The organism is Albidovulum sp. (genome assembly GCF_041919395.1).
GTDB lineage: Bacteria > Pseudomonadota > Alphaproteobacteria > Rhodobacterales > Rhodobacteraceae > Albidovulum.
In genome coordinates, this window is sequence record NZ_JAYRTX010000002.1 from 1 (window position 1) to 53,490 (window position 53,490).

Genomic DNA, 53,490 nt, shown 5'->3' on the forward strand with positions numbered 1-53,490 from the left:
GCGTCCTCGTCGCCGGGACCGCGCTCGGCTGGGGTGTATTCGAGCTTGCGCAGGGCAGTCCGGGCTTCGCGCTTCTCTTCCTCGCGCTCGGCGCCTATGCGGCCTGGCGCCTCTTCGTGACGTTCAACCCCCGGGAGGACGAATGAGTCAGCTTCTTCGCAAGCCCTTCGGTACGCACGGCAAGGTGCATGAGATCACGCCGGCCTCGGCCGGGTGGCGCTATGTCGGCTTCTCGCTCCACCGATTGCGCCCGGGCGACGCCGCCGCCGAGGCGACGGGTGACCGCGAGGCCATCCTCGTGATGGTCGAGGGCAAGGCCGCCGTCACCGCCGCGGGGCGGGAGTGGGGCGTGCTCGGCGAGCGGATGAGCGTCTTCGAGAAGACCCCGCCGCATTGCCTTTACGTGCCGAACGGAGCGGACTGGCGCGCGGTGGCCGAAACCGATTGCGTGATCGCCGTCTGTTCTGCGCCGGGGAAGGGCGGGCACGCCGCGCGCCGGATCGGGCCGGCGGGCATCGCGCTGACCGAAAGGGGCCGGGGCACCAACACGCGCCACATCAACAACATCGCGATGGAGAACGAGGACTACGCCGACAGCCTGCTGGTCACCGAGGTATTCACGCCGGCCGGCCACTGGTCGTCCTACCCCAGCCACAGGCACGACGAGGACGACTTCCCCCGCATCACCTATCTGGAGGAAACCTACTATCACCGGCTGAACCCCGCCTCGGGCTTCGGCATCCAGCGCGTCTATACCGACGACGGGCGCCTCGACGAGACGATGGCGGTGGCCGATGGCGACGTGGTTCTGGTGCCGCGCGGACACCATCCCTGCGGTGCGCCCTATGGTTTCGAGATGTATTACCTCAACGTGATGGCCGGCCCCCTGCGCAAGTGGCGCTTCGTGCCGGCCCCCGAGGTGGAGTGGATCCTCAAGCGCGACGCATGAGGGGACCCTGCCGGCCGACTGGTCGGGACCGCGCGATTCAGCGCATCCAGTCAAGCCCTGCGGTCGTCGCTCCCTTCGGGGCGTATTCGGCGCTGACCCAGCCCTCGTAGCCCTCCGCGTCGAGCATGGCGAAGAAGGCGGGGTAGTCGATCTCGCCTCCGAAGGGCTCGTTGCGGCCGGGAAAGCCGGCGATCTGGACATGGGCGGCGCGGCGGCCGTGGGCGGCCCAGGAGCCGAGGACATCGCCGGTGATGCGATGCGCGTGGTAGGCGTCGAACTGAAGCGCGAGGTTCGGGGAGGCGACCGCATCGAGAACGCGGGCGGCGGTCGCGTAGTCGGCGAGGAAATAGCCCGGCATGTCGGCGCGGTTGATCGGCTCGATCGTAAGGCTCTGTTTCGGTGCACGGGCGACGGCCCAGCGGAGGTTTTCGACGAACGCCGCCTCGGCCTCCGGCCCCTCGGCCGCGCCGGCCATGATGTGGATATGACGGGGCTTCAGCACCTGGGCGAAGCGGAGGGTGCGGTCGAAGTCGCGGTGGAAGCGGTCCTGAAGGCCGGGGGCGGCTGCGAAGCCCTGCGGCCCGCCGGTCGCGTTCGGCGGCGGGCAGTTCATCAGGACGAAGGCGAGGTCGTTCCAGACGAGCTGGTCTCGGATATCCTGGGTCGGGTGATCGTAGGGAAAGAGCACCTCCACCGCGTCGAAGCCGGCCTCCTTCGCCGCGCGGAAACGCTCCATGAACGGGAGTTCGGGAAAGAGCCAGGAGAGGTTGGCGGCGAACCTCGGCACGGGGATCAGGCGAGGTCGGCCGAGGGGATCACGGGGAAGAAGGTGCCGTCCGACCAGAGGCCGAACCAGCGTGTCCCGTCGCGATCTTCGTGGGCGCCACGCTCGACGAGGCGGTAGAAGGTCTTCCGGTCGATCAGGGCTTCGAGGTTTCGCCGCACCAGAACATAGGGCGCGGGTTCGCCGGTCTCGGGGTCGCGCTCGACGCGGATCGGGTGCTCGGGACCGGCCGTAACCACGTCCTCCACGCTGGTGGTGAAGGTGATCCGCTGGTCGCGCCCCCTCCCGGTCACGTCGGCATCGACGGCGACGAAAGGGGCGTCAACCACGCGGATGCCGACCTTTTCGACCGGCGTGACGAGGAAGTAGTCCTCGCCATCCTTGCGGATGATCGAGGAGAAGAGCTTCACGAGCGCATGCCGCCCGATCGGGGTGCCTAGGTAGAACCAGGTTCCGTCGCGGCGGATTTCCATGTCGAGATCGCCGCAGAAGGGCGGGTTCCAGAGATGCACCGGCGGCGGCCCCCTGCGGCCTGCGGCCCTGGCGGCGGCTGCGAGGTTTTCCGCTGAGGGGTTCACGTTCAATTGTTCGGTTTCCGATTTCGCCATTGGTGCGGGCCGCGATTTCTGCCTTTATGGTTGCAAGACTATACCGAGGAAGGAGCGCTTGCCATGGCCGAGTCCCGTGACCTTCTGGTCGAGATCGAGGCGCTTGGCGAAAAGATCGCCGAGGCGCGTCAGGCGGTGGGGCGGCGCTTCATCGGCCAGGAACGGGTGGTGGAGCTGTCGCTCTCGGCGCTTCTCTGTGGCGGGCACGGCCTGCTCGTCGGGCTGCCGGGCATGGGCAAGACCATGCTCGTCGACACGCTCGGCACCGTCATGGGCCTTACCTCGGGACGGGTGCAGTTCACACCCGACCTGATGCCTGCGGACATTCTCGGGTCCGAAGTTCTTGAAACGGCGGCAGATGGGACGCGCAGTTTCAGGTTCATCGAGGGGCCGGTCTTCTGCCAGCTGTTGATGGCGGACGAGATCAACCGCGCCAGCCCCCGCACCCAGTCCGCGCTTCTGCAGGCGATGCAGGAACGCGAGGTGACGATTGCCGGCGTCCACCGGCCGCTGCCGAAGCCCTTCCACGTTCTCGCCACGCAGAACCCGATCGAGCAGGAGGGGACCTATCCCCTGCCCGAGGCGCAGCTCGACCGGTTCCTCGTGCAGATCGACGTGGACTATCCCGACCGCGCGACGGAACGTGACATCCTTCTGGCCACGACCGGAGTCGAGGCGGCGACATCACCCCGGATATTCAGCGCGGACGAGCTCATCGCGGCGCAGATGACGGTGCGACGGATGCCGGTGGGCGAAAAGGTGCTGGAACTGATTCTCGACCTCGTGCGCGCCTGCCGCCCGGGCGAGACCGAAGCGGGGCGCGCCGTGAGCGAGAGCGTCGCCTGGGGGCCGGGACCGCGGGCCGCGCAGGCGCTGATGCTGACGGTGCGGGCACGGGCGCTCCTGAGCGGCCGGCTCGCGCCTTCGGCCGAGGATGTCCTGGCACTGGCGCGGCCGGTGCTGAGCCACCGGATGGCGCTTTCGTTCGCGGCACGCGCGCGCGGCGAAAGCCTCGGCGCGATCATCGAGGGCGTTGCGCGGGACGTCACGCGCGCCGAGGCGGCATGAGCGCCACCGTCCAGAGCTCCGCCCGGCCGGCGGGGCTGAGACGCAGCGCCGAGGCGCTGGCAGCGACCCTGCCACCACTGCTGGCAGAGGCGCGGCATCTCGCCGCGACCGTGCAGCTTGGCGAACACGGCCGGCGGCGCGCCGGCATGGGCGACGAGTTCTGGCAGTATCGCGCGGCCCATGCCGGCGACGAGGCCCGCGCCATCGACTGGCGGCGCTCGGCGCGGGCAGATGTCCAGTTCGTGCGCGAGAAGGAATGGCAGGCGGCGCAGTCGGTGCACCTTTGGGTCGATGACGCGCGGTCGATGGAATTCACCGGCGATCCGAAGCGGCAGGCGAAGGCTGACCGTGCCCGGCTTCTTGCGCTGTCGCTCGGGGTTCTTCTCATCCGCGCGGGCGAACGGGTCGGGCTTGCCGACGGCATCGCGCCGCCCCGGTCGGGCGAGGTGCAGCTACTGAGGCTCTCGGAAGCCTTCACGCGGCCGGCGGGCGAGACCGACTACGGTGCGCCGCAGGCGCGCGCGATGCTGGCCGGGTCGCGTGCCGTCTTCCTCTCCGATTTCATGGGCGATCCGGCCGGGGTGGAGGGCGCGCTGGCGCAGGCCGCCGACAAGGGCGTGACCGGTGTCCTCATGCAGGTGCTCGATCCGGTGGAGGAGGCGTTTCCCTTCGACGGCCGGACGATCTTCGAGAGCATGGGCGGCACCCTCATCCACGAGACGCGAAAGGCCGGCGATCTGCGCGACCGCTACCGGGCACGGCTGGAAGAGCGGAAGGAGCGGCTCCGCCATCTCGCGCGGACGGCAGGGTGGCTCTTCACCACCCATCACACCGGCGATCCGGCGCAGGGCGCGCTTCTGTGGCTCTACGCCGCGCTGAGGAAGGGCAGCTGATGCTGGTCCTCGGCCCCATCGGCTTCACGGCGCCCTGGCTCCTCTGGGGGCTCGCGGCCCTGCCGGTGCTGTGGCTGCTCTTGCGCGCGATCCCGCCCGCGCCGATCCGCCGGCGGTTTCCGGGCGTGGCGCTTCTCCTCGGCCTCGCCGACGAGGAGCAGGAGGCCGACCGGACGCCCTGGTGGCTCCTTCTCCTGCGCATGCTCGCCGTGGCCGCGATGATCGCCGGCTTTGCGGGGCCCGTGCTGAACCCCGAGGTGCGGACGCAGGGTGGGGGGCCGCTTTTCGTCGTCACCGACGGAAGCTGGGCCTCGGCCCGCGACTGGTCGAAGTCCGCGGCCCGGATTGCAGCGGCCGTGGATGAAGCCGGCCGCTCTGGGCGCAGCGTGGCGGTCGTCTCGCTCACCGACGTGCCGCCGGGCGGGCCGGTCTTCGCCGCGGCCGATGCGGTTGCAGAGGGGTTGCCCGCGATCCAGCCGAAGGCGTGGGAGCCGGCCGAAGGGGACATGGCGCGGCTGACGGACGAACTGCCGGAGGGCGGATTCGACACACTCTGGCTGTCGGACGGGATAGCGCGCGCGGGCCGGGCGGAGCTTCTCGCGTCTCTCATGGCACATGGCGCCGTGACCGCGGTGGAAGCCTCGCGCGGCCCGCTGGCGCTTGGTCCGCCGGTTTACGAGGGCGGTACCGTGTCGGCTTCGGTGCTCAGAGCGCGGAAAGAGGGGGAGGGCGCGGCGGAGGTCGTTGCGCGCGGGCTCGATCCTGCGGGGATCGAGCGCGAGCTTGCCCGGGCCGAGGCCTCCTTTACGCCTGGCGACGGGCGGGCGGTGGCGGAATTCGACCTGCCGCCGGAACTCAGGAACCGTCTGACCCGCTTCGAGATCGCGGGCGAGACGAGCGCGGGGGCGGTGACACTCGCCGACGACGCGCTGAAGCGGCGCAAGGTGGCGATCATCACCAGCGGCGCGGCGCGCGAGGGACTTGAGCTGCTGGCGCCCGACCATTTCCTGCGGCAGGCGCTGGTGCCCACCGCCGATGTGATCGAGGGCACTGTCGGCGACGTCCTTCTCGCCGCTCCCGATGTCATAATCCTCGCCGATGTCGCCAAGGTGGCCGAGGTGGAGCCCCTGACCGACTGGATCGAGGAGGGCGGTCTGCTCGTGCGTTTCGCGGGGCCCCATCTCGCGGCCTCCGACGTCGGCCGCGATGCCCTCGACCCCCTGCTGCCAGTGAGGCTCAGGAGCGGCGGCCGCTCGGTCGGCGGCACGATGAGCTGGGGTGAGCCGAAGGCGCTCGCGGCCTTCCCGGAAGGCTCGCCCTTTGCCGGGCTCGTGCCCCCCGACGACGTGGTTGTCTCGGCGCAGGTCCTCGCCGAGCCGGGGCCGGACCTCGCCGCCGCAACGATCGCCACGCTGGCGGACGGCACTCCGCTGGTCACGCGCCGCCAGATCGGCGACGGGCAGGTCGTGCTCTTCCACGTCTCGGCCAACGCGGAATGGACGAGCCTTCCCCTCTCCGGGCTCTTCGTGCAGATGCTCGAGCGGCTGGCGATCTCGTCCAACGCCGCCCGGCCGAAGGCGGGGGACCTCGCCGGCACGACCTGGACGGCCGAGCGGGTGCTCGACGCCTTCGGCGCGTTGGGAGAGGCAGCGGACCTGCCGGGCGTGCCCGGCGAAAGACTCGCGGAGTCGCGGGTCGGGCCCGACGTGCAGCCTGGCCTTTATGGCTCCGGCGACCGGCGGCTGGCGTTGAACGTGATTTCCGCCGACCGCGAACTGGCGGCGGCGGAATGGCCCGCGGGCGTGGCGGTCGAGGGCCTCGTCGTTGCCCGGGAACAGCCGATGAAAGGCTGGGTCCTGACCGCCGCGCTGGCGCTTCTTCTGGTCGATCTTGTCGCCTCGCTCGCGCTTGCGGGGCGCCTTCGGGGGGTGCGTGCCGGTCTTGCCGTGCTGGCATTGGCGGCGCTCCTGCCGGGGATGGCCCCGCGCGGAGCCGCGGCGCAGGATGGCGGGGCCCTCGACGACAAGGTGCTGCGCGCGGCAGGCAGCGTCGTTCTCGCCCATGTCCTCACAGGCGAGGCGGAGACGGACCGCGTGGCCGAGGCCGGGCTCTGGGGCCTGTCGGAGATTCTGTTTGCGCGCACCTCGGTCGAACCTGTGGAACCGCAGGGCGTCGACCTCGAGAGTGACGAACTGTCGGTCTACACCTTCCTCTACTGGCCCGTGACGGCGGCCCAGCCCGCACCGTCCCCTGCCGCCTATGCGAAGCTCAACCGCTACCTGCGGTCGGGCGGCCTCATCCTCTTCGACACGCGCGACGCCGACGTGGCCGGCTTCGGTGCCGCTTCGCCGGAAGGTCGGCGGCTGCAGGCGCTGGCAGCCCCCCTCGACATCCCGCCGCTGGAGCCGATTCCGCCCGACCATGTTCTGACCCGCAGCTTCTACCTGATCCAGGATTTCCCCGGCCGTTTCGACGGCCGCGCGATCTGGGTGGAGGCCGCGCCACCCGACGCGGAACTGGCCGAGGGGATGCCCTTCCGCAACCTCAACGACGGGGTGACGCCGGTCGTCATCGGCGGCAACGACTGGGCGCGGGCCTGGGCGGTGGACGAATCCAACCGGCCCATGTTCCCGGTGGGCCGCGGCCTGGGCGGCGAGCGGCAGCGCGAAATCTCCTACCGCTTCGGCGTCAACCTCATCATGCATGTGCTGACCGGCAACTATAAATCCGATCAGGTCCATGTGCCGGCGCTTCTCGAAAGGCTCGGCCAATGATCGGGCAGGTGATCTTCGATCCGCTGGTGCCGGGGCCGGCGCTCTGGGCCCTCGGTGCCCTCGCGCTCGCCTTCGTGACCTTTGCCGCATGGCGGCGAATTGCCGGCTGGTGGCTCAGGGCGCTCGCCGCCGTGGCGCTCCTGGCAGCTGTCGCCCAGCCCTCGCTACAAAGCGAGGAGCGGCGGCCCCTTTCGGACATCGTGCTTCTCGTCATCGACGAAAGCGCGAGCCAGAAGATCGGGGAACGACCGGAGCAGACGGCGGCGGCCGTGGCCCGGATCGAGGCCGAAGTGGCGGCGCTGCCGAATACCGAGTTGCGCAAGATCACCGTTGGCGACGGGGCCAAGGACGCGGGAACACTCGCCATGACGGCGCTCGCGCAGGCGCTGGCCGAGGAGCCGCGCGCGCGGGTCGCGGGGGCGATCCTCGTCAGCGACGGTCAGGTCCATGACGTCGACCTCGCGCCGGCACTGCCTGCGCCGCTCAACCTGCTCCTGACCGGTCATGCTGCCGACTGGGACCGGCGGCTGATGGTCACGACCGCGCCCGCCTTCGGCATCATCGGCGAGCCGCTCTCCCTCGCGCTCCGCATCGAGGAACAGGGCACGATGCCGGCCGGCGAGGCCGGACGGCGGGTCAACCTCGCCATCTCGATCGACGGAGCAGAGCCGGAGACCTATGCCGTCCCGGTCGGGCAGGATCTCGAACTGCCCCTTACGCTCGACCACGGTGGGCAGAACGTCGTCCAGCTCACGGTGGAGACGGCCGAGGGCGAACTGACTGACCGCAACAACGTTGCCATCGTGCAGATCAACGGCGTGCGGGACCGGCTGCGCGTGCTCCTCGTCTCGGGCGAGCCCTATGCCGGCGAGCGGACCTGGCGCAACCTGCTGAAATCCGACAGCGCGGTGGACCTCGTCCACTTCACCATCCTGCGTCCGCCGGACAAGCAGGACGGCGTGCCGGTGTCGGAATTGTCGCTCATCGCCTTCCCGACGCGCGAGCTTTTTGTCGAGAAGGTCGATGAATTCGACCTGATCATCTTCGACCGCTACCGGCTGAGGGGCATCCTGCCGGCCGCCTATCTCGACAACATCCGCGACTATGTGCTGGGCGGCGGCGCCGTGCTCGTCTCCGCCGGACCGGAATTCGCCTCGGCCGAGAGCCTCTATCACTCCGGCCTCGGTGAGGTGCTGCCGGCGCGGCCGACGGCGCGGGTGATCGAGGGGGCGTTCCTGCCGCGGGTCTCGGACCTCGGGGCGCGCCACCCGGTGACCGAGGGACTGGAAAGCTACGCGCCGGACGGCGCCGCAGCCGGCGCACCCGGCGCGCCGAAGTGGGGCCGGTGGACCCGCTACGTGGAACTTGCCGACGCGGATGGGCAGGTGGTCATGGAAGGCCCCGACAAGGTGCCGCTTCTGGTCCTGAACCGAGCGGGCGAGGGCCGGGTGGCGCTTCTGGCGTCCGACCAGGCGTGGCTCTGGGCGCGCGGGTTCGAGGGAGGCGGGCCGCAACTGGAGCTTCTCCGCCGCCTCGCCCACTGGATGATGAAGGAACCTGACCTGGAAGAGGAGTCGCTGACAGCGACGGCAGAGGGCAACGTCCTCACGATCACCCGCCGCACGCTCGGCGAGGGCGGCCGCGAGGTGACGGTTACCGCGCCCGACGGCACTTCCACGCAGCTTGCGCTGACCGAGGTCGGCCCGGGCCGGCATCAGGCGACCTATGCCGCCCCCGCGCTCGGGCTCTACCGGTTGTCCGACGGAGATCTGGAACGGGTCACCGCGATCGGCCCCGCCAGTCCGCGAGAGTTCGAGGCCGCCATAGCCTCGCCCGCGCCGCTGGACTCCGTCATGGGGTCGACCAACGGCGGAGTCACCCGGATCGAGGACGGGTTGCCTGATGTGCGCGCGGTGCGCGAGGGGCGCCCGGCGACGGGGCGGGGATGGATCGGCATCACGCCGCGCAATGCCTACCAGACGACCGACATCCGGATCGCGGCCTTGCTTCCGCCCTGGGCGTTCCTGCTGATTGCGGCGGCGCTGACGCTGGCGGCCTGGCTCCGCGAAGGGCGACGGTAGCAGGGGCTCTGTGCCCGAGAGGCACGTTCCGCCTCTCGTTCGCGGGGTGGTCCGCCTGCGGCCTGGACCCTGGTTCCGGAAAAAGCGACGGCGCGGGCCCCCACCCGCGCCGCCATCGCATCAGTCCTGTTCGGCCTCAGAGCGGCACGTTGTCCCAGAGGGACTCGGCATCGTTGCAAAGCGTCAGGAGCCGCAGCTGAGCGCGGCGCTTCTCGGGTGTGGTCCGATCGGTCGCCGTTTCGCCGAAGGTCTGGCGCAGCTTGCCCTTCAACTCCTCGGCGCGGTCGGGATTCGCGAGCAGGTCATCAACAAACAGGTCAATCTCGTCACGACGTTGCGGCTGGCTCATCACATCCTCCCAGGGCGCTTCGCGCGTCTTTGAGCACGCATATGTGGCGGTGGTGCAACGATAACACGGGAAAAGCGATTCTCGCCACGGTGGAACATGGACAAATCCGCGCAACTGGCCCTGACGGCGGCAAGATGCCGAAACTTCCGGCGTCAGCGGCGGAGATCCAGGCGGGTTGGCGACGCGGCCCACCCGTCGAGCGTGCAGCGCGGCCGAATCAGGACATAGTCCACCCCACCGCCGATGACGATGCCGGAGAGGCTGCGGGTGAAGGGCTGTTCCTCCACGTGAGGGTGGCTCAGTTCGCGGTAGCCGAGCCGTGTGCCATCCGGTGCTAGAACCTCCCAGCCGCTTGCATAGTGGTCCCATCCACTGTCGGCATGCCGCAGGGTGACGGTGATCGTCCAGCCCTTTGGTCCCGGGGTGGCCGTAGCCGCCACGACCTCGACCGGGCTCGCGCGCAAGGGGGACGCCGTCAGGACGGCGAGCGTGGCGGCAAGGGCGAAGGCGGGACCGATCATCCCCGCACCATGCCACGTCCGGTCGGGGCCGGCGATCACTTTGGCGTGCCGTCCATCAGCACCCGGCGCGAGACCGAGGCGAATTCGCGCCGCCAGAGCACGGCGAGCGTGACGGCGGTCGCCATGGTCAGCGCGAGCGGGCCAAGTATCCAGGCAAGCGCCGCGAGTGCGAAATAGACGGCCCGCAGACCCCGATTGAAGCTCCGCGCCGCCGAGATGTTGATCTGGGCCGCCTGCCCCGCCCGGTGAAAGGCAGAGGGATCATCGGTTTCGTTCGGCACGGCCGCCATCACGATGGCGCAATAGCCGAAGAGCCGGTGCGACCAGAGGAACTTCAGGAACGCATTGGTGAGGAAGAGGAGGATGACGATGATCTTCGCCTCCAGCACCGCGGCAGGGGCGGAGGCCAGCGTCAGGTCCTCGGCGAGGCCGAGGAGCCGCTCCGTATTGCCGATGAGCGCCACGCCGCCGCCGATGGCGATCATCGTCGCCGACGCAAGGAAGCTCGTGCCCTGACGCAGGCTGTCCATCACCGAGGCATCGAAGATCCGCGGCTGGCGGGTGACGAACTGGCGCATCCACTCGCGCCGGTAAGCGGTCATAAGGGCCGAGACGGACGGCAGGCTCCGGGGCGGATGCTCGACTAGGAAGCCGAAGACGAGCCAGCCGAGCAGGAGAAAGCCGAGCGCGGCCATGTCGGCGGTGGTCATGTCGCTGGGGGAGATGAGGTCGGTCATGGCGCCGAACCTATCGCGAGGTTCGCCATGAGGGAATCCGCCGTCGTCGCCCGCGTTACATCTTCGCGGCGGAGTTGCTACGATCCCCGGAGGAAGCATCCCGGAGGCACCCGATGCCCGAAGCGAACCGACTCGACTGCATTGCCCACTGGCGCGATATCGAGGGCCCGGATGACGCGCACTATGAGGGGGATGACGAGCTTCTCGGCATCGGGGCTGCATTCGGCCGGCACTTCGGCCTTGCCCGGATCGGCATCCATCACGAAAGGCTCCTGCCCGGCCGCCGTAGCTCCTATCCTCATGCCGAGAGCGCCGAGGAGGAGTTCGTCTATGTCATCGAGGGCACGCCGGACGTCTGGCTCGACGGCCGGCTCCACCGCCTCGGCCCCGGGGATGCCGTCGGGTTCCCGGCCGGCACGGGGCAGTGCCACTGCTTCCTCAACAACAGTGAGGCCGAGGTGCGCCTTCTGGTCGTGGGCGAGCGCCCGAAGCCAGAGAACCGCATCGTCTACCCCCGCAACCCTGAACAGAGGACGCTTCGCGACGACTGGTGGGAGGACGCGCCGGAGCGCCCGATGGGCGACCACGACGGGTTGACGGACCGGCTGCGTGCGTGGCGGGCCGGCAGAGGACCCGCCACCTGAGGGCGATCAGCGCGCGAGGCTCTGCGCGAGCCGCATCAGCTTCACCGCCTCGGCGCGATAGCCGTACGGGTCCTCGCCCTTCGCCCCGGAGGCAAGCGCGATCGCCTCCACCCAGCCCCAGGTGCCGAGGTATTTCGGCTCGCCCAGAAGCTGGCCCATTCCGGCGATGGCGGCGGCGAAGCGGGCGTCGGTGTCGGCCTCGCCCGGTGCGGCGGGGATCGGCGTCTCGATCAGTCGCGACGTGGCCTCCCCCGGCGCCTTCCAGCGCAGCTTGAGGAAACCGAGCTCCGATGCATCGCCGCCGCCAGGGGCCGCGCCGTAGCGCAAGGGATCGGAGAGCCGCGCGGCCGAGCCGACGGGCGTGATCTCGTAGAGCGCGGTCACCTGATGGCCGGCGCCGATCTCGCCCGCGTCCACCCGGTCGTTGTTGAAATCCTCGCGCGCAAGCGCCCGGGTCTCGTAGCCGATCAGACGGTATTCGGCGACGGCGGCGGGGTTGAACTCCACCTGCACCTTGACGTCGTCGGCGATGGGGAAGAGCGCGCCGGTAAGCTGGTCCACCAGCACCTTCTGCGCCTCGGTCGCCGTGTCGATGTAGGCCGCCGTGCCGTTGCCGTTCTGCGCCAGCGCCTGCATCGTCGCGTCGTCGAGATTGCCGCGCCCGAAGCCGAGGACGGAGAGGTAGGTGCCGCTCTCGCGTTTTTCGGCAATGAAGTCCTTCAGGTCCTCGGGATTGTCGATACCGACGTTGAAATCTCCGTCCGTGGCGAGAAGGATGCGACCGATGCGCCCCTCCCCGGCCATGCTTTCGGCGACCTGATAGGCCTGGGCGAGCCCCTCGGCCCCGGCGGTGGAGCCGCCCGCTTCCAGCCGGCCGAGCGCGCCGAGGATCGCATCGCGGTCGCCGGCCGCGGTGGGCTCCAGCACCAGCCCGGCGGAGCCCGCATAGGTGACGATCGCCACCCGGTCCTCGGGGCGCAACTGGCCGAGCAGGAGCCGGAAGGACTGCTTCAGGAGCGGCAGCTTGTTCGCATCCTCCATCGAGCCCGAGGTGTCGATGAGGAAGACGAGGTCGATCGGCGGGCGGTCTTCGATCGCCGGCATCCGACCCTGCAAACCGACCCTGAGAAGCTGCGTTCCGGCGTTCCAGGGGGTCTGGAAGAGGCTGACCGAGGCGCGGAAGGGTGCCGCCCCGGCCAAGGGCGCGGGGTAGGCGTAGGGGAAGTAGTTCACCATCTCTTCGATCCGCACCGAGTCCTTCGGTGGAAGGACGCCCCCGGCGAGGGACGAGCGCAGCACCGACCACGATGCCGTGTCGGTGTCGATCGAGAAGGTGGAGACGGGCTCCTCCGCCGCGATCTTCACCGGGTTCGGGGCGGCATTGGCGAAGGCTTCGGTGTCAGCCGCGGGCAACCGGCGCGCCGTGTCGTCGGCCAGGGTGAGGCCGGCGGCGAGGCCGGGGGCGGGGGCGGGGGCCTCCGCCTCGCCGGACGCATAGGCGCCGGCCTCGCGGCTGCTGCCGAGCGCCTGGGCCATCTCGGCCATCGGCGCCACGGGCGGGATTCTGGCGAGCGTGCTGGTTCCGGCGCCGGTCGGATCGGCAGCGGCGACCGATGCGGCCTCCGGGGCGGAGAGCGGCGCGGCGCCGGCCACTGCCTCGCCTTCGGCCTTGCGCCGCGCGTCGGCAGGGTCGGCAGCGTCGGCAGCCGGTGCATTGGCAATCGCGTCGGCAATCCCGTCTGCAAGGGTGGCGGAAGGGGCCTCGGCGGGGGCGGCGAGCCGCGACTCGGCCGGTGCCTCGACCGGCGCGGCGGGCAGGGTCTCGGCCTTGTCCGCGGTGGCTTCAGGCCGTGGCGCGGGCAGGCCCGTGCCCTGCCGAAGTTCGGGATAGAGTGCAAGTGCGAGGCCGATCACGGCGACCGAAGCGGTGGCGGCGAGAGCGGCGCGGGGGGAAAGGTGGGCAAGCATCTGGCGAACTCCTGTCGGGAACCCCGCCCCTTTTGGGCGGTCCGACATGGGACGCGCGGCCGCCAGCGTTTCTTGGCGCCGGTCGAAGGATTCCATCGCGAGCCTGAGCGCCCGCGTCCGCGCCTCTGGATTCGGCGCCGGGGGCGCGGCCTTCAGCCCGTCGCGGAGCCGGTCGAGTTCGTCGCTCATAGCATCCCCTCCGCCCGTGCCATCTCGCGCAGGCGTTTCTTCACCTCGCTCATCCGCCAGGCCACGGTGCCTTCGGACACGCCGAGAACCTCAGCCGCGTCCTTCTGGCTCAGATCCTCGCCGAGGGTCAGCGCGACGGTGTCCCTCAGTTCCGGCGAAAGCCGCGTCATCGTGACGGCGAGCCAGTCGTGCGTCGCGGCCTGTTCGGCGTTCCCGGCGCGTCGGTTCACCTCCCAGTCTCCCCAGCCGTCGGCGGCCCTGTTCCGGCTGAAGTCACGCCGTCGCCGGTCATGTGCGGCATTCACCGTGACGCGGTATAGCCAGGTCGTGAACCGTGCCTCGCCCCGCCAGGATCCGAGCTTGGCGGGAAGGGCGAGGCAGATGTCCTGGGTCAGATCCTCGGCCTCGGCCCTGGAGCCGGTGAGGCGGAAGGCCAGCCCGTGGATCCGGCCGTAATGCCGCCCGAGGAGCGCCGCGAAGGCCTCGCGGTCTCCGTTCGCGGCGGCACTCGCCAAGGCCTCGTCCGGGGTTTGCATGCGCATGACGAAACTCTGACGCGGGGCGCGGGTCAATCCTTGGGGAGCGCGCGAAAGAAAGAGAGGGCCGCCCTGGCCCCCCTGCAATGGTGGGGTCAGCCGAGAATGGCGTTGTAGAACTCGTGCGCGCCGCCCAGTGAGTCTAGTTGCGCGGTGCCGGTGGAATCGCCGGCGATGGCCATGATCGCGCGGTAGGTCATCGGGCCGAAGGCGCCGTCGATGCCGCCATTGTAGTAGCCCGCGTTGGCAAGCCGCGACTGGATCGCCCGGCGCTGGGCCGCGCTGTAGCTGTTGAAGGCCCTGGCGGCCGGCGTGGCATAGATGCCCGACGGGGCCGACGGCTGGTAGCGCGGCGTGCCGTATTGATCCTGGTAGCGCGTCTCGTAGCGGTCCTGATACCGTTCCTCATGGCGCGGCTGGTAGTAGCCCGGCACCGTCTGGATCGGTGCGCGGGCGACAGGCGGGGCATTCCGGCGCTTCTTCTCGTTCAGGATGAGTGTGCCGATCACGCCGGCAGCGACGATCGCGGCCAGGGCGTTCTGTTCCTTTTCGCCCCAGGCGAAGGCGGGGGCGGGCATGGCGAGGCCCAGCGAGAGGGCGGCGATGGCGGCGGTGGCGGATTTGCGGAGGTTGGGCAGCATGTCATGTCCCCGTGTTGCGGTGGGTCGATGCCCGCAACATGGGAAAGGGCCGCCCGCTAGGCAAAATCGGCCTTGCGCTAGCCGATAACATCGGCCCCGGCGGAAGGCCAGCCGCCCGGCCCGGTCTCGGACGGCGCGGTACCGGCGACGACGAAGAACTTCCTGGGCAGGACGATACGCCAGCGCACGCCAGTCGGGTCGATGCGGTAGTCGGCGGCCGTTTCCAGCAGCGACCCGGCAAGGTTGGTCAGCAGCGTATGACCGAAGCCGCGTCCCTCGGGTGCGGCTTCGGGCTCGACGCCGTCCTCCAGCCATTCGAACGCGAGCCCCGGCCCGTCGGGGGCGTCCTCCAGCATCCATGCGATTCGCACGCGTCCCTGGTCCGTGGCAAGCGCGCCGTGCTTCAACGCGTTGGTTCCAAGCTCGTGCAGCGCCATGCCGATGACCTTAACGGCCTGCGGCCGGATGTCGATCTCCGGACCCGAAATCTCGATTCGGTCGCTTCTGGCGATGTCAAAGAGCGCGGTCTGAGACCGGACGAGTGCGGCGAGGGGCGCGGTCGTCCAGTTGCCCGCCGTCAGGAAGTCGGTCGAGGTCGCGAGCGACTTGATCCGCTCGCCGAAGCGGACGTTGAAATCCTCGAGGCTCGTACTCGCCGCCGCCGTACGCCGGTGCAGCGCGGCGATCACCGTCAACATGTTCTTGGCCCGATGGACGATCTCTTCGGCCACCATGCGGCGCGACTGCTCGTGGCGACGCCACTCGGTGATGTCGCGGTGAATGTTCGAGACCGCCACGAGTTGTCCGGAAGCATCGTAGACCGGCGCCGCACTGACCCAGATCTGGCGCTCCCGGCCCGACTTGGTGCGGCGCACCACCTCGAAGCTCTTGAGTGCGCCGGCGACGATCTCGTCGCGGTACTCGGTGATCCGCTTCGGCCAGCCATCGGGATAGATGATTTCGAGCGACCTTCCGATCACCTCGTCGGCCCGGTACCCGTAAAGCCGCTCGGCCGCGGGGTTCCACGTCATGATCTTGCCATCCAGATCGTAGCTCAGGATTGCATCGTTCGACGAGGCAACGAGAGCCGAGAAGAGGCCGGCGTTGACCCGCGCCGCGCGGGCCTGCATGCCCTCTAGCGCCCGGCGGGTCACGTTGCGGTGGACGACGACGGCGAATGGCTCGCCCCCGTCACCCATGCGCCTGGCATAAAGTTCGAACCATCGCTGCTCGGTCGGGCTGGGGCAGGCGTACTCGTGGCGGAACTCCACGCCTGCCGCGATCACCTGCCTGAGGCCCTGTGCCACCACAATCGCATCCTCGTGCTCGGTCGGGCAGACATCGAAGTAATTGCGCCCGACAAATCCATCGGGCTCGCCGCCGTTCTCCACACTGAATTGTTGCCATGCGGCATTGGCGGCAACGATGACGCCCTGGCCGTCGATGATGGCGATCTGGTCCTCGAGGCAATCGAATGCCTGCCGGAAGTCACGAAAAATGGCGGCCATGACCACGCGACCCTCGAAAGAAACGGCCCCGCAACGGACTGCGGGGCCAGCACTTGTCATGACGATAGCGCGGGCCGGAATACCCGTAAAGCGCGATCAGATTGCCAAGCAGATGTACTTCATCTCCAGGTAGTCCTCGACCCCGTGATGGCTTCCTTCGCGGCCGAGACCGGACTGCTTCACGCCGCCGAATGGCGCGACCTCGGTCGAGATGAGGCCGGTGTTGACGCCCACCATGCCGTATTCCAGCGCCTCCTGGACGCGCGTGATGCGTCCGATGTCGCGCGCGTAGAAGTAGGAGGCGAGCCCGAAGATCGTGTTGTTGGCAAGGCGGATGACCTCATCCTCGGTCTCGAACTTGAAGAGCGGGGCGAGGGGGCCGAAGGTCTCCTCGGTCGAGACCTTCATCTCGGGCGTGATGCCAGTGACGACGGTCGGCTCGAAGAACGTGCCGCCGAGCGCGTGGCGCTTGCCGCCGGTGACAATGTGCCCGCCGCCCGCCAGCGCGTCGGCGATGTGCTCCTCGACCTTTTCCACGGCGGCCTCGTTGATCAGCGGGCCGGTGGTCACGCCGTCCTTTAGCCCGTCGCCCACGTTCAGCTTTCTCACGGCTTCCGCGAGCTTTTCCGCGAAGGCGTCATAGACGCCCGCCTGAACGTAGATGCGGTTCGCACAGACGCAGGTCTGGCCGTTGTTGCGGAACTTCGAGATCATCGCGCCCTCGACCGCCTTGTCGAGGTCGGCGTCGTCGAAGACGATGAAGGGTGCGTTGCCGCCGAGTTCCATCGAGCATTTCATCACCTGATCCGCCGCCTGGCGCAGCAGGATGCGGCCGACCTCGGTCGAGCCGGTAAAGGTGAGCTTCCGCACGATCGGGTTCTCGCAGAACTCCTTGCCGATGGCCGAGGACTTGGTCGATGTGACGACGGAGAAGAGGCCCGCCGGCACACCCGCGCGTTCGGCCAGAAGCGCCATGGCGAGCGCGGAGAGCGGCGTCTCGGCCGCGGGGCGCGCGACAAAGCCACAGCCGACAGCGAGCGCCGGGGCGACCTTGCGCGCGATCATCGCATTCGGGAAGTTCCAGGGCGTGATCGAGGCCGCGACGCCGATCGGCTGCTTGATCACCGTGATCCGCTTGTCGCGCTGATGGCCCGGGATCGTCTCGCCGTAGATGCGCTTCGCTTCCTCGGAGAACCACTCGACGAAGGAGGCGCCGTAGAGCACCTCTCCCCTGGCCTCGGCGAGCGGCTTGCCCATCTCGGCCGTCAGGATCGCGCCGAGGTCGTCGGCGTTCTCGACCATCAGGTCATACCACTTGCGCAGGACCGCCGCGCGTTCCTTGCCGGTACGCGCCGCCCATTCGTGGCGCGCCTTGTCGGCCGCCTCGATGGCACGCGCCGTCTCTGCCCGGCCGAGGTCGGGCACGGTGCAGATGACGTCGCCGCGTGCGGGGTTGGTCACCGGGAAGGTCGCGCCATCGTCGGCGTTCACCCATTGCCCGGCCACATAGGCCTGCGTTACCAGAAGCGACGGGTCCTTCAGCCGGGACCTCAGGTCTGTGACGGAATCGAGCATGGGAACCCCCTCGTGTTTCATAATTTGATCAAATGCCCGAAGCGCGACTCGTTGTCCAGCCGGGCGGCTGACCGGGATTGCTTGCATGAGATATGACGATGCCTATCAGAATGCAAAATACATTCCGGGCGGCGACACCTTTCCGCCGCGCTGGGAGCGGGCCTCGGCGACGTTCCGCGACGCGCTCGGGGCGCGGGCGAGGCCGGGCCTGCGCTACGGGGCGGATGAAAATGCGTGGTTCGACCTCTTCCTGCCTGAGGCGGAACCCGAAGGATTGGTGATCTTCATCCACGGCGGCTACTGGCTCCGCTTCGGTCCGCGGGATTTCTCGCACCTCGCGGCGGGTGCCCTCGCCCGGGGTCGCGCTGTGGCGATGCCTGCCTACACGCTCGCGCCCGCAGCCCGGATCGGCGCGATGACGCGCCAGATCGCGGCAGCGATCGCCGCCGCGGCCGAGGCGGTGGCAGGCCCCATCGTCGTCACCGGCCATTCCGCCGGCGGTCACCTCGCCGCGCGGATGGCCTGCGCCGATATCTCCCTGCCGGACGAGGTCCCGGCCCGCTTCGCGCGGGTGGTGCCGATCTCGCCCATCGGGGACCTCCGGCCGCTCCGCGAGACGGCGATGAGTGCCGACCTCCGGCTCGACGCCGACGAGGCGCTGGCCGAAAGCCCGGCGCTCCTGCCCCTTCGGCCTCGCGTTCCCGTCCACGTCTGGGTCGGCGGGGCCGAGCGGCCGGCCTTCCTCGACCAGGCGCGGCGGCTTGGCAATGCCTGGGCCTGCCCGGTCACGGTGGAGGCGGGCCGGCACCACTTCGACGTTATCGAAGGGCTGGAGCAGGCGGAGAGCCCGCTGATGCGCGCGCTCCTGGACTGACCTTCAGGCGAGACTGCCGAGGGGGATGAACTCGGGACTGTGCGGCCCGAGCGCCGCGCCGGTCCAGTCGCCCAGCCACCGCTCCACCCGGAGCCCCGCCGCGGCGATCGCGCGCTCGATCTCTGCGAGCGGCGGAAAGGCGATGCGCGAGGTTGCTGCGGAGTGCCGGCCATCGGCGTCGACCCGGTAATGCGTCTCGTAGGTGACGATCCCGCTCGCCGGATCCCGGGCGACATCGTTCCAGGCGCAGACCGGGCCGAGGAGGGGGTCGACAAACCGCCGCCGCGAGGCATCCGGCCGCCATTCCTTCCACTCCTGCCGCTCCGGGTTGCGGCTGTCGAAGACGAAGCGGCCGCCGGGGGCGAGGTGGGCGGCGATGGCGAGAAGGCAGGCGGCGCGGTCCAAGGGCGAAAGCAGGGTCTGGAATGCGTGGCCCGTCATCACGATCAGGCCGAACCGTTCCCCGAGGCGAAGACCGCGGGCATCGCCCTCGACCCAGTGCACCCGTTCCGCCCCCGGCTTGATGCGGGCGAGGTCCAGCATCGCGCAGGCCGGATCGACCGCCGTCACCGCCGCGCCATGCTCGGCCGCGATGCGGATCGCGAGTTCGCCGGTCCCGCAGCCGAGGTCGAGCACGCTGCGGCAGCCTGCCGCAAGGTGCAGGCAGAAGGCGCTGTCGTCCGTCCAGCCGTTGTCGAGGTCGTAGAACCGCGCCAGCGCCGGGTCGGTGTAGAGCCGGTCCTCAGCCATCCCCGAACCGCGCGCGCCAGGTGGGCATGAGGTCGCCGGGCCGGGCGGCGGCCTCGAAGACAGCCCGTGCGACGGCGCGGGCAAGGCAGCATGCGGCCGCGTGGCCGAGGCGGAACGGATCGGCCAAGGGATCGGGCAGGGGCTTCGCCCCGGTCGCCGCCGTGAAGACCAGGTCGCCGTCGAAGGGCGTGTGCGACGGCACTATGGCGCGCGCCATTCCGTCATGGGCCGTCGTCGCCATCCGCTGGGCCTCGGCCTGAGTCAGCCGCGCGTCGGTGGCGACGATGGCGATGGTCGTGGCCTCGCCAAGGCGCTTGGCTGGCGTGGGCTCCACCGCCGCCGGGAAGGCGGAGGGCAGGCCGAAGCCGCCGAACTCCTCGCCCAGTTCCCAGGGCGCCGCCCAGAATTCCCGCCCCGCGCCCACGGTCACGGACCCGAGCGCGTTGACGGCGACGAGCGCACCCACCGTCAAGCCGTTTTCCAGCACCACCGAAGCCGACCCGAGACCCCCCTTCAGCCCATGGGTCGTAGCCCCCGTGCCGGCCCCGGCGGTGCCGAGTGCGAAGTCATCGCCCGCCGCCGCCAGCGCTGCGCGGCCAAGCCCGCGATAAGGGTTCTCCGCCCAGTCCTTCGCGCCACCGTTCAGGAGGTCGAAGAGTATCGCCGCCGGCACGATCGGAACCCGCTGGTCGCCCACGGCAAAGCCGCGCCCCGCGGCACGAAGCGCGTCGGCCACGCCCGACGCCGCGTCGAGACCGAGCGCGGAACCGCCCGAGAGGACCAGAGCGTCGACCTCCTGGACCAGCCGGTCGGGGGCGAGAAGGTCGGTTTCCCGCGTCCCCGGCGCGCCGCCCATCACATGGACGGCGGCGGTGAGGGGCCGGTCGCCGGCGAGCACCGTCACCCCGGTCCGCACCCGGTGATCCTCGGCATTGCCCACCCTCAGTCCGGCGACGTCGGTTATCAGGTTTCTTGGTCCCGGACGCATCGCCGCCTCGCTTTCTGTCGTGAAATACTCCCCGGGGGTCCAGGGGTGGAAAACTGTCAGCGCGGCCCTCAGATGCAGCGCCCGCCGTCGACCTCTAGCGCAACCCCGGTGATCATCGACGCCTCGTCCGAGCAGAGGAAGCAGGCCGCATTGCCCATGTCCTCCGGTGTCGAAAAGCGCCCGATGGGGATCGTTGCGAGGAACTTCGCCCGCATCTCGGGCGTATCCTCGCCCATGAAGCTCTTCAGAAGCGGCGTCTCGCCGGCCACCGGGCAGATCGCGTTCACACGGATTCCCGCGGGCGCAAGCTCCACCGCCATCGCCTTCGTCGCGGTGATCATCCAGCCCTTGGAGGCATTGTACCAGTTGAGCCGCGGCCGGGGCGAAAGGCCGGCGGTCGAGGCGACGTTCAGGATCGCACCCGCGCCCTGCGCCTTCATCATCGGCACGACGGCCCGCGCGGTCAGGTAGACCGCCTTGCAGTTGACCGCGAAGACCCGGTCGAAATCGGCCTCCGTCACTTCCTCGAGGGGCGCGGGCAGGTGCGTCACCCCGGCGTTGTTGACGAGAATGTCGATCCGCCCGAGGGCGGCCCCTGCGGCCTCGACCATCGCCCTGACCTCCGCGCCCGAGGCCACGTTGGCGCGAAAGGCTAGGCCGCCGATCCCGGCCGCCACGTCCCGCGCCGCCGCCTCGTTGATGTCGGCCACCATGACCCTTGCGCCTTCGGCCGCGAACTTGCGCGCTATGCCCGCGCCGAAGCCGGAGCCGGCGCCGGTGACGATGGCGGACTTGCCCTTCAGCCGCATCGGCCCTCCCTAGCCGTGCCGCGCCGCGACGGTCTTCAGGGCCGAGAAGCCGTAGAGCGCCTCGAACCCCTTTTCCCGCCCGTGGCCGGATCTGCCTACGCCTCCGAACGGCAGTTCCACCCCGCCGCCGGCGCCGTAGTTGTTGAGGAAAACCTGCCCCGCCCGGAGGCCTTTCGCAAGCCGCATCTGGCGGGCGCCGCTCTCGGTCCAGACCGAGGCGACAAGGCCGTAGTCGGTGCCGTTGGCGATGGCCAGTGCCTCCGCCTCGTCCGTGAACGGGATCACCACCTGCGCGGGGCCGAAAATCTCCTCCCGCGCCAGCGGGTGATCGGGGCCGGGGCCGGCGAGAAGCATCGGCGCGACGTAGTGGCCGCCTGCCGGCGCGTCCGCGACGATGCTGCCCCGGGCCGCGACGCTGCCTTCGGGCGCCATCGCAAGGAAGCCCTCCACGACGGCCCTCTGCCGGGCCGAGATCAGCGGGCCGAGGTCTAGGTCGGCCATCGCCGGGCCCGCCTTCAGCGCGCGGTAGCGCTCGGCCATCCGTTCGACCACCTCGTCGTAGCGGCTGCGTTCGACGAGGATGCGCGAGGCGGCAGAGCAGGTCTGGCCGGCGTTCTGGATTCCTGCGTTCACGAGGAAGGGCAGCGCCGCGTCGAGGTCGGCGTCGGCGAAGACGAGTTGTGGTGACTTGCCACCAAGCTCCAGCGTCACCGGCACGACATTGGCCGCCGCCGCCGTCTGGATGAGCCGGCCGACTGCGACCGAGCCGGTGAAGCTGAGGTGATGGACCCCCGGATGCGATGCAAGGGCCGCGCCCGCCTCCTCGCCGCGCCCCGTCACGACGTTGAGCGCGCCGGGCGGCAGGCCCGCCTCCATGGCGATCCGCGCGAAGGCGAGCGCTGTGACCGAGGCCTCCTCGGCCGGTTTCAGAACGCAGGCGTTGCCCATGGCGAGGGCCGCCCCGACCGATCGGCCGACGATCTGCATCGGGTAGTTCCAGGGCACGATGTGTCCTGTCACCCCATGCGGCTCGCGCAGCGTGTAGACGGTGTAGCCATCAAGGTAGGGAATCGTCTCGCCCATCACCTTGTCGGCCGCGCCGCCGTAGAATTCCATGTATCGCGCAAGGGCGAGCGCATCGGCCCTCGCCTGTTTCAACGGTTTGCCCACATCGGCTGCCTCCAACCGGGCGAGGACGTCGGCACGGGCAAGTACGATCTGGCCGATCCGGGCGAGGATGCGCCCGCGCTCGGCCGCCGTCATCCGCCCCCAGTTCCCGGCCCGCGCCGCCTCGGCGGCGGCGACCGCCGCGTCGATGTCGCCGGTCCTGCCGCGTCCGAGGGCGCCGATTTCGAACCCCGTCGAGGGGTCCTCGATCGGCAGCGTCTCCGACGCCGCGCGCCACTGCCCGCCGATCAGCATCTCAGCCGGATCGAACCAGAGGGGGAGGGTCTCAATCCCGGGCGGCATGGGTGCGCTCCTTCCAGTCTTCGGGGATGGTGGGCGTCGCGGCGAGCAGAGCCTGGGTGTAGGGATCCCTGGGACCGGCGAAAACCTCTTCGGTCGGCCCTTCCTCGACAATGCGCCCCTTCCGCATGACCAGTACACGGTCGGTGACCCGTCGCACCACCGACAGGTCGTGGCTGACAAAGAGGTACGCCAGCCCGTGACTTTCCTGCAGCGCCGCCAGAAGGTCGAGAACCTGCGCCCGCACCCGCACGTCGAGCGCCGAGACCGCCTCGTCCAGCACGATGAGGTCGGGCCGGATGATCAGCGCCCGGGCGATGGCGATGCGCTGGCGCTGGCCGCCGGAAAACTCGTGGATGTATTTGCCCATGTCCGCGGCGGAAAGCCCTACCTCCTCCAGCGCCGAGGCCACGCGGTCGCGCGCGTCGCGCGGCGTGCCGGTCAGGTGGAAGGGCTCGGCCACCAGACGGCCGACCCGCTGGCGGGGGTTGAAGCTGCCGTAGGGGTCCTGGAAGACGACCTGCATTCGCGCACGAAGTGCACGCGGCATCGTGTGGCCCGCCGTCACGGCCTGCCCGTCGAGCCGGATCGCGCCCTGCTGCAGCGGGTCGAGACCGAGGATCGCGCGGGAGAGGGTGGACTTGCCGCAGCCCGACTCGCCCACGAGGCCGACACTTTCGCCGGGGCGGATCGTCAGGCTCACCCCGTCCACGGCCCTTAGCCGGGGATGCGGCGCAAAGGCCGAGGGGCGGGGCAGGAGGTATTCGCGCACCGCATGCTCGACGGAAAGCAGCGATCCGTCCCGCGTCCGGGGGCGGCGGACCGGCCGGTGATCGGAGGCGGCGAAAAGGCGGCGGGTGTAGTCATGAGCGCGGGTGCGGAAGAGTGTCTCGGTCGCGCCCTCCTCGACGATATGCCCCCCCTTCATCACCGCAACCTGTCGCGCCATGCCCGCGACCACGGCGAGGTCATGGGTGATCAGCATCAACGCCATGCCCTCGTCGCGCGTCAGTCCCTTGAGGAGGTCAAGTATCTGCGCCTGCGTCGTCACGTCGAGCGCGGTCGTCGGTTCGTCGGCGATCAGAAGCCTCGGCCGGAGCGCGATGGCCATGGCGATGGCGACCCGCTGGCGCTGGCCGCCCGAAAGCTCGTGCGGGTAGAGCGAAAGCGGGAAGCGGTCCGCGGGAAGGCCGACACGGGCGAGCTTGTCGCGCGCCGCCTCTCGCGCCCCGTCCCGGCTCGCGGCGCGGTGAACGAGAAGCGTCTCGGCCACCTGGTCGCCGATCGTCTTCATCGGATTGAGCGCCGTCATCGGCTCCTGGAAGATCATGCCGATCTCCTTGCCGCGAATCCCGGCAAGCGCGCGTTCGGACAGGGTGAGGAGGTCGCGGCCGCCGAACTCCGCCCGGCCGGCGACCGAAGCGCCCTCGGGCAGGAGGCCCATGAGCGCCAGCGCAGTCATCGACTTGCCGGACCCGCTTTCCCCCACGAGGCCGAAGATCCCGCCCTCGGCCAGATCGAAGGTGACACCAGCCAGGATCGGCCTGCGGTGGATCGACACCGAGAGATCGCGGACGGCGATGAGGCTCATGCCGCGCGCCTTGAGCGCGGATCGAGGTAATCCCGCAGCCCGTCGCCGAGGAGGTTGAGCCCGAGGACGGTCAGCACGATGGCGAGGCCGGGGAAGATGGCGACATGGGGAGCGATCGTCACCATCGTCTGTGCCTCGGCCAGCATCCGTCCCCACGAGGGCGTCGGCGGCTGTGCGCCGAGGCCGACGTATGAAAGCCCTGCCTCGGCGAGGATGCCGAGCGAGAACTGGATCGTGCCCTGAACGATCAGCAGGTTGAGGATGTTGGGCAGGATGTGTTCAGCCGAGATGCGGACCCGCCCCTTGCCGGCCACCTCCGCCGCGCGGATGAAGTCGAGCGTCCAGAGGCTGAGCGCCCCGCCGCGCGTCACGCGGGCAAAGACAGGGATGTTGAAGATGCCGATGGCGATGATCGCATTCGTCGCGGAGGGTCCGAAGACGGCGGTGATGAGGATCGCGATGACGAGTGAGGGGAAAGCGAAGACGAGGTCGTTGCCGCGCATCACCACCTCGTCCGCGAGGCTCCCCCGCGTGGCGGCGGCAAAGAGGCCGAGCGGCACGCCCGCGCCCATGCCGATGCCCACCGCCACCAGGGCGACGGCGATCGAGGTCTTCGCCCCCGCCATCAGCAGGGAGGCGATGTCGCGGCCGAAGTGGTCGGTGCCGAGCCAGTGCGTGGCCGAGGGCGGCTGCAGCTTCTCGGCGATGGCGAGCGTGGACGTGTCGTAAGGCGTCCAGACCAGCGCGACGAGCGCCGCCGCAAGGGCCGAGAGCGCGAGCGCGAGGCCGAGCGCGAAGGAAACCCTCATGCCCGCTTCCTCAGCCGGGGGTCGATCGTCGCGTAGGCGAGATCGACGAGGAAGGTCACAAGGATTACCGCGAAGACGAGGATCATGACGACGGATTCCACCACGATCAGGTCACGCTGGGTGATCGCCTGGAAGATCAGCCGCCCGAGGCCGGGCAGGTAGAAGACGTTCTCGATGATGATCGCGCCCGCGAGGAGGAAGGAGAACTGCATCCCGAGGATCGTGAGGACCGGGATCATCGCGTTGCGCAGGGCGTGACGCAGCATCGTCTGACCCTCCGTCAGCCCCTTCGCGCGGGCGGTACGGATGTAGTCCTGCCCGAGCGTCTCGATCAGAGCCGAGCGGAGAACGCGGGCGAGGATGGCGGCCTGCGGCAGCGCCAGAGCGACGGCCGGAAGCGTCAGCGCCCTGACGCCCGCCAGGGGGTCGCTCCATCCCGGGAAGCCGCCGGCCGGGAAAAGCTGCCAGTGCAGTGCGAAGGTGAGGACGAGGAGCATGGCGAACCAGAAGTTCGGGAGCGCGATGCCGACCTGTGTCGCCCCCATCACCGCGGCATCCGCCGCCCGGCCCCGACGTGCGGCGGCCAGAAGGCCTGCCGGAAAGGCGATCAGCACGGCGAGCAGGAGGGCGTAGAGGGCGAGTGGCAAGGAGACGGCGAGCCGCTGGGCCACGAGGTCGGCCACCGGCACCTTGTAGGTGTAGGACTGGCCGAAATCGCCCGTCGCCATCCCGGCGACCCAGTGAATGTAGCGGATCGGCAGGGCTTCGTTCAGTCCGAGACGCTCGCGCAACGCTGCCACCGTCTCCGCGCTCGCGTTCAGTCCAAGCATGTAGGAAGCCGGGTCGCCCGGGACGATCTCGATGACGGCGAAGATCACGAGGCTTGCCACCACGAGGCTGAGGGCCAGAGAGACGAGACGTCCGAGGAGATAGCGCAGCATGCCGGGCCCCTTCCTGGCACCGAGGCTAGGGCGAAGGCTCGCGGCGGTCCAGAGGGGGACGACCTTGTCCGGCCAGATGATCCGGCGAAAGCCGCGACGGGCGAAACCAGAGGGCCGATTGCGCGCGCCCGCCGGTCTCGCCGCGCCTGAGAAAACGGCGTCCGCCGCTGTGGGCGACGGGGATTGCTGGGCCGCGAGGGCGGTGAGTACTGGTGACGCCTGGACCTGCCGGCCGGGCGGATCAGAGGCCGGGGTAGATCGGGAACCCCTGGCAGAGAGCCGCGACCCCGGCTTTCACGCCGGCTTCGACCGTGCCGTTGCCGTCCTCGCCAGTTTCGGCGAGCCTGCCGACGACCTCGATGATCTGTTGGGCGATCGTGCGGAACTCGGCTTCGCCGAAACCGCGCGCCGTGCCGGCGGGGGGTGCCGAGGCGGATGCCGGAGGTGATCGTCGGCTTCTCCGTGTCGAAGGGGATGCCGTTCTTGTTGCAGGTGATACCGGCGCGGCCGAGCGCCTTTTCCTGGCATTGCCCCTCACGCCATTGGCCGCAGGTCGACGAGCATCGGGTGCGTGTCGGTGCCGCGGTCACGATGTCGAGCCCGCCCGCCTGCCCGGAGAGCCCACGGCGGAATCGTTTGTCATCACCGAGCCCTGCGCCTCCAGCCGGCGCGGCTGACGATGTTCTCGCTGGCGATCAGTTCGATCTCGTGGCGCTGGCGGCCAAGCTCCTGGTCGACCGCGCCGAAAGGTCTGGGGTCACGGCCGGCGAGCGGTTCGGTGAAGAAGCCCGTGTCGCGGTGCGGGGCGTTCATGGTCGGGTCCTTCGCTGAGCAGGTCCATCCCGGACCGGCAGCCATGCGGTTCCTGGTTTGCATGAGCGGCATGCCGTTCGATGACCCTGCGCCACAGGCGCCGCATCTCGCCGCGCAGCGCAACGGAACGGTCCCAGGCGTCCACGCCCGCAAGGTAGGTCGGCTGCGAAACGGCAAGCATGGCTCAGGCGACCCGGTCACGCGGCGCGCGTCCGCCGAAGAAATCGGTCAGGTTCTCCAGCACGCGGAAGCCCATCGCCTCGCGCGTTTCGCGCGTGGCCGAGCCGAGATGCGGCAGCAGCACGAGATTGTCGGCGCCGAGAAGCTCGTCCGGGATCCGCGGCTCACGCTCGAAGACGTCGAGACCGGCGCCGCCGATCGTGCCGAACCACAGGGCCTGCGCCAGCGCGTGTTCGTCCACGACCTCGCCGCGCGCGGTGTTGATGAGGAACGCGCCGGGGCGCATCAGGTCAAGCCGGCGGCTGTTGATCAGGTGACGGTTGGTCTTGCCGCCCGGGCAGTGGAGCGAGACGAAGTCGCACCGGGGCAAGAGGTCCTCGACCGTCGGGACCTGCACGGCGCCGAACCGCGCCAGCATCTCGGCCGGGACCGGAGACCGGTTCTGCACGAGGATCGTCATGCCGAAGCCGAAATGCGCCCGCTGCGCCATGGCCTGGCCGATGCGACCGAAGCCGATGATGCCGAGCGTCGCGCCGGAAACCTTGGTGCCGATCAGATGCGTCGGCCGCCAGCCGGTCCAGCGGCCCTCGCGCAGCTCGCGCTCACCCTCGCTGGCGCGCCGCGCCACCATGAGCATCAGCGTCATTGCGATGTCGGCGGTGCATTCCGACAGGACGTCGGGTGTGTTGGTCACGGCAATGCCGCAGCTCTTCGCGGCCTCGGTGTCGATATGGGCGAAACCGACTCCGTAGTTGGCCAGAATCCGGGTGCGCGGCGAAGACCCGGCGAAGATCGTCGCCGGAAGGCGGTCGGTCACGGTCGGCAGGATCGCGTCGTATCGGCCCATCGCATCGCGAAGCTCCGCCTCGGTCAGCGGCCTGTCCGAGGCGTTCAGGTCAAGGTCGAAGGCCTCTTCCATCCGTCGTTCTACCGCGCGGGGCCACCGGCGCGTCACAAGGACCTTGGGTTTCGTCATCGCGTCCTCCCGTTCAGGCTGCCCGCTTGGCCAGCACCCGCGCGACCGTCTCGCCGATGACCGAGGGATGCTCGGCCACGGTAACGCCCGCGGCGGTCAGTATCTCCACCTTTTCCGAGGCGCTTTCCCCGAAGGCCGAGATGATCGCGCCGGCATGGCCCATGGTGCGGCCCTTGGGCGCGGTCAGGCCCGCGATATAGGCGATGACGGGTTTCGTCATATGTTCCTGGATATAGGCGGCCGCCTCGGCTTCCTGCGGGCCGCCGATCTCGCCGATCATGCAGACGACATGGGTGTCGGTGTCCGCCTCGAACCGTTCGAGGATGTCGCGGAAGGACGATCCGTTGATCGGGTCGCCGCCGATGCCCACGCTGGTCGATACGCCGATGCCGTGGTCCTTCAGTTGCTGGGCGGCCTCGTAGCCGAGCGTGCCCGAGCGGCTGACGATGCCGACGGTGCCGGGCAGGTAGATGTGGCCGGGCATGATGCCCAGAAGCGCCTTGCCGGGGCTGATCGTGCCTGCGCAGTTGGGCCCGGTCAGCACCATCCGGCGATCGCGCGGATAGCGCAACATGTAGCGCTTCACCCGGATCATGTCCTGTGCCGGGATGCCGTCCGTTATGCAGACGCAATAGCGGATGCCGCCATCGGCCGCTTCCATGATGCTGTCCGCGGCGAAGGGCGGCGGGACGAAGACAAGGCTGGAATCGGCGCCGGTCGCGGCGACGGCCTGCTTCATAGTATCGAAGACCGGCACACCGAAGACAGTCTCGCCACCCTTGCCGGGCACCACGCCGGCGACGACATTGGTGCCATACTCCAGCATCTCCCTGGTGTGGAACTGCGCCATGCGCCCGGTGATGCCCTGCACGACGACGCGGCTGGAACGGTCGAGAAGAATGCTCATCAGACGGCCCTCATCCTGGTGTTCTGCTTGCGGTCGTTCTTCCACGCGGTCACGGCGCGCTCGGCGGCCTCCATCAGGGTGCTGGCGCGGATGATCGGCAGGCCCGACTTGGCGAGGATCTTCTGGCCCTCCTCGACGTTGGTCCCCGAAAGACGCACGATCACCGGCACGTCCACCGGGTTCGCCGTCAGCGCCTGCACCACCCCTTCCGCCACCCAGTCGCAGCGATTGATACCGGCGAAGATGTTGACCAGGATCGCCTGGACGTTCTCGTCCGACATCACCAGGCGGAAGGCCTTGGCGACCCGTTCGGGCGTGGCGCCGCCGCCGATGTCGAGGAAGTTGGCGGGCTCGCCGCCGGCAAGCTTGATCGTGTCCATCGTCGCCATGGCAAGGCCGGCGCCGTTCACGATGCAGCCGATGTTGCCCGAAAGCCCGATGTAGGCCAGTCCCCGGTCGGCGGCGCGCGCCTCGCGCGGGTCCTCCTGGCTCTTGTCGCGCAGTTCGGCGATCTGCGGGTGGCGGAAGAGCGCGTTGCCGTCGAAGGTCATCTTGGCATCGAGCGCGAGGATGCGGTTGTCGGCGGTGATCACGAGCGGGTTGATCTCGACCATCGTTGCGTCCAGATCGCGGAAGGCGCGGTAGCAACCCTGCAGGGTCCGCACCATCTGCTGGGTGAGGTTGGCGGGGATGCCGAGCGCATAGGAAATCTCGCGCGCCTGGAATTCCTGCAGGCCGACGGCCGGTTCGACGGTGGAGCGCACGATGGATTCGGGCCGGTTTGCCGATATCTCCTCGATCTCCATCCCGCCCTCGGAGGAGGCGACGATCATCACCCGCTGCGAAGTCCGGTCCAGTACGAGGCCCAGATAGATCTCGCGGCCGAAGTCCACTGCGCTCTCGACGTAGACGCGATAGATGCCCTTGCCCTCCGGACCGGTCTGGTGTGTCACCAGCTTGCGGCCGAACATGGCGTTCGTCGCATCCTGGATTTCGTGTTCGGAGTTGCACAGCTTCACGCCGCCCGCCTTGCCGCGGCCGCCGGCGTGAACCTGCGCCTTCACGATCCAGCGGTCCCCTCCCAGCTCGCGGGCCCGGTAGGCCGCCTGTTCGGGGCTGTAGGCCAGCGCGCCCGCTGGCACTGCCACGCCGAACCGCGAGAGTATCTCCTTGGCCTGGTATTCATGAATATCCATTCGTTCCTCCCTCGCCCCGGATCACTCTGCTGCCATTCTGGTGACGTAGTGGCTGCGCAGCGCCTCCCGCGCGGCAGCCGGATCGGCGCCGGCACCCATCTCGTTCATCGCCGCGGCAAAGCGGTCGACGATGTCGGTGATCGCGGCTTCGCCGAGCTGGTTCAGGATGCCGATCCTGACCTGCACCGGCTCCGACAGCGTCGGCCAGATGCCGAAGCCGCGCGACCGGCACATCTGCACCAGGTCCTTCTCGCGCCCCGCCAGCGCGGGCGGCAGGTTCAGCACGACAAGGCTGGTCATGTTCGAGGTGACGTCGCAACCGAGGGCGATGACCGCCTTCCTGAGCGCCGCTTCGTGCCAGGCATAGTCGCGCGCCTTCCTGGCCTTGCCGTGCTGCAGGTTGATGCGCAGCGCTTCGTGAAAGGCCGCGACGGCATAGCCCGAATGGGTGCGGTGATAGGTTCCGGCGGGTGTGTCCTGTCCGTCGAGGATGCTCCAGTGCCGCGCTTCGAGGATCGGATTGTGGACGTAGCTGTGACAGCCATTTGCCCTCAGATGCGCAATGTAGCGGTCAGTGAAGCTGACCGGCGCATAGGTCAGCGGAAGGCAGAGCACGCCCTTCTGCGGGCAGGATGCCCAGCCCGCAACGCCGGGATAGTCGTCGATGTCGAAATCGGCGATGCCCAGCGAGGAGACCGCATCGACAAGTCCCATGACACCGTGCCGTTCGCAGGCGTCCGAGAAGGCGCGCAGGTCGTTGATCCGGCCCGAGCCTGTCTCCCAATGCGCCATGACCGCCCAGGTCGGCTTCCTGTCGGCCAGCGCCGTCTCGATCACATCGGCGGTCACGGTCCGGCCGTGCGGCACGGTGACGACGGTGACGTTGGCCGGCCGCGGGTCCATCGGGTCGGCGGCAAGGTCGGCGCGACCGGCCGCCTTCATCCGCACGGTCAGCGCGTCGATGCCGCTGAAGGTGCCGTTGACGAAGGCCACGACCGTATCGCCCGGCAGGATCGCGCCGAAGAGACAGTCGAGCCCGCTCCAGCCGGTGCCGGCGACACCGAAGGTGTGGATGTTCCGCGTGCCCCAGACCTCGCGCAGCATCAGCTTGCACTCGATCATTCCGCGCAGCACGTCGGCCTGCATGTGGTCGGCAAGGCCGGCATTGGCAAAGCTTGCCAGAACCCGCGCATCGGTGTTTCCGGGGCCCGGACCCGCGGCGAGGGTTTCCGGGATGGTCAATTGCGGGAAGATGTCGGGCTCGGTCATCGTGCATCCCTTGCGTGGTCGAGAACACAGGCGCCCGCCGGCCGCAGGGGGCGGGCCGGAACCAGGCCGGAAAGCCGCGTGGGCAATTCCCGCAACCGGTTCGGGTGCAGCGGAGAACCGGTCGCGGATCATGCCGGAACCGGCTGTCCTGACGCAGAGGAAAGCGGTTCTCGACAGGGGCCGCAACATTCCTATATCCTGCTTTTGGAAATCTATAATGGCGGGAAATTTCCTACCCATAGGGGTAGTTTTGCCGCGTTGCAGAAGAATTTATACTACCTTTTCGGGTAGGGAGGGAAAAATGAGCCCACCTGCACCTCGGCAGAAGGAAGGCCCCGTGACGGTAATGGTCGGCGACGGCAATCCGCTGATGCTGACGGCCATGTCGGAGATTTTCGAACGTGATCCGCGATTCTCGCTCGTCGCCACATCGGCGACGGCGGAGGGTTTCCTGGGCGCGGTGATGCGGATGCCGGTGCAGCTCGGCGTGATCGACTGGAACCTGCCGGCCCTCGGCGGGGCGCGGCTGATCGACGTCCTGCGCGCCCAGCCGAGCGCCCCGCGGCTGGTGGTCTATGCAGACGACGTCGGCGACACGGCGCGCAAGGCTTTGGCGGCGGGCGCGGCGGGCTTCACCGCGCGCTCCGAATCGGTCGAGCGACTGCTGGAGACCTGTCTCGCGGTGGCGAAGGGGCAGATGGTGTTTCCCTTTCTCGACGTGCGGAGCCTGCGGCAGGACCCGATAGAACAGCTGTCCCCGCGCGAGCGGACGCTGCTCGAGGCGCTGTCAAAGGGACTGACCAATCGCGAGCTGGCCCGCGAACTGGATATCAGCGCCAACACGGTCAAGTTCCACCTGTCGAACCTGTTCGAGAAGCTGTCCGTCAAGAACCGCGCACAGGCCATTGCCTTCTTCTATTCCAACCGGGCTTCGCGCGGGGAATCCTGATCGCGCGGCAAGCGATCCGCAAATCGCTCTTGACGAGGCGGCCCTCTCTGGCCAATGCCTGTAGGCAGGTGCAGCTCCTCGACGTGACAGGAGCCATGAATGTCTTTCCACGTGATCCAGCAGGCGCCCGCGCGCCTGAACCGGAGCGAGCTTGCCGTTCCGGGAAGCGCCCCCCAGATGTTCGAGAAGGCGGCAAAGTCCGACGCCGACGTGATCTTCCTCGACCTCGAGGATGCCGTCGCGCCGGATGACAAGCCGCAGGCGCGCAAGAACATAATCAAGGCCCTGAACGAGATCGACTGGGGCGGAAAGACGATGTCGGTCCGGATCAACGGGCTCGACACCCACTACATGTACCGTGACGTGGTGGACGTGGTCGAACAGGCGGGCGCGCGGCTCGACCTCATCATGATACCAAAGGTGGGCACCGCGGCGGATGTCTATGCCGTAGACATGATGGTGACGCAGATCGAAGACGCGAAGGGTTACAAGAAGCGAATCGGGTTCGAGCACATTATCGAGACTGCGCTTGGCATGCAGAACGTGTCCGAGATCGCGTCGGCGTCCAAGCGCAACGAAAGCCTGCATTTCGGCGTGGCCGACTACGCCGCCTCCACCCGCGCCCGCACCACGATCATCGGCGGCGTCAACCCGGATTATTCCGTCCTGACCGATCCCCTGGCCGACGGCAGCCGCGCCGTCCACTGGGGCGACATGTGGCACTATGCGCTGGCCCGCATGGTTGTCGCCGCCCGCGCCAACGGGTTGCGTCCGGTCGATGGGCCCTTCGGCGACTTCTCCGACCCGGACGGCTACCGCGCGGCTGCCCGTCGTGCGGCAGTGCTCGGTTGCGAGGGCAAATGGGCGATCCACCCAAGCCAGGTGGCGCTGGCCAACGAGGTGATGAGCCCGGCCGAGGCCGAGGTGACGCGCGCCAACCGGATCCTCGAAGCGATGGAGAAGGCCGCCGCCGAGGGCAAGGGCGCGGTCTCGCTCGACGGCCGCCTGATCGACTACGCCTCGATCCGGCAGGCCGAGGTCCTGGTCCAGAAGGCCCGCCAGATCGCGGCGGCCTGATCGGATGGAGGACCTGCGCGCCAGGGCACGCCATCTCTACGCGGTCGCCTGCAGGGCGGCCGATCCCGGCGCCGCCCTGTCCCGTGCCCTCGAAGCGACGCCGTTGCCCCGCCCGGATCCGGGCGGGCGGCTCTTCGTCGTCGCCGTCGGCAAGGCGGCCGTGCCGATGGCCGAAACCCTGCTTCGGACCTGCGGCGGGACAGAGGTCGCGGCGATCGTCGTCACAAACTACGAAAACGCCCGGCCCGTCGCCGGGGCCGAGGTTCACGCGGCGGGCCATCCCGTGCCCGACGAGAATGGCGCGCGGGCGGCCGCGGCGGTCGAGACGCTGTTGGGCGGAACGACGGCCGCCGATCGGGTGGTGGCACTGATTTCCGGCGGCGGCTCGGCGCTCGTGCCGGCGCCGGTCGCGGGGGTCTCGCTGGCCGACAAGGCTGCGACCAGCCGCCTGCTTCTGGCGGGCGGGCTTGACATCACCGGGATGAACCTCGTGCGCCAGTCGCTGTCGCGGCTGAAGGGCGGCGGCCTCCTCCGGGCCGCGGCGCCGGCTCCGGTCACGGCCTACATCCTGTCCGACGTGATCGGGGACGACCTGCGCGTCATCGCTTCGGGGCTGACGGTGGCGCCGATCGGCACCCGCGCCGACGCGCGCGCGGTGCTGGAACGCCATGGCCTTTGGGCCGACCTGCCGGAAACTGTGCAGGCGGCCCTGGCCCGACCCGATCCGGTCGAATCCGTTCCGGCAGGGACGAACGTCCTGATCGGATCGAACCGGAAGTGCCTTGAGGCGGTGCTCGCCGCCTCCGGTCCTGATGGCGTCATCGTTTCGGATGCCCTGACCGGCGATGTGGGGGAAGCTGCCGAAACGATCGTGGCGGCCGCACGCGAAGCGGGGCAGGCACGCTGCCTTGTCTTCGGTGGCGAAACGGTGGTGACGCTGCGCGGCACGGGACGGGGGGGCCGAAACCAGGAACTGGCTCTCAGGGTTGCGCGGGCGATGCCCGGCCTCGGGCGCGACTGGGTCTTCCTCTCCGGCGGAACCGACGGGCGCGACGGGCCGACAGATGCTGCGGGCGGGATTGTCGATGCGGGCACGCTGTCGCGGATTGCCGCCTCCGGTGCGGATGCAACAGCGCTCCTCGCCAACAACGACAGCCATCGCGCGCTGACGTTGGCCGGCGATCTTCTGGTCACGGGACCGACAGGAACGAACGTGGCCGACGTCCAGATCCTGCTTCTCGGCCCGCCGGAAAAAACGCCGAGCGGCCACTGACCGGCCCGATCCGCGTGCGCCTGTCGCTAACGGCGGAAGATCGAGACGAGGTCCGTCGGCGCCGCGGTCCGCCCGCCGAGTTCCAGATGATCCTGGATATGACCGAGGTGTCGCGCCATCAGCGTCGCGGCCAGATCGCTGTCGCGTGTGCGGAGTGCAGCGAGGATTTCGGCGTGCTCGTTGTCGCGGCAGTTGGAAACCCCCGCGCTGCCAAAGATACCGATGATCAGCGAGGTGCGTGTCACGAGCTCCTTGACCATCCTGAGTGCGACCGTGTTGCCGGCGATCTGGGCCATGAGGACATGGAACTGGCCCGAGAGACGGATGGCGTCCCGGCGGCGGTTTCGCACGTGAGCCTCGGCCTCGAGCTGCAGGTGCTGTGCGAGAAGGCCGAGGTCGGCCTCCGTGGCGCGCTCGGCGGCGAGCCGGGCGACATTCGGCTCGATCATCACGCGCGCCTCGAAGACTTCGCGTGCCTGCTCCGCGGTGGGCGATGCGACGAAGGCGCCACGGTTCGGCAGGAGCTCCACGACCTCGCGGCTCGACAGCAGCAAGAGGCTCTGCCGGATCCGCATGCGCCCGACGCCGAAAGCCTCGCAGAGCGCGGCCTCGGACAGCTTCATGCCCGGTGGCAGGCGCTGGTCGATGACGGCCTCGAAGATTCTCTCGACGATCTCCTCTTCGGCGAGCTCTTCGGCCCTTGAGTCGTGATCAACGGCAATGCTGTCCATGCCCATTAGATGCGCTCGCTGCAATTCTTCCAGTGCTGATAGGTATAGGCGACGGGCGAGTGCCAGCAAGGGGGCCATCGTGAACTATCTTGGATTAAATCGTTGACAAAATCGTCAACGATTGCGTCAATTCCCTTGTCGCGGAGTCGCTTGCCGCCGACCGACAACAGGGAGAACGACAATGAAGAGACGCCATTTCCTTGCGACGACCGGCCTGTCCCTCGGTCTCGCGTTGACGGTCTCGACCGTTGCATGGGCCGAGAACGCGAAGCTGAAGATCGGCTTCGTCGGTGTGACCTCCGGCCCGGCCGCCGCCTGGGGTATCTCGAACCAGCGGTCGATGGAAACCCGCGCGGCCTGGCTGAACGAACTGGGCGGCGTCGACATCGGCGGCACGGTCTATGACATCGAGATCGTGCCCTTCGACGACCAGAAGGACCCCAAGCGTGCCATCGCCGGGATGGAGAAGATGGCGCAGGAAGGAATCCACTATGTCGTCGGCCCGAACGTCGATGACGGCGCCGCCGCCGTGCGCCCGGTGGCAGAGCAGAACGGGATCATGTATTTCCCCTATGCCTTCCCGAAGGAGCTTTATGTCGCCCCTGCATCGAACGCGATTCTCGGGATGGTTGCGAACTACCAATCGGGTCCGGCGATCTACAAATACCTGATGGCGGAAAAGGGCGTGAAAAAGGTTGCCTTCATCGCCGGCAACGAATCCGACCCGCTGTCGCAGCGTGACTCGGGTGCCGCCGCCGCCCGTGAACTTGGGCTCGAAGTCGTGTCCGACACCGTGACCTACCAGATGGACACCACCGACTTCACCCCGGTCCTTCTGCCGGTGATCCAGACCGCGCCAGACCTTCTGGTCCTGTCGGGCGTCTCGCCCGCAAACGCGCCGCAGCTGATCCGCTCGGCCCGGGAACTGGGCTATACGGGGCTGATCTCGACGGAGACCGCGCAGGATGCGGCGGTGCTGGCGGAAGGCGCGGGCGAGCTTGCCAACGGTTTCATCTCGGTCGGCGGGGCGTCCACACCTGAACTGGCCAGCGACGCGATGAAGGAATTCGTCGACCGCTACACCAAGATGTTCGGCGAATACAACGACGAGTCGAACACCAAGGTCTATGCGCTGGAGTACATCATCGAGACGCTGAAGGCGAACCCGGCGGCGATCGACAACGTCGAAGAGTTCAAGAAGACCATGGACACCTTCGAGGCGCCGAACCCGTTCATGGTCGGCGACGCGAAGCTGACCTATGTCGGCACCTCATCCTTCGGCCAGAAGCGCCAGGTCTCGGTGCCGCTGGTCGTGAACGAATACAGGGATGGCAAGTTCGAGACGCTGTTCGTGGCGCAGGTTGACTGACCTCACCGTCCTCGCTCACCGTCCGATACAGGGTCCGGGGCGCATTGGCGGCCCGGTCCCTGTCGACCCCATGCCGGAGAATGTCCACCGATGGAGCAGATATTCGCCAACGGTCTCTATCTTGGCGCGCAATACGCGCTGATCGCGCTCGGCCTGACGCTCATCTTCTCGCTGATGAATGTGCTGAACTTCGCCCATGGCCAGATGTATGTCTTCGGCGGCTTCGTGACCTATACCGTGGTCGCCCAGTTGGGGCTGCCCTTCATCGTGGGACTTGTCGCCTCGGCCGTGGTGCTGGCGGTGATGGGCGCCGCGATCGAGAAATTCCTGTTCCGCCCGGTGATCCGGAGGTCCAGGCGGGAGGAGTCCACGATGCTCCTCGCCGCAGGGATCGCGTTTTTCCTCGACGCCGTGATCCTGCTTCTCTTCGGGGAAAAGCAGCGCGGCGTGCCGAAGATCGTGAACGGGGTCTTCAACTGGGACATGCGGATCATCATGCCCTATGACCGGATCCTGATCGCGGTCCTGGCCGTCGCGCTGATCGCCGGATTCATCCTCTTCATGCAGTACTCTCGCACCGGACGGGCAATGCGCGCGCTGGCGCAAGACCGCGTGGCCGCTCAGCTGATGGGAGTCGATGTCGATCGCTACTCGATGATCGGCTTCGCGATGGGCGCGATGCTGGCCGGGCTGGTCGGCGGACTTCTCGTCGCCATCACCGGCATCAACCTCGGCATGGGCGGTCCGACCTCGGTCAAGGCCTTCCTGATGATCATGATCGGCGGCGCCGGTGTGATCTCGGGCGCCATCGCCGGCGGGTTCATCCTCGGCATGATGGAATCGGTCGGTCTCACCGTGCTCGCGGCTTATGGGGACATCACCTACCTGGTGATATTCGCCACACTCATGGTCTTCCTTGCCATCCGGCCGCAGGGCCTGATGGGCAAACCTTGGGGGTGAACCGATGGCCGCAGAACCGACCTCTTTACCTGTCGCGGGCGCTGGGAGCGGAACCATGACCACAGGCCGGCTGATTGGCCTCGGCGCTTTTCTTCTCGGTGTCTTCGTGCTCGTCCCCGTCATCATCCGCGTGACCGGACGCTGGGACTTCTATTACACGCTGACCTCGGTGGCGCTGCTTTCGGTCGCCGCCGCGGGCGTCTGGCTGACATTCTACATCGGCCGCATCAACATCGGTCAGGGGGCATACGCCCTGACCGGGGGGTATGTCTCGGCCGTTCTCGTCACGCAGGCGGGCTTCAGCTTCTGGGCGACGCTGCCGCTCGCCGGGCTTGCCTGTGCGGCGGTTGCAGTAATGATCGGCCTGCCGATCCTGCGCCTCCGTGGCGTCTATTTCGCGATGGTGACGCTTGTGCTGACCGAGGTCGCCCGGCTGACCGCCCTCGCGCTGCCGGTGACCAATGGCGCCAAGGGAATCACCTCCATTCCGCTTCCGGGCGAGCTTTCCGTCTTGGGCATGACGCTGATTCCCGACTTCGCCACGCTGGGGAACCCCAAGCTCGCGTTCTACCTCATGGCGTCGGCCCTGATGGTGCTGACCTATCTGGTGCTCTGGCGGATCGTGAATTCACGTCTCGGTCATCTCTGCCGCTCGCTCCAGCAGAACGAGGAACTGGCAGCCTCGATCGGGGTGAACACGGCGATGCTGAGGGTGCTGGCCTACTCCATCTCGTCCTTCTTCGGTGGGCTCGCCGGGGCGATCTTCGTTGCCATATCGCAGTCGATCTACCCGTCTTCGTTCGTCGTCACTGACAGCGTCAACTTCATGCTTTACTGCTTCCTCGGCGGCCTCGGCTATGTGTTCGGGCCGATGCTCGGCACGCTTCTGCTGTATTTCGGCTGGGACCTCCTGTCGGTGGCTCGGGAATACCAGTTGCTCATCTATTCGGGGACGATGATCGCGCTGATGCTGGTGTTGCCCAACGGGGTGCTCAGCCTGTTCGACCGCGGGGAGGGCCGCAGATGACCGGACCCATCCTGCAGGTCAAGGGCGTGACCAAGCGTTACGGCGGGCTGACCGCAAACAGCGCAATCAGTTTCGACGTGGCCCCGCGCGAGATACTCTCGGTGATCGGGCCCAACGGGGCGGGCAAATCCACGCTCTTCAAGCAGATTGCAGGCTTCGTGACACCGACGGCCGGCGAGATCCTGTTCAAGGGCAACCGGATCTCGGGCCTTCCGCCACACAAGGTGGCGCGGCTCGGCATTGTGCGCACCTTCCAGGAAACCACGATCTTCCGCTCGATGACCGTGCGCGAGAACGTCATCGTCGCCCATCACCTGCGCTCGAAGGCCTCGTTGCTCGGCTTCTTCCTCGGGACGCGGCAGGCCCGGTCGGACGAGGCGGATTTCGCCCGGTCCGCCGACGACATCATAGACTTTCTCGGTCTGCACCCGATCCGGACCGAGACGGCCTCGAACCTGCCGCAGGGCCATCTGAGGGCGCTCGGCATGGCGATCGGGCTTGCCACCCATCCCGGGGTGATCCTGCTGGACGAACCGTTTGCCGGAATGAATCACGACGAGACGATGCGGATGGTCGGCCTTGTCCGACGTCTGCGCGACGAGCGTGGGCTGACCGTCCTTCTGGTCGAGCATGACATGCCCGCAGTTATGCGGATATCCGACCGGATCGTCTGCATAAACTTCGGCGAGAAGATCGCCGAAGGCAGTCCCGCCGAGATCCAGGCAAACCCGCGCGTCATCGAGGCCTATCTCGGCTCCGAGGACGCCGCGATCGGGATTTGAGACATGAGCCAGACCGCCACCGCGCCTGCCGCCCCGCCGAAGATGCTGAGCTTCGAGAATGTCGAACTGTACTATGATCATGTCTATGCCCTGAAGGGCGTTTCGATAGACCTGAACGAGGGGGAGACGGTTGCCCTCATCGGCGCGAATGGCGCGGGCAAATCCTCCATACTACGGGCGGTCACCGGGCTGCGCAGGATCAAGTCCGGCCGGATCACCTACCTTGGCGAGCGTATCGACGCCACCCCGGCGGCCGAGATCGTGAGGAAGGGCATCGCGATGGTGCCGGAGGGCCGCCGGGTCTTTCCGCTGATGAGCGTGAAGGACAATCTCCTGATGGGCGCCTTCACCCGCACCGACAAGCAGGGGATCGAGCAGACCCTCGAAAGCGTCCTGACCCGCTTCCCACGCCTGAAGGAACGTTTCCACCAGCAGGCCAGCACCCTGTCGGGCGGCGAACAGCAGATGATGGTCATCGGCCGCGCCCTGATGGCCAAGCCGCGGCTGCTGCTGCTGGACGAACCGTCCCTGGGCATCGCGCCGAAGCTTGTGCAGGATATCGCGCGCGCCATCGTGGCGATCAGCCGCGACGAAGGCGTTTCGGTGCTTCTGGTCGAACAGAACAGCCGCATGGCGCTGTCGATCTCGAACCGCGCCTACGCTTTGTCCACCGGGCAGGTCGTGCTGTCGGGTGCCTCGAAGGACCTCATGCATGACGACCGGATCAAGGCTGCCTACCTTGGCGGAGAGCTCTGACATGCGGATCCTCGTCATCAATCCCAACTCCACCGCTTCGATGACCGGGAAGATCGGTGCCGCGGCGCACGCAGCGGCGAGTCCGGGGACGGAAATCCGCGCGGTCAACCCGCCCGGCGGGCCGGTTTCCATCGAAGGCTACTATGACGAGGCGATGAGCGTTCCGGGTGTCCTGCAGATCATCCGGAACACCGCGGATGCCGATGCGGTCATCATAGCCTGTTTCGACGACACGGGCCTCGACGCCGCGCGCTGCCTGACCGATCGCCCCGTGATCGGCATCGGCGAGGCCGCGTATCACTTCGCCGCGATGCTCGCCAACAAGTTCTCGGTCGTGACCACACTGGCGCGTTCGGTGCCTGCACTGGAGCATAACCTGCACCGCTACGGTCTGGCGGCGCGCTGCGCGCGTGTCCGGTCGTCGGAGGTCGCGGTACTCGACCTCGAATGCCCGGGGTCGGATGCCTGCAGCCGGATCAGTGCTGAGATCGGTAAGGCGATCGTGGAGGACCGGGCCGAGGCGATCGTGCTCGGCTGCGCCGGCATGGCGGACCTCGCGGGGCGTCTCGCGGCCGAACATGGGCTGCCAGTACTCGACGGCGTCGCCTGCGCCGTCCGACTCGCCGAAGCGATGGTCGGCCTCAACCTGCGCACGTCGCGGCTCGGCGGCTATGCCCCGCCGCCCCGGGAGAAGCTGGCGATCATCGCGTGATCGCCGCATGGAGGGAAACGGGATCGAGCGGGGACGTAGGCTCCCGGTAAGGGCGTGGTGCTTCCCGCCTGCAAGGCCCCTGCGAAAGGGTGCACCCGGCCTGGCCGGCTCAGGCCGTGACGGGCTTCAGCCGCCGCGCCGCCGCGATCGCCACGGGATCGAGCCCGGCGCCGCCCTCGTCGATGTAGGCCAGTAGCTGCGCCCGCATCCGCGGTTCCCAGAAATCTGAAAGATGCTCGGCCACCCGCTCGGCCGCGTCGGTGCCGGGCTGGCTATTGAAGAAGGCGACGATCTGGTTGGCCATGTGGACCATCTTCTCAGGCGACATCGGCGGCTCCGGTAGTGATGCGTTCAGGATGTGAGTAAAGGTCGAACCCGCCGGCGCGGGCGAAGCTCGCAAGCGTGATCCCCGCGGTCTCCGCCTGCCGGAGGGCAAGCGCGGTGGGCGCGGAGGCGGAAAGGATGACGGGGCATCCGGCGAGCGCGCATTTCTGCACAAGCTCGACCGAAAGGCGCGAGGTCATGACCACGGCCCCGCCGGACATGTCGCGCCCGACCCGCGACATCGCGCCGATGAGCTTGTCGAGCGCATTGTGCCGGCCCACATCCTCACGCACCGCGACGATGCCTTCGCCGGGGGCAAGGAAGGCCGCCGCATGGACGGCGCGGGTCTGGTCGTGGAGCGGCTGGCGCGCCCGCAAGGCGTCGGCGGCGCCGGAAAGTTCGGCCGCGGTCAACGCCGACGGCACGGACGTCACCCGCGGCAGCGCGCGCACCGCCTCGTCAAGGCTGTCGATGCCGCAGAGCCCGCAACCGACCGGCCCCGCCGCCGCGCGGCGGCGCCTGGCCAGCGCTTCGGCCCTGTCGCCGGTCAGCCACATCCGGGCCTCGATCCCCGGTCCGTGCGCGACCACCTCGGTCTCGGTGATCTCGCCTGCATGCACCACGATGCCTTCGGAAAGCGCGAAGCCCACCGCGAAGTCCTCGATGTCGGCAGGGGTCGCCATCATCACGGCCTGCGTGGTGCCGTCGAAGACGAAGGCGACCGGCACCTCCTCCGGCAAGGTCCGCGTCACGGCGCGCGTGCCGTCCGGGTGGACGGCAACGCCCTTCGCGCTGAACGTGGGCGCGAACGCCATCGCTACTCCGCCGCGGGCAGGATGCGGCGCGCGTTGGCGGCTTGCGCTGCGTAGTCCTCCTGCCAGTCCGAGGGGCCGTTCGACCGGCCCACCTGCACCGCAGTCACCTTGTATTCGGGGCAGTTCGTCGCCCAGTCGGAGAAGTCGGTGGTGACGACGTTGGCCTGCGTGTCGGGGTGGTGGAAGGTCGTGTAGACCACGCCCGGGGCAACCCGGTCCGTCACCTTCGCCCTGAGCGTTGTCTCGCCCGAACGCGAGGCAAGGCGCACCCAGTCGCCGTCGTTGATGCCGCGGTTCTCGGCATCGTGGGGGTGGATCTCCAGCCGGTCCTGATCGTGCCAGACGGTGTTTGCCGTGCGCCGTGTCTGCGCACCGACGTTGTACTGGCTGAGAATTCGGCCCGTAGTGAGCAGGAGCGGGAAGCGCGGCCCGGTCTTCTCGTCGGTGGCGAGGTACTCGGTCACGATAAAGCGGCCCTTTCCGCGCACAAAACCGTCGATGTGCATCACCGGCGTGCCCTCGGGCGACTTCTCGTTGCAGGGCCACTGGACGGAGCCCATGCGGTCGATAAGGTCATAGGTCACGCCGGCGAAGGACGGCGTGGTGGCGGCGATCTCGTCCATGATCTCGGAAGGATGCGTGTAGCTCCAGCCGGCGCCGAGCGCATTCGCCAGAAGCTGCGTCACCTCCCAGTCCTCGTAGCCGTTCTTCGGCGCCATCACCTTGCGCACCATGTTGATGCGCCGCTCGGCGTTGGTGAAGGTCCCGTTCTTCTCGAGGAACGAGGACCCCGGCAGGAAAACATGGGCGTAGTTCGCCGTCTCGTTCAGGAAGAGGTCGTGTACGATCACGCATTCCATCGCCGCAAGACCGGCCGAGACATGCTTGGTGTCCGGGTCCGATTGCAGGATGTCCTCGCCCTGGCAGTAGAGCCCCTTGAACGTGCCATCGACAGCGGCGTCGAGCATGTTCGGAATGCGCAGGCCCGGCTCCGGATCGATCGGCACGCCCCACATCTTCTCGTAGATCGCCCGCACGTCGGCGTTCTTCACATGGCGGTAGCCCGGAAGCTCGTGCGGGAAGGACCCCATGTCGCAGGAGCCCTGCACGTTGTTCTGGCCGCGGAGCGGATTTACGCCCACGCCCTTGCGGCCGATGTTGCCGGTGAGCATCGCGAGGTTGGCGATCCCCATGACGGCGGTGGTGCCCTGGCTGTGCTCCGTCACGCCGAGCCCGTAGTAGATCGACCCGTTGCCGCCCGTGGCGAAGAGCCGCGCCGCCTTGCGCAGTTCCGCCGCCGGAACGCCGGTCAGCGCCTCGGTCGCCTCGGGGCTGTGGCGCGGGTCGCGGATGAAGTCCGCATAGGTGAGATATTCGTCCCAGTCGCACCGCTCGCGGATGAAGGTCTCGTTGGCGAGTTCCTCGGTCACGATCACATGGGCCAGTGCCGAAACGACCGCCACGTTGGTGCCGGGACGGAGCTGGAGGTGATGCGCGGCCCGGACATGGGCCGACTTCACGAGGTCGATCCGGCGCGGGTCGATCACGATCAGCTTCGCGCCCTGGCGCAACCGCTTCTTCATGCGGCTGGCGAAGACCGGATGCGCATCGGTCGGATTGGCGCCGATGACGATCATTACGTCGGTCTGCTCGACCGAGTCGAAGTCCTGCGTGCCGGCCGAAGTGCCGAAGGTGTTGCGCAGACCGTAGCCGGTCGGCGAATGGCAGACCCGCGCGCAGGTATCGGTGTTGTTGTTGCGGAAGACCGCGCGGGCAAGCTTCTGCACGAGGTAGGTTTCCTCGTTGGTGCAGCGCGACGAGGTGATGACGCCGATCGACTTCTGGCCGTACTTCTCCTGCAACCCGCGCAGGCGCGACGCGGCGTAGCCCAGCGCCTCGTCCCACGACACCTCGCGCCAGGGATCGCTGATCTCCTCGCGGATCATCGGCTTCAGGATGCGGTCGCGGTGCGCCGCATAGCCATAGGCGAAACGGCCCTTGACGCAGGAATGGCCCCGGTTCGCCTTGCCGTGCTTGTAGGGCACCATGCGCACCAGCTCGTCGCCGCGCATCTCGGCCTTGAAGGAACAGCCGACCCCGCAATAGGCGCAGGTGGTGACGACCGAGCGGTCCGGAAGGCCCATCTCGATCACCGATTTTTCCTGCAGGCTGCCGGTCGGGCAGACCTGCACGCAGGCGCCGCAGGATACGCAGTCGGAGGAGAGGTAGTTGTCAAGGCCGGTGCCCGCCGACATCCGGCTGTCGAAACCCCGCCCCTCGATCGTCAGTGCGAATGTGCCCTGGACTTCGCCGCAGGCGCGCACGCAGAGCGAGCAGACGATGCATTTTGCCGGGTCGTAGGTGAAGTAGGGGTTGCTGTCGTCGACCGGGCGCCAATCGGGGTTCTGGGCCCCGTCCGGAAGGCGCCGGCGGGCATGGTCCGCGACCGGCTCGTAGCGCACCTCGCGCAGGCCCACCCGCGCGGCCATCTTCTGCAACTCGCTGTCGCCGTTGGCAGCGTCGGTCAGCCCGATCGCCGGATGGTCGGAGGCGTAGAGTTCCATCACGCCCTTGCGCAGGCGGTTCACCTTGTCGGACTGGGTGTGCACGACCATGCCCGGCGCCACCGGCGTGGTGCAGGAGGCGGGCGTGCCCTTCCGCCCCTCGATCTCCACCAGGCAGAGGCGGCACGATCCGAAGGCATCGACGCTGTCGGTGGCGCAGAGCTTCGGCACCTCGATGCCGGCCTCGGCCGCCGCGCGCATGACGGACGTGCCCTCGGGCACCGTCACCTCGAACCCGTCGACGGTCAGTGTCACCGGCGCGCCCGTTCTGGCAGGCGTGCCCATGTCACGATCCGACTGGGGCGTCGTCCATGGCATGATGAAGTCCTTCATTCCGCGGCCTCCTTCCGGCGTGCGAAATCGTCCGGGAAATGCCTGAGCGCCGACATGACCGGAAATGGGGTGAATCCGCCAAGCGCGCAAAGCGACCCGTCGCGCATTGTATCACATAGATCGGTGAGAATCACCGTGGCCGCCGGATCGCCTGCGGCGATGCGGTCGATGGTCTCGACGCCGCGGACCGAACCGATGCGGCAGGGCGTGCACTTGCCGCAGCTTTCCACGGCGCAGAACTCCATCGCGAAGCGCGCCAACTTGAGCATGTCGGCCGTGTCGTCGAAGACCACAATCCCGGCATGGCCGATGAGTCCGCCCTTCTGGTCGAACTCCTCGTAGCCGAAGGGCGTGTCGAACTGCGACACGGGAATGTAGGCACCGAGGGGCCCGCCGACCTGAGCCGCCTTCACGGGCCGGCCCGAGGCGGTTCCGCCGGCGATGTCGTTGACCAGCTGGCCGAGCGGCATCCCGAAGGCGGTCTCGAAAAGGCCGCCGTGCTTCACGTTCCCGGCGATCTGGATCGGCATGGTGCCCTTCGACCGGCCGAGCCCGAAGCCCGCGTAATGCGCCGCCCCCTTCTCGAAGATCACCGGCACGGTGGCGAGGCTGAGAACGTTGTTGACGACGGTGGGGCGCCCGAAAAGCCCCTCCAGCGCCGGCAGCGGCGGCTTCGCCCGCACGATCCCGCGCTTGCCCTCGAGCGAGTTGAGAAGAGAGGTTTCCTCGCCGCAGACGTAGGCGCCCGCGCCGACCCGCACCTCCATGTCGAAGGCATGGCCAGAGCCGAGCACCGAGGGTCCGAGAAGCCCGGCGCCCCTGGCCAGCAGGATCGCCGCCTCCATCACCTCGATGGCATCGGGGTATTCCGAGCGGATGTAGACGTAACCCTTCGTCGCACCGGTGCCGATGCCGGCGATGGCCATGCCCTCGATCAGGGTGAAGGGGTCGCCCTCCATGATCATGCGGTCGGCGAAGGTGCCGCTGTCGCCCTCGTCGGCGTTGCAGACGATGTATTTCTGCGCGGACTGCGCCTCGGCCACCGTCTTCCACTTGATGCCGGTCGGAAAGCCCGCGCCGCCCCGCCCGCGCAGGCCCGAGGCAGTGACCTCGGCCACGATCCCGCCGGGCTCCATTGCAACCGCGCGGCGCAGGCCGGCAAGGCCGCCGTGCGCTTCGTAGTCGGCGAGACTGAGCGGGTCGATCAGCCCGCAGCGGGCGAAGGTGAGCCGGGTCTGGCGGGCAAAGAACGGAATGTCCTCCACCGCGCCGAGGCCTTCAAGCTTCCCGTCGAGGAGCGCCGGCACATCCGCGGCCGTGACCGGACCGTAGGCGCGCCGGCCTGTCGTCTCCTCGACCTCCACCAGAGGTTCCAGCCAGATCATGCCTCGGGTGCCGTTCCGGACGATCTGCACGTCGAGCCCGCGCTTCGCGGCCTCCGTCGCAACCGCCGACGCCACCTCGTCGGCACCGAGCGCCTTGGCGGCCGCATCGCGGGGGATGTAGATATTCATGCGCCGGCCTCCGTCAGGATTTTCGCCATCCGAGTGTCATCGACACGGCCCACAACCTTGCCGTCGACCATCGCAGCCGGCCCGCAGGCGCAAAGGCCGAGGCAATAGACCGCCTCGACGGTCACCGCCCCGTTCGCCGTGGTGCCGCCCCAGTCGAGCCCGAGCTTGCCGAGCACACGGTCCGCGAGTGCCGCGCCGCCCACCGACTGGCAGGCTTCGGCCCGGCAGAGCTTGATCACATGCCGCCCGGCCGGCGTTTCGCGGAAGTCGTGATAGAAGGTCACAACTCCGTGAACCTCGGCCTTGGTCAGGTTCAAGGCGTCCGCGATCAGGGGAATCGCCTCCTGGGGGATGTGCCCGTACGCGGCCTGAATCGCATGCAGCATCGGCAAAAGGGGGCCTTCGCCGCCCGAATGCTCGGAAATCAGCGCATGGAGATCCCGTTGGGGGGGCTCCGCGGTAGAATGGGACATGGCTGGCCTCCCGCTAGACTGGCTGCTGAATGCCTTGGTTTCGATAGGCAATCAATATCAAGTTTTCGTTGATTGATTGATCTCATCTATCAATGTGACCGCAAGGGCCAACCGCCGCGGTAACCCGTGATTAATGGTAAACCACTAGAACGGGACGTGAACAAACCGAAAGGACGCCCCATGCGTGAAGTTGTCTCCCTCGCCGCCATGTTCCTCCTGCTCGCCTTCGCCGGTCTCGAGCCGGGTCACGCGCACAGCGCCAAGACCTGCAAGGCCGGTGCCGTTTCGGAATTCTTCTCGACCGGCTGCTGATCCGATCCTGGCCTCGCCTAGATACGGCCGAGCAAAGCCTGTGTCGGCCAGGCGTCGGCGGGCAGCCCAAGCCGCGCCTGCTCCCGCTGCACCGCCTCGCGCGTCTTCTCACCGAGGATCCCGTCGATGGCGCCAACGTCGTAGCCCCTAGCGGCAAGTCTCTTCTGCAGCGTCACCATCTCCTTCGCCGAAAGCCCGGGTTCCGGGGCGCCCGCGTCATAGACCGGGGCGCCTTCCAGCCGCGTGGCGAAATAGGCGGCGGTGGTCACATAGACGAAACTCTTGTTCCAGCTGAAATAGACGCGGAAGTTCGGATAAGCGAGGAAGGCCGGTCCCTTGCGCCCCATCGGCAGGAGAACCGCGCCCCGAAGACCCCGCGCAAGCGGCGTGGACCTGCCGCGCACGCCGGCCGCCTCCCATTCCGCCACCGGGCGGGCGTGGTTCAGGCCGGTCTTCGCCCAGTCGAGGTCGTCGGGCACCGTGATCTCCTGGAGCCAGGGCTCGCCCGCCCGCCAGCCGAGGCCGTGGAGCATCTTCGCGGCACTCATCAGCGCGTCGGCGGCCGAGGTCTTCAGTTGCACATGCCCGTCGCCATCGCCGTCGACGCCGTTTCGCAGGATGTCCTCCGGCAGCATCTGCACCTGTCCGATCTCTCCGGCCCAGGCGCCTTGCGTTCGCGCCGGGTCGAAGTCGCCGCGGGCGTAGAGTTCCATCGCGGCGAAAACCTGCGGCCGGAATAGTTCGGGCCGCCGGCAGTCGTGGGCGAGTGTCACCAGTGCGTCGCGCGTGTTGAAATCCCCCTGCACCGCGCCGAAATCGGTCTCGAATGCCCAGAAGGCGAGAAGAACCCCGGGCGAAATGCCGTAGTCGCGCCCGATCCGGCGGAAGACCTCGGCGTGTTTCTTCGCCATGGACTGGCCGGTGGACAGCCGTCCCGCGCTGATGAGCGAGCGCGAGAACTCGATGAAATCCTTGCGGAACACGCCCTGCGCCCGGTCCGCCTTCAGGACGCGGCCGTCCAGCCGGGCACCGGCGAGGAAACCTTTCGCCGCCTCGGCCGGAATGCCGCGCGCGCGCGCCTCGTCGGCAAGCCCCGCGACGAAGGCGCCGAAGTCGCCGCCGCACGCGAGGGCCGGCGCCGGCAGGACGGCAAGGCCAAGGGCGAGCAGGCGGGCGAGCGGGGCGGGGCGGATCATGGGAACCTCCGGTGGAACGCCGTCGACACTAGCGCGCCCTCCGGCGGAGGCAACCGTCACGGTGCGGCCTTCCGACATTGTTGCCGGTCCGTCCGGAATGCGGTCCGCGCGGTGCCGATCTGCCACGCTGGCACCCCTGTCGGCAGCGTAAACTTGATTTTTCCCAGCAAAGGCACATGCTTGGGCCGGGGAAGAGGTGTGTGATGACGGACTTTCTGCCGAAGGACGTGCAAGACGGACTCGACGCTGCGCGCAAGCGCGACCTGAAGCGACGCTCGCGGCTCAGGGTGCTGGCGGGGGACGAGGTCTACCCGATCCTGCGGTTCTGGGGCACGGGCTTCGCGCTCGATGCCGACCAGGTGCAGCATCTGCGCGGGCTTGTGGATATCTACGACGGCGGCCGCCATCTCTGGCAGTCGTTGATCATCGCCTCCGGCGTGGAGGCGGGCGAGCTCATCTGCACGATGAAACGCTCCACGGCGGCCGAGGACAGGGCGCCGCTCGACTACGTCCGCGACGAGGACGCGCCGGTGGGCTACCTGCCGCGCGCCTGAGCGGTGTCCTTACCGAGGGGCAGGCCGACCTGCCGGCGCGCGCCCGCCCTACTGTAGGTCGGCGAAGGCGGATTGCAGCCGTTCCACCGCCTCGGCCACCCGCGCCCGCGGCGTGGCGAGGTTGAAGCGCAGGAAGCTTTCGCCACCCTTGCCGAAGGTCGCGCCGTGGTTGGCGGCAATCCCGGCGTCCTTCTCCACCCGTGCGGTGAACTCCGCAGGCGCCATTCCGGTGCCGGCGAAATCGACCCAGGCGAGGTACGTCGCCTCAAGCGCCATCGACGCCAGACCGGGGACCGCGGCGATCCCGGCATCGAAGACCTGCCGGTTGCCGTCGAGATAGGCCACCAGCGCATCGACCCAGGCTGCGCCCTCCGGCGAATAGGCTGCCGTCGCCATGTGCATTCCGAAACTGTTCGGAGAGATGCCGAACGCGTTCACCTTCGCGCCGAAGCGGGCGCGCAGGGCATCGTCGGCGATGATGACATTGCCGATATGCGCGCCCGCGATATTGAAGGTCTTGGTCGTGGCGGTCATCGTCACCAGGCGGTCGGCGATGTCGGGCGCGGCCGTGGCCATCACCCGGTGCTGTGCGCCGGGGAACACGAGGTCGTGGTGGATCTCGTCGGAGACGAGGACGAGGTCGTGCCGTTTCGCGAAATCGGCGATGGCGCGCAGTTCGTCGGCCCTCCAGACCCGGCCGCCGGGGTTGTGCGGCGAACAGAGGATCAGCATCCGTTCCGCCCCGGTCATCATCGCGTCCCAGGCCGCGATATCGAGACTGTAGCGCCCGTCCTCATTGGCGAGCGGGCATTCGACGACGCGACGGCCGGCGGCTTTGATGACGCGGGCAAAGGCGTGGTACACGGGCGTCATCAGCACCACGCCGTCGCCGGGCGCGGTGAAGGCATCGACGCAGAGACCGGTCCCGTTCACGAGGCCGTGGACGGTAAAGACCCATTTGGGTTCGACCTGCCAGCCGTGACGTTCCCGCATCCACCAGCAGATCGCACCAAGATAGGCGCGATCATCGCCGAAATAGCCGTATATGCCATGGGCGGCCATCGCTTCCACCGCCTGCTGAACGCATCCCGGCGGGCGGAAGTCCATGTCGGCGACCCACATGGACAACCCGTCCTTCGGACTGACGCCGTAGAGCGGTTCCATCATGTCCCACTTCGAGGAATGGGTTCCTGTGCGATCTATGATCTCGTCGAAATTCATGGCGTCTCCCGTGGACTTGCCCGACCCTGTTGCACTCCGAAGCCCGGCACAAGGCCGGGAGTCCGGGCTGGTCATTGATCGCCCGTCATCTTGTTCCATATCAAGTGCAAAAATCGGAATACCATCCCTAAAATGTATTCGTAAATAGAACCATGTCCATACTATTGGCCAATATATGGAGAAACGTCCCCTTCGGCAGTGTGCCGGCGTCGCCATTGCAAGATGCGAAGCCTTCGCCTAAATCGGCCCAATGACGCTGAGACCGATCCTGATCCACCCCGACCCGCGGCTGAAGAAGCACGCCGATCCCGTGACCGAGATCACGAAGGACCTGCGTGCCGCCGCGGACGACATGCTGCAGACCATGTACGACGCGCCCGGAATCGGTCTCGCGGCCCCCCAGATCGGGCTCATGTCGCGGATCATCGTCATGGACTGCGTGAAGGACAAGGACGCCGCGCCCCGGCCGATGGTGCTTCTGAACCCCGAGGTGACCTGGGCCTCGGAGGCGATGAACACCTACGAGGAGGGCTGCCTTTCCATCCCGGACCAGTACGCCGAGGTGACGCGGCCCGCCGAGGTGAAGGTGCGCTGGATGGACCTCGAGGGCAAGACGCAGGAGGAACAGTTCGCCGGCCTCTGGGCGACCTGTGTCCAGCACGAGATCGACCACCTGAACGGCCGCCTGTTCATCGACTATCTCACCGCTCTGAAGCGCCAGCTGATCACCCGCAAGATGGAGAAGCTGAAGCGCGAGCGGGCGCGGCTGTGACGGTCCGGCCCTTCGTTCATTACCCCGACAAGCGGCTGAGGACGCCGGCCGCGCCGGTGGCCGAGGTGACCGAGACCGTCCGCATGATCTGGGACGACATGGTGGAGACGATGGACGCGATGCCGGGCGTCGGCCTTGCGGCGCCGCAGATCGGGATCATGCTGCGCCTCGCCGTGGTCGACTGTTCCGACCGGCGGGGCCAAGCGGTCAGGATGGCCAACCCCGAGGTGCTCCATGCCTCGGTGCAGATGCGCCGGCACGAGGAGGCGAGCCCGAACCTTCCCGGCGTCTCCGCGGTCGTGGAGCGGCCGCGGGCGGTCACGGTCCGCTTCCTGAACGAGACCGGCGCGGTCGAGGACCGCGATTTCGTCGGGCTCTGGGCGACCTCCGTCCAGCATCAGATCGACCACCTGAACGGAAGAATGTTCATCGACCATATGTCGCCGGTGCGGCGGCGGATGCTGGTGGCGCGCGCCGACAAGCTGCGCAAGCGCGGATAGTGGCAGGGGGCGGGCGCCCCCGGACGCTCTGGGTGGTAGTTGGGCAACGAAGGAGGGGCAAGCGATGCGCGTGATCTTCATGGGAACGCCCGAGTTTTCGGTCCCCGCCCTCCAAGCGGTCCATGCCGCGCACGAGATCGTCAGTGTCTATTCCCAGCCGCCACGCCCGGCAGGGCGCGGCAAGAAGGACCGGCCGAGCCCCGTGCAGGCGCGGGCCGAGGCGCTGGGGCTGCCGGTCCGCCATCCCGCAAGCCTGAAATCGCCCGAGGCACAGGCGGAGTTCGCGGCGCTGAAGTCCGACGTCGCTGTGGTAGTGGCCTACGGGCTGATCCTGCCGCAGCCGGTTCTCGATGCGCCGGCACGGGGGTGCCTCAACATCCATGCCTCGCTTCTGCCGCGCTGGCGTGGCGCGGCGCCGATCCACCGCGCGGTGATGGCCGGCGATGCCGAAACCGGCGTCTCGATCATGCGGATGGAGGCCGGGCTCGACACCGGACCGGTGCTGCTTTGCGCGCGCACGCCCATCGGGCCGGAGGAAACCACGGCCGAGCTGCACGACCGGCTCGCGGCGATGGGGGCTGCGGCCATCCTGGAGGCGCTCGGCCGGCTCGACCGGCTGACGCCCGTGCCACAGCCGGAGGCGGGAGTGACCTACGCGGCCAAGATCGACAAGGCGGAGGCCCGGGTGGACTGGAGCCGCCCGGCGGAGGAGGTGGACCGGCTGATCCGGGGGCTTTCGCCCTTCCCGGGCGCCTGGGTGGAGATCGGCGGCGAACGGGTGAAGCTCCTGCGGTCCCGCCTTGCCGAAGGGCGGGGCGCGCCGGGCACGGTTCTTGCAGGTTTCACCATCGCCTGCGGGTCCGGCACGGTGCAGATCACCGAGGCGCAGCGCGAGGGCAAGCGGCCGATGCCCGCGGCCGAGGTGCTGCGCGGGCTCGTCCTGCCCGAAAGGCTCGGCTGAGCGTTCCCAAAGGTCGCGCGGGGGGCCATATTGGCCATGTGGCAACCCGGAGGCGCACATGGCCATTCTCGCCCTCATCATCATCGGCGCGGCGGCGGGCTTCATCGCCACGCGGCTGATGAACCGTCAGACCGACCTGGTGACGACCATCGCCATCGGCGTGCTCGGCGCGCTCGTGGGCGGGCTGGTGCTGCGGTTCCTGCTAGCTGTCACCGGTCTCGCGGCGGGCTTCGTCGGCGCGATCCTCGGGGCCATGGCGCTCATCTGGCTATGGGAGACTTACGGGCCGAAACGCTAACGTCGGGGCGGGCGGGCGCGATAAACCGGCAGGCGCCAGCCGAAAAGGAGGCTTCCCGAACGCAGCGCGAATGTCACCGCGGCACAAAGGAGAAGCGCGGGGCCTACCGGCAGGACGGTGACGGAGACGACCGCCGCCCCCGCGCCCGCGAAGGCCGCGGTCACGTAAAGTTCGCCCTGTTTCAGGACCAGCGGCACTTCGTTGCAGACGACATCGCGCATGAGCCCGCCGAAGGCCCCCGTCGCAATTCCCATGAGGAGCGTCACGCCCCAGGGCTGGCCCGCCGCGAGCGCCACGCCGACACCGGCTGGCACCGCGACCGAGAGTGCCAGCGCGTCGAGCCAGGTGAGAACGCGCAGCCGGCTCTCGAAACGGTGCGCGGTGAAGAAGACGGTCACGGCCGCCGTCGCGGCGACGCCGATGAAGGCCGGCTCGGCCACCCAGAAGACCGGATTGCGATCGAGAATTACATCGCGGACCGTGCCGCCCCCGACGGCAGTCAGCGCCGCGACGAAGGTGAAGCCCACGATGTCGAGTTGCGCCCGGCTGGCGGCAAGCGCGCCCGTCAGCGCGAAGACAAAGACCGAGGCATAGTCGAGCGCGTCAAGCAGCGTCATCGGCC

54 protein-coding genes and 1 pseudogene (1 of these 55 only partly in view) are annotated in these 53,490 nt (G+C 68.4%); 22 read left to right on the forward strand and 33 right to left on the reverse strand.

The window, feature by feature from the left end; translation table 11 throughout:
* Positions 1-142: 142 nt before the first annotated feature.
* The gene (iolB, locus tag ACMUOO_RS00560; protein WP_301917813.1) at positions 143-949 is read left to right on the forward strand and encodes a 5-deoxy-glucuronate isomerase; all 807 of its coding nucleotides are present in this window, start codon (positions 143-145) and stop codon (positions 947-949) included.
* Positions 950-986: 37 nt separating this feature from the next.
* Here iolB and ACMUOO_RS00565 read toward each other — a convergent pair whose 3' ends face one another.
* Positions 987-1,736 (reverse strand): hydroxypyruvate isomerase family protein, encoded by a 750-nt coding sequence (locus ACMUOO_RS00565; protein WP_301917812.1) that lies wholly within the window; start codon positions 1,734-1,736, stop codon positions 987-989.
* A gap of 5 nt (positions 1,737-1,741) precedes the next feature.
* Positions 1,742-2,341, reverse strand: coding sequence for a DUF1285 domain-containing protein (locus ACMUOO_RS00570; protein ID WP_301917811.1), 600 nt, complete (start codon positions 2,339-2,341; stop codon positions 1,742-1,744).
* A gap of 63 nt (positions 2,342-2,404) precedes the next feature.
* On the opposite strand from ACMUOO_RS00570, the gene ACMUOO_RS00575 reads away from it, so the two are divergent.
* The 4 genes from ACMUOO_RS00575 to ACMUOO_RS00590 are packed head-to-tail and all read left to right on the forward strand — an operon-like array spanning position 2,405 to position 9,157.
* Positions 2,405-3,409, forward strand: coding sequence for an AAA family ATPase (locus tag ACMUOO_RS00575; protein WP_301917810.1), 1,005 nt, complete (start codon positions 2,405-2,407; stop codon positions 3,407-3,409).
* Complete coding sequence (locus tag ACMUOO_RS00580; protein ID WP_301917809.1) at positions 3,406-4,302, forward strand: DUF58 domain-containing protein; 897 nt, start codon at positions 3,406-3,408, stop codon at positions 4,300-4,302. The genes ACMUOO_RS00575 and ACMUOO_RS00580 overlap by 4 nt, the downstream gene beginning before the upstream one ends.
* A complete protein-coding gene (locus tag ACMUOO_RS00585) occupies positions 4,302-7,076 on the forward strand; it encodes a DUF4159 domain-containing protein (protein ID WP_301917808.1) in 2,775 nt (924 codons plus the stop codon). The genes ACMUOO_RS00580 and ACMUOO_RS00585 overlap by 1 nt, the downstream gene beginning before the upstream one ends.
* Positions 7,073-9,157 (forward strand): hypothetical protein, encoded by a 2,085-nt coding sequence (locus ACMUOO_RS00590; protein ID WP_301917807.1) that lies wholly within the window; start codon positions 7,073-7,075, stop codon positions 9,155-9,157. Before ACMUOO_RS00585 ends, ACMUOO_RS00590 begins: the two co-directional genes overlap by 4 nt.
* 136 nt (positions 9,158-9,293) lie before the next feature.
* On the opposite strand, the gene ACMUOO_RS00595 is transcribed toward ACMUOO_RS00590, so the two are convergent.
* The 3 genes from ACMUOO_RS00595 to ACMUOO_RS00605 all read right to left on the reverse strand — a co-directional run bounded on the left by ACMUOO_RS00595 (position 9,294) and on the right by ACMUOO_RS00605 (position 10,764).
* Positions 9,294-9,506, reverse strand: a complete 213-nt coding sequence (locus ACMUOO_RS00595; RefSeq protein WP_301917806.1) for a hypothetical protein — start codon at positions 9,504-9,506, stop codon at positions 9,294-9,296.
* Positions 9,507-9,658: 152 nt separating this feature from the next.
* Entirely contained in the window at positions 9,659-10,027 is a 369-nt protein-coding gene (locus ACMUOO_RS00600; protein ID WP_301917805.1) for a hypothetical protein, read from the reverse strand.
* A gap of 35 nt (positions 10,028-10,062) precedes the next feature.
* Entirely contained in the window at positions 10,063-10,764 is a 702-nt protein-coding gene (locus ACMUOO_RS00605) for a DUF599 domain-containing protein (protein ID WP_301917804.1), read from the reverse strand.
* 113 nt (positions 10,765-10,877) lie between these two features.
* On the opposite strand from ACMUOO_RS00605, the gene ACMUOO_RS00610 reads away from it, so the two are divergent.
* Positions 10,878-11,408, forward strand: a complete 531-nt coding sequence (locus ACMUOO_RS00610; RefSeq protein ID WP_301917803.1) for a cupin domain-containing protein — start codon at positions 10,878-10,880, stop codon at positions 11,406-11,408.
* Positions 11,409-11,414: 6 nt separating this feature from the next.
* On the opposite strand, the gene ACMUOO_RS00615 is transcribed toward ACMUOO_RS00610, so the two are convergent.
* The 5 genes from ACMUOO_RS00615 to ACMUOO_RS00635 all read right to left on the reverse strand — a co-directional run bounded on the left by ACMUOO_RS00615 (position 11,415) and on the right by ACMUOO_RS00635 (position 17,825).
* Entirely contained in the window at positions 11,415-13,565 is a 2,151-nt protein-coding gene (locus ACMUOO_RS00615; RefSeq protein WP_301917802.1) for a vWA domain-containing protein, read from the reverse strand.
* A complete protein-coding gene (locus ACMUOO_RS00620) occupies positions 13,562-14,101 on the reverse strand; it encodes an RNA polymerase sigma factor (RefSeq protein ID WP_301917801.1) in 540 nt (179 codons plus the stop codon). The genes ACMUOO_RS00615 and ACMUOO_RS00620 overlap by 4 nt, the downstream gene beginning before the upstream one ends.
* A 95-nt stretch (positions 14,102-14,196) precedes the next feature.
* Positions 14,197-14,742 (reverse strand): peptidoglycan-binding domain-containing protein, encoded by a 546-nt coding sequence (locus ACMUOO_RS00625; RefSeq protein ID WP_301917800.1) that lies wholly within the window; start codon positions 14,740-14,742, stop codon positions 14,197-14,199.
* A gap of 77 nt (positions 14,743-14,819) precedes the next feature.
* Positions 14,820-16,250, reverse strand: coding sequence for a PAS domain S-box protein (locus tag ACMUOO_RS00630; protein WP_301917799.1), 1,431 nt, complete (start codon positions 16,248-16,250; stop codon positions 14,820-14,822).
* 96 nt (positions 16,251-16,346) lie between these two features.
* A complete protein-coding gene (locus ACMUOO_RS00635) occupies positions 16,347-17,825 on the reverse strand; it encodes an NAD-dependent succinate-semialdehyde dehydrogenase (RefSeq protein WP_301917798.1) in 1,479 nt (492 codons plus the stop codon).
* An 85-nt stretch (positions 17,826-17,910) separates the two neighbouring features.
* Between ACMUOO_RS00635 and ACMUOO_RS00640 the strand changes: the two genes are divergently transcribed.
* Positions 17,911-18,699 (forward strand): alpha/beta hydrolase, encoded by a 789-nt coding sequence (locus ACMUOO_RS00640; RefSeq protein WP_301917797.1) that lies wholly within the window; start codon positions 17,911-17,913, stop codon positions 18,697-18,699.
* 3 nt (positions 18,700-18,702) lie between these two features.
* Here the strand turns inward: ACMUOO_RS00640 and ACMUOO_RS00645 are convergent, their stop codons facing one another.
* From ACMUOO_RS00645 to ACMUOO_RS00705, 13 genes and pseudogenes are all read right to left on the reverse strand, one after another.
* Complete coding sequence (locus ACMUOO_RS00645; protein WP_301917796.1) at positions 18,703-19,449, reverse strand: class I SAM-dependent methyltransferase; 747 nt, start codon at positions 19,447-19,449, stop codon at positions 18,703-18,705.
* Complete coding sequence (locus ACMUOO_RS00650) at positions 19,442-20,437, reverse strand: P1 family peptidase (RefSeq protein WP_301917795.1); 996 nt, start codon at positions 20,435-20,437, stop codon at positions 19,442-19,444. The genes ACMUOO_RS00645 and ACMUOO_RS00650 overlap by 8 nt, the downstream gene beginning before the upstream one ends.
* Before the next feature lie 68 nt (positions 20,438-20,505).
* Positions 20,506-21,246 (reverse strand): SDR family oxidoreductase, encoded by a 741-nt coding sequence (locus ACMUOO_RS00655; RefSeq protein ID WP_301917794.1) that lies wholly within the window; start codon positions 21,244-21,246, stop codon positions 20,506-20,508.
* Between the two features lie 9 nt (positions 21,247-21,255).
* Positions 21,256-22,716: an aldehyde dehydrogenase family protein gene (locus ACMUOO_RS00660; RefSeq protein WP_301917793.1), complete on the reverse strand. Its 1,461-nt coding sequence runs from the start codon at positions 22,714-22,716 to the stop codon at positions 21,256-21,258.
* On the reverse strand, positions 22,700-24,304 hold the full coding sequence (locus ACMUOO_RS00665) for an ABC transporter ATP-binding protein (protein WP_301917792.1): 1,605 nt from the start codon (positions 24,302-24,304) through the stop codon (positions 22,700-22,702). Before ACMUOO_RS00665 ends, ACMUOO_RS00660 begins: the two co-directional genes overlap by 17 nt.
* Positions 24,301-25,113: an ABC transporter permease gene (locus ACMUOO_RS00670; RefSeq protein WP_301917791.1), complete on the reverse strand. Its 813-nt coding sequence runs from the start codon at positions 25,111-25,113 to the stop codon at positions 24,301-24,303. The genes ACMUOO_RS00665 and ACMUOO_RS00670 overlap by 4 nt, the downstream gene beginning before the upstream one ends.
* On the reverse strand, positions 25,110-26,054 hold the full coding sequence (locus ACMUOO_RS00675; protein WP_301917790.1) for an ABC transporter permease: 945 nt from the start codon (positions 26,052-26,054) through the stop codon (positions 25,110-25,112). The genes ACMUOO_RS00670 and ACMUOO_RS00675 overlap by 4 nt, the downstream gene beginning before the upstream one ends.
* 241 nt (positions 26,055-26,295) lie before the next feature.
* Positions 26,296-26,659 (reverse strand): annotated as a pseudogene (gene glyA, locus ACMUOO_RS00680) (serine hydroxymethyltransferase); the annotation flags it as partial.
* Positions 26,660-26,696: 37 nt separating this feature from the next.
* A complete protein-coding gene (locus tag ACMUOO_RS00685; RefSeq protein WP_301917789.1) occupies positions 26,697-26,867 on the reverse strand; it encodes a hypothetical protein in 171 nt (56 codons plus the stop codon).
* Between the two features lie 184 nt (positions 26,868-27,051).
* On the reverse strand, positions 27,052-28,023 hold the full coding sequence (locus tag ACMUOO_RS00690) for a 2-hydroxyacid dehydrogenase (protein WP_413854690.1): 972 nt from the start codon (positions 28,021-28,023) through the stop codon (positions 27,052-27,054).
* A gap of 13 nt (positions 28,024-28,036) precedes the next feature.
* Complete coding sequence (gene sucD / locus ACMUOO_RS00695; RefSeq protein ID WP_301917787.1) at positions 28,037-28,930, reverse strand: succinate--CoA ligase subunit alpha; 894 nt, start codon at positions 28,928-28,930, stop codon at positions 28,037-28,039.
* Positions 28,930-30,126, reverse strand: coding sequence for a malate--CoA ligase subunit beta (locus ACMUOO_RS00700; protein ID WP_301917786.1), 1,197 nt, complete (start codon positions 30,124-30,126; stop codon positions 28,930-28,932). Before ACMUOO_RS00700 ends, sucD begins: the two co-directional genes overlap by 1 nt.
* A 21-nt stretch (positions 30,127-30,147) precedes the next feature.
* The gene (locus tag ACMUOO_RS00705; RefSeq protein WP_301917785.1) at positions 30,148-31,395 is read right to left on the reverse strand and encodes an aminotransferase class V-fold PLP-dependent enzyme; all 1,248 of its coding nucleotides are present in this window, start codon (positions 31,393-31,395) and stop codon (positions 30,148-30,150) included.
* 346 nt (positions 31,396-31,741) lie between these two features.
* Here ACMUOO_RS00705 and ACMUOO_RS00710 point away from each other — a divergent pair, with 346 nt between their 5' ends.
* From ACMUOO_RS00710 to ACMUOO_RS00720, 3 genes are all read left to right on the forward strand, one after another.
* On the forward strand, positions 31,742-32,344 hold the full coding sequence (locus ACMUOO_RS00710) for a response regulator transcription factor (protein WP_301917784.1): 603 nt from the start codon (positions 31,742-31,744) through the stop codon (positions 32,342-32,344).
* Between the two features lie 99 nt (positions 32,345-32,443).
* Positions 32,444-33,421, forward strand: coding sequence for an HpcH/HpaI aldolase/citrate lyase family protein (locus ACMUOO_RS00715; protein ID WP_301917783.1), 978 nt, complete (start codon positions 32,444-32,446; stop codon positions 33,419-33,421).
* A 4-nt stretch (positions 33,422-33,425) separates the two neighbouring features.
* Positions 33,426-34,694 carry a glycerate kinase gene (locus ACMUOO_RS00720; RefSeq protein WP_301917782.1) on the forward strand — a complete coding sequence of 423 codons (1,269 nt, stop codon included), beginning with the start codon at positions 33,426-33,428 and terminating at the stop codon, positions 34,692-34,694.
* Between the two features lie 26 nt (positions 34,695-34,720).
* On the opposite strand, the gene ACMUOO_RS00725 is transcribed toward ACMUOO_RS00720, so the two are convergent.
* Positions 34,721-35,425 carry a GntR family transcriptional regulator gene (locus tag ACMUOO_RS00725; RefSeq protein WP_301917781.1) on the reverse strand — a complete coding sequence of 235 codons (705 nt, stop codon included), beginning with the start codon at positions 35,423-35,425 and terminating at the stop codon, positions 34,721-34,723.
* 181 nt (positions 35,426-35,606) lie between these two features.
* On the opposite strand from ACMUOO_RS00725, the gene ACMUOO_RS00730 reads away from it, so the two are divergent.
* The 6 genes from ACMUOO_RS00730 (at position 35,607) to ACMUOO_RS00755 (ending at position 41,031) form a co-directional block, all read left to right on the forward strand.
* A complete protein-coding gene (locus ACMUOO_RS00730; protein ID WP_301917780.1) occupies positions 35,607-36,794 on the forward strand; it encodes an ABC transporter substrate-binding protein in 1,188 nt (395 codons plus the stop codon).
* A gap of 90 nt (positions 36,795-36,884) precedes the next feature.
* Positions 36,885-37,754 (forward strand): branched-chain amino acid ABC transporter permease, encoded by an 870-nt coding sequence (locus ACMUOO_RS00735; RefSeq protein WP_301917779.1) that lies wholly within the window; start codon positions 36,885-36,887, stop codon positions 37,752-37,754.
* Positions 37,755-37,809: 55 nt separating this feature from the next.
* Positions 37,810-38,781: a branched-chain amino acid ABC transporter permease gene (locus tag ACMUOO_RS00740; RefSeq protein WP_301917778.1), complete on the forward strand. Its 972-nt coding sequence runs from the start codon at positions 37,810-37,812 to the stop codon at positions 38,779-38,781.
* Positions 38,778-39,563, forward strand: a complete 786-nt coding sequence (locus tag ACMUOO_RS00745) for an ABC transporter ATP-binding protein (RefSeq protein ID WP_301917777.1) — start codon at positions 38,778-38,780, stop codon at positions 39,561-39,563. Before ACMUOO_RS00740 ends, ACMUOO_RS00745 begins: the two co-directional genes overlap by 4 nt.
* Positions 39,564-39,605: 42 nt before the next feature.
* On the forward strand, positions 39,606-40,319 hold the full coding sequence (locus tag ACMUOO_RS00750) for an ABC transporter ATP-binding protein (protein WP_367891178.1): 714 nt from the start codon (positions 39,606-39,608) through the stop codon (positions 40,317-40,319).
* Between the two features lies 1 nt (position 40,320).
* The gene (locus ACMUOO_RS00755; protein ID WP_301917775.1) at positions 40,321-41,031 is read left to right on the forward strand and encodes an aspartate/glutamate racemase family protein; all 711 of its coding nucleotides are present in this window, start codon (positions 40,321-40,323) and stop codon (positions 41,029-41,031) included.
* A 109-nt stretch (positions 41,032-41,140) separates the two neighbouring features.
* Here the strand turns inward: ACMUOO_RS00755 and ACMUOO_RS00760 are convergent, their stop codons facing one another.
* From ACMUOO_RS00760 to ACMUOO_RS00780, 5 genes are read right to left on the reverse strand one after another with little or no spacing between them, the layout of a single operon-like run.
* Entirely contained in the window at positions 41,141-41,359 is a 219-nt protein-coding gene (locus ACMUOO_RS00760) for a formate dehydrogenase subunit delta (RefSeq protein ID WP_301917774.1), read from the reverse strand.
* Positions 41,349-42,170, reverse strand: a complete 822-nt coding sequence (fdhD, locus tag ACMUOO_RS00765; protein ID WP_301917773.1) for a formate dehydrogenase accessory sulfurtransferase FdhD — start codon at positions 42,168-42,170, stop codon at positions 41,349-41,351. The genes ACMUOO_RS00760 and fdhD overlap by 11 nt, the downstream gene beginning before the upstream one ends.
* Before the next feature lie 2 nt (positions 42,171-42,172).
* The gene (gene fdhF / locus ACMUOO_RS00770) at positions 42,173-45,067 is read right to left on the reverse strand and encodes a formate dehydrogenase subunit alpha (RefSeq protein ID WP_301917772.1); all 2,895 of its coding nucleotides are present in this window, start codon (positions 45,065-45,067) and stop codon (positions 42,173-42,175) included.
* Entirely contained in the window at positions 45,064-46,581 is a 1,518-nt protein-coding gene (locus tag ACMUOO_RS00775; protein WP_301917771.1) for a formate dehydrogenase beta subunit, read from the reverse strand. The genes fdhF and ACMUOO_RS00775 overlap by 4 nt, the downstream gene beginning before the upstream one ends.
* A complete protein-coding gene (locus tag ACMUOO_RS00780; protein ID WP_301917770.1) occupies positions 46,578-47,054 on the reverse strand; it encodes a formate dehydrogenase subunit gamma in 477 nt (158 codons plus the stop codon). Before ACMUOO_RS00780 ends, ACMUOO_RS00775 begins: the two co-directional genes overlap by 4 nt.
* A 180-nt stretch (positions 47,055-47,234) precedes the next feature.
* On the opposite strand from ACMUOO_RS00780, the gene ACMUOO_RS00785 reads away from it, so the two are divergent.
* Complete coding sequence (locus ACMUOO_RS00785; RefSeq protein WP_301917769.1) at positions 47,235-47,366, forward strand: hypothetical protein; 132 nt, start codon at positions 47,235-47,237, stop codon at positions 47,364-47,366.
* 17 nt (positions 47,367-47,383) lie between these two features.
* On the opposite strand, the gene ACMUOO_RS00790 is transcribed toward ACMUOO_RS00785, so the two are convergent.
* Positions 47,384-48,562 (reverse strand): lytic murein transglycosylase, encoded by a 1,179-nt coding sequence (locus ACMUOO_RS00790; protein WP_413854699.1) that lies wholly within the window; start codon positions 48,560-48,562, stop codon positions 47,384-47,386.
* 203 nt (positions 48,563-48,765) lie between these two features.
* Between ACMUOO_RS00790 and ACMUOO_RS00795 the strand changes: the two genes are divergently transcribed.
* Positions 48,766-49,116, forward strand: coding sequence for a hypothetical protein (locus ACMUOO_RS00795; RefSeq protein ID WP_301917767.1), 351 nt, complete (start codon positions 48,766-48,768; stop codon positions 49,114-49,116).
* Between the two features lie 48 nt (positions 49,117-49,164).
* On the opposite strand, the gene ACMUOO_RS00800 is transcribed toward ACMUOO_RS00795, so the two are convergent.
* Entirely contained in the window at positions 49,165-50,337 is a 1,173-nt protein-coding gene (locus tag ACMUOO_RS00800; RefSeq protein WP_301917766.1) for a MalY/PatB family protein, read from the reverse strand.
* Between the two features lie 250 nt (positions 50,338-50,587).
* On the opposite strand from ACMUOO_RS00800, the gene def (ACMUOO_RS00805) reads away from it, so the two are divergent.
* The 4 genes from def (ACMUOO_RS00805) (at position 50,588) to ACMUOO_RS00820 (ending at position 52,868) form a co-directional block, all read left to right on the forward strand.
* A complete protein-coding gene (def, locus tag ACMUOO_RS00805; RefSeq protein ID WP_301917765.1) occupies positions 50,588-51,109 on the forward strand; it encodes a peptide deformylase in 522 nt (173 codons plus the stop codon).
* Positions 51,106-51,609: a peptide deformylase gene (def, locus tag ACMUOO_RS00810; RefSeq protein WP_301917764.1), complete on the forward strand. Its 504-nt coding sequence runs from the start codon at positions 51,106-51,108 to the stop codon at positions 51,607-51,609. The genes def (ACMUOO_RS00805) and def (ACMUOO_RS00810) overlap by 4 nt, the downstream gene beginning before the upstream one ends.
* Positions 51,610-51,673: 64 nt before the next feature.
* Positions 51,674-52,570 carry a methionyl-tRNA formyltransferase gene (gene fmt / locus ACMUOO_RS00815; protein ID WP_301917763.1) on the forward strand — a complete coding sequence of 299 codons (897 nt, stop codon included), beginning with the start codon at positions 51,674-51,676 and terminating at the stop codon, positions 52,568-52,570.
* A gap of 58 nt (positions 52,571-52,628) precedes the next feature.
* Positions 52,629-52,868 carry a GlsB/YeaQ/YmgE family stress response membrane protein gene (locus ACMUOO_RS00820; RefSeq protein WP_301917762.1) on the forward strand — a complete coding sequence of 80 codons (240 nt, stop codon included), beginning with the start codon at positions 52,629-52,631 and terminating at the stop codon, positions 52,866-52,868.
* On the opposite strand, the gene ACMUOO_RS00825 is transcribed toward ACMUOO_RS00820, so the two are convergent.
* On the reverse strand, positions 52,865-53,485 hold the full coding sequence (locus ACMUOO_RS00825) for a trimeric intracellular cation channel family protein (protein WP_301917761.1): 621 nt from the start codon (positions 53,483-53,485) through the stop codon (positions 52,865-52,867). The two genes, ACMUOO_RS00820 and ACMUOO_RS00825, sit on opposite strands and share 4 nt — an antisense overlap.
* Positions 53,472-53,490: the end of a ribonuclease HI gene (gene rnhA / locus ACMUOO_RS00830; protein ID WP_301917760.1), read on the reverse strand. Its footprint extends 461 nt past the window's final position; 19 of the gene's 480 nt are visible here — the last part of the coding sequence; its start codon lies beyond the right edge, outside the window — the gene reads right to left on this strand; it ends in the stop codon at positions 53,472-53,474. Before rnhA ends, ACMUOO_RS00825 begins: the two co-directional genes overlap by 14 nt.

Bases quoted from the DNA above. Each gene is read 5' to 3' on its own strand.
- iolB (WP_301917813.1), top strand. From the start codon at position 143: ATGAGTCAGCTTCTTCGCAAGCCCTTCGGTACGCACGGCAAGGTGCAT.
- ACMUOO_RS00570 (WP_301917811.1), bottom strand. From the start codon at position 2,341: ATGGCGAAATCGGAAACCGAACAATTGAACGTGAACCCCTCAGCGGAA.
- ACMUOO_RS00575 (WP_301917810.1), top strand. From the start codon at position 2,405: ATGGCCGAGTCCCGTGACCTTCTGGTCGAGATCGAGGCGCTTGGCGAA.
- ACMUOO_RS00580 (WP_301917809.1), top strand. From the start codon at position 3,406: ATGAGCGCCACCGTCCAGAGCTCCGCCCGGCCGGCGGGGCTGAGACGC.
- ACMUOO_RS00585 (WP_301917808.1), top strand. From the start codon at position 4,302: ATGCTGGTCCTCGGCCCCATCGGCTTCACGGCGCCCTGGCTCCTCTGG.
- ACMUOO_RS00590 (WP_301917807.1), top strand. From the start codon at position 7,073: ATGATCGGGCAGGTGATCTTCGATCCGCTGGTGCCGGGGCCGGCGCTC.
- ACMUOO_RS00595 (WP_301917806.1), bottom strand. From the start codon at position 9,506: ATGAGCCAGCCGCAACGTCGTGACGAGATTGACCTGTTTGTTGATGAC.
- ACMUOO_RS00600 (WP_301917805.1), bottom strand. From the start codon at position 10,027: ATGATCGGTCCCGCCTTCGCCCTTGCCGCCACGCTCGCCGTCCTGACG.
- ACMUOO_RS00605 (WP_301917804.1), bottom strand. From the start codon at position 10,764: ATGACCGACCTCATCTCCCCCAGCGACATGACCACCGCCGACATGGCC.
- ACMUOO_RS00610 (WP_301917803.1), top strand. From the start codon at position 10,878: ATGCCCGAAGCGAACCGACTCGACTGCATTGCCCACTGGCGCGATATC.
- ACMUOO_RS00615 (WP_301917802.1), bottom strand. From the start codon at position 13,565: ATGAGCGACGAACTCGACCGGCTCCGCGACGGGCTGAAGGCCGCGCCC.
- ACMUOO_RS00620 (WP_301917801.1), bottom strand. From the start codon at position 14,101: ATGCAAACCCCGGACGAGGCCTTGGCGAGTGCCGCCGCGAACGGAGAC.
- ACMUOO_RS00625 (WP_301917800.1), bottom strand. From the start codon at position 14,742: ATGCTGCCCAACCTCCGCAAATCCGCCACCGCCGCCATCGCCGCCCTC.
- ACMUOO_RS00630 (WP_301917799.1), bottom strand. From the start codon at position 16,250: ATGGCCGCCATTTTTCGTGACTTCCGGCAGGCATTCGATTGCCTCGAG.
- ACMUOO_RS00635 (WP_301917798.1), bottom strand. From the start codon at position 17,825: ATGCTCGATTCCGTCACAGACCTGAGGTCCCGGCTGAAGGACCCGTCG.
- ACMUOO_RS00640 (WP_301917797.1), top strand. From the start codon at position 17,911: ATGAGATATGACGATGCCTATCAGAATGCAAAATACATTCCGGGCGGC.
- ACMUOO_RS00645 (WP_301917796.1), bottom strand. From the start codon at position 19,449: ATGGCTGAGGACCGGCTCTACACCGACCCGGCGCTGGCGCGGTTCTAC.
- ACMUOO_RS00650 (WP_301917795.1), bottom strand. From the start codon at position 20,437: ATGCGTCCGGGACCAAGAAACCTGATAACCGACGTCGCCGGACTGAGG.
- ACMUOO_RS00655 (WP_301917794.1), bottom strand. From the start codon at position 21,246: ATGCGGCTGAAGGGCAAGTCCGCCATCGTCACCGGCGCCGGCTCCGGC.
- ACMUOO_RS00660 (WP_301917793.1), bottom strand. From the start codon at position 22,716: ATGCCGCCCGGGATTGAGACCCTCCCCCTCTGGTTCGATCCGGCTGAG.
- ACMUOO_RS00665 (WP_301917792.1), bottom strand. From the start codon at position 24,304: ATGAGCCTCATCGCCGTCCGCGATCTCTCGGTGTCGATCCACCGCAGG.
- ACMUOO_RS00670 (WP_301917791.1), bottom strand. From the start codon at position 25,113: ATGAGGGTTTCCTTCGCGCTCGGCCTCGCGCTCGCGCTCTCGGCCCTT.
- ACMUOO_RS00675 (WP_301917790.1), bottom strand. From the start codon at position 26,054: ATGCTGCGCTATCTCCTCGGACGTCTCGTCTCTCTGGCCCTCAGCCTC.
- ACMUOO_RS00685 (WP_301917789.1), bottom strand. From the start codon at position 26,867: ATGAACGCCCCGCACCGCGACACGGGCTTCTTCACCGAACCGCTCGCC.
- ACMUOO_RS00690 (WP_413854690.1), bottom strand. From the start codon at position 28,023: ATGACGAAACCCAAGGTCCTTGTGACGCGCCGGTGGCCCCGCGCGGTA.
- sucD (WP_301917787.1), bottom strand. From the start codon at position 28,930: ATGAGCATTCTTCTCGACCGTTCCAGCCGCGTCGTCGTGCAGGGCATC.
- ACMUOO_RS00700 (WP_301917786.1), bottom strand. From the start codon at position 30,126: ATGGATATTCATGAATACCAGGCCAAGGAGATACTCTCGCGGTTCGGC.
- ACMUOO_RS00705 (WP_301917785.1), bottom strand. From the start codon at position 31,395: ATGACCGAGCCCGACATCTTCCCGCAATTGACCATCCCGGAAACCCTC.
- ACMUOO_RS00710 (WP_301917784.1), top strand. From the start codon at position 31,742: ATGGTCGGCGACGGCAATCCGCTGATGCTGACGGCCATGTCGGAGATT.
- ACMUOO_RS00715 (WP_301917783.1), top strand. From the start codon at position 32,444: ATGTCTTTCCACGTGATCCAGCAGGCGCCCGCGCGCCTGAACCGGAGC.
- ACMUOO_RS00720 (WP_301917782.1), top strand. From the start codon at position 33,426: ATGGAGGACCTGCGCGCCAGGGCACGCCATCTCTACGCGGTCGCCTGC.
- ACMUOO_RS00725 (WP_301917781.1), bottom strand. From the start codon at position 35,425: ATGGACAGCATTGCCGTTGATCACGACTCAAGGGCCGAAGAGCTCGCC.
- ACMUOO_RS00730 (WP_301917780.1), top strand. From the start codon at position 35,607: ATGAAGAGACGCCATTTCCTTGCGACGACCGGCCTGTCCCTCGGTCTC.
- ACMUOO_RS00735 (WP_301917779.1), top strand. From the start codon at position 36,885: ATGGAGCAGATATTCGCCAACGGTCTCTATCTTGGCGCGCAATACGCG.
- ACMUOO_RS00740 (WP_301917778.1), top strand. From the start codon at position 37,810: ATGACCACAGGCCGGCTGATTGGCCTCGGCGCTTTTCTTCTCGGTGTC.
- ACMUOO_RS00745 (WP_301917777.1), top strand. From the start codon at position 38,778: ATGACCGGACCCATCCTGCAGGTCAAGGGCGTGACCAAGCGTTACGGC.
- ACMUOO_RS00750 (WP_367891178.1), top strand. From the start codon at position 39,606: ATGCTGAGCTTCGAGAATGTCGAACTGTACTATGATCATGTCTATGCC.
- ACMUOO_RS00755 (WP_301917775.1), top strand. From the start codon at position 40,321: ATGCGGATCCTCGTCATCAATCCCAACTCCACCGCTTCGATGACCGGG.
- ACMUOO_RS00760 (WP_301917774.1), bottom strand. From the start codon at position 41,359: ATGTCGCCTGAGAAGATGGTCCACATGGCCAACCAGATCGTCGCCTTC.
- fdhD (WP_301917773.1), bottom strand. From the start codon at position 42,170: ATGGCGTTCGCGCCCACGTTCAGCGCGAAGGGCGTTGCCGTCCACCCG.
- fdhF (WP_301917772.1), bottom strand. From the start codon at position 45,067: ATGAAGGACTTCATCATGCCATGGACGACGCCCCAGTCGGATCGTGAC.
- ACMUOO_RS00775 (WP_301917771.1), bottom strand. From the start codon at position 46,581: ATGAATATCTACATCCCCCGCGATGCGGCCGCCAAGGCGCTCGGTGCC.
- ACMUOO_RS00780 (WP_301917770.1), bottom strand. From the start codon at position 47,054: ATGTCCCATTCTACCGCGGAGCCCCCCCAACGGGATCTCCATGCGCTG.
- ACMUOO_RS00785 (WP_301917769.1), top strand. From the start codon at position 47,235: ATGCGTGAAGTTGTCTCCCTCGCCGCCATGTTCCTCCTGCTCGCCTTC.
- ACMUOO_RS00790 (WP_413854699.1), bottom strand. From the start codon at position 48,562: ATGATCCGCCCCGCCCCGCTCGCCCGCCTGCTCGCCCTTGGCCTTGCC.
- ACMUOO_RS00795 (WP_301917767.1), top strand. From the start codon at position 48,766: ATGACGGACTTTCTGCCGAAGGACGTGCAAGACGGACTCGACGCTGCG.
- ACMUOO_RS00800 (WP_301917766.1), bottom strand. From the start codon at position 50,337: ATGAATTTCGACGAGATCATAGATCGCACAGGAACCCATTCCTCGAAG.
- def (WP_301917765.1), top strand. From the start codon at position 50,588: ATGACGCTGAGACCGATCCTGATCCACCCCGACCCGCGGCTGAAGAAG.
- fmt (WP_301917763.1), top strand. From the start codon at position 51,674: ATGCGCGTGATCTTCATGGGAACGCCCGAGTTTTCGGTCCCCGCCCTC.
- ACMUOO_RS00820 (WP_301917762.1), top strand. From the start codon at position 52,629: ATGGCCATTCTCGCCCTCATCATCATCGGCGCGGCGGCGGGCTTCATC.
- ACMUOO_RS00825 (WP_301917761.1), bottom strand. From the start codon at position 53,485: ATGACGCTGCTTGACGCGCTCGACTATGCCTCGGTCTTTGTCTTCGCG.